Here is a 57671-nt window from a genome sequence, read left to right on the forward strand (position 1 = left end):
GCCAGCGGCTACCGCTGGATTCCTTATTCAGCAGCATTTCCCTTCTCTCCTTTCGTCGGGTTATTCACCTCTTAACTCCGTATATTCATAGCCTTCCACAGCTCAGATACAACCAAATTCCCAGCAGTCTTTTTCTTGTAAAGTTCTGTGGCAAAGGGATCACTATACGTCTCAAAACTGTTCTCAACCACTTCATATAAAGAAGCCAACAGCTCCTCTGTATACCTCACACCTTCAAGCATAACTTCAGCTCTACTTAGTCGCTGCGGCCGCCCCGAGCCCCCACCTGCGGCGATACGCACCTCACGGAAACGGTTTTCCTCATCGATCGATACTGAGATTGCTACCGTTACAAGTGAAGGGGTGAACGCTTCCCTGCGGCCAACCTTACGGAAAATTTCTAGCCTATCCGTTAACGGACTCTCTAAACGAGTAGGTGAGATGCGAATCTCAGCCACAAGATCTGCCGCAGGTTGTATCCCGCTCCAGTGATTATTTAGCCACTCTATCAAAGGTAGAGCCGTCATAAATTTGCCGTCAAAGGAGATTAACTCCACGTCATAGACCAGTAACGCAGGTAGAATATCTCCGAAGCCAGAAGCGATATTGCCCCCGAGCGTGGCAAGATTACGCACCGACGGAGCCGCTATGCAACGTGCAGCCTCTTGCAGCGCAGGAGCCACGGCCTGCAAATGCTCATTACTGCGGCACTGGGAGAGTGGAACAAGAGCGCCCAGAGATAAGTGAAATTTCGTTAAGGTAATGTCCGCGAGATTTGAAATTTGCCGAAGATCAATCAGCTGTTTGGGCATATGAGTCGTTCCATTTTCCCACCCTGTTCTCAGCAGTGTTCCCCCTGCAACATATTCGGCACTGTCTCCAAACGCCGTTTTTCTCTCCCAAGCTTCGTGCAGGCTGCGGGGTTGAATTACTTCAGGTAGCCTTCCTTCCTCTTCCCGTATAACTCCCATACACTCCGCCTCCCTTTTTGAGTACCAGATTGCCGCTTCCCTTCTCGTATAGCCTGCCTTAAAACCTTTGTTCCCGAATATAAGGAACTCCGAGCGCCTCCGGTGTACCGGATGGTTTGTTGCGATTGCGGTACCCCAGGTACATCAGGACCAGAATGGTCACAAGGTACGGAATCATTTTGAGAAAATAGGGCGGAACCGCACTGCCCAGCAATTGAATACGGAAGCCAAGTGAATCCAATGCCCCAAAAAAGTAGGCGCAGAACAAGGCACGCAGCGGATTCCATCTGGCGAAAATCACCAGCCCTACCGCAATCCAGCCCCGGCCGGCTGTCAGCCCTTCATTCCAGGTTGGCGCGTAGGCCAATACCATAACCGCTCCGGCCAGGCCGATGAGAGCAGCACCGGTGATCACATAGCTGTAGCGGATAAGCTGTACACGGATCCCCATCACATCTGCGGTAGCCGGACTGTCTCCGACTGCCCGCAAATGCAGGCCCCATGAAGTGCGGTGAATTAGCAGATGTAGAGCAAGCACTAGCAGTAAGCTGAACCAGGTTAGGTAGTCCATGTTGCCGAATATTTTTCCGATGAACGGTACATTTTCCAGCCAAGCCAGATGCAGCTTAGGAGATGTTCCCGGTAAAGGAATGCCGCTGATCGGTTTACCAAGATAAGCGCTCAACCCACTGCCGAACAGGGTCATCGCAAGACCGGACATCGTTTGATTCGCCCGCAAGGTCACACAGAGAAAAGAATGCAGCAAACCAAGCATAACCGTTACAGCTACAGTAGCCAGCAGAGCCAGCAGCAGGTTTCCGGAGCGAATATACACGATACAAGTGGTGACCGCTCCCATCAGCATCAGACCTTCAGCCCCAAGCTGTATAATGCCGGCTCGTTCATTTAAAATGCCTCCCAGCGTAGCCAGCAGCAGCGGGGTCCCTGCGGAAATAGCGGCAATAAGTAGCTGTGTTGTAAAATCCATTGCCTATCTCCCCCCTTTCAGCTGAACCCGGCTACGGCGAATGCGGAAACGGTAGATCATATCGCCAGCAATCAAGAAAAACAGGATGGAGCCCTGCAGCATTTCTGATATCGATGAGGGCAGCCCGATGGTTTGAACACTATATCCGCCAACAATTAAGCCACCGAATAGAATAGAAGTAACGATTAGACCGAGTGGATTCAATTTGGCCAGCCAAGCTACAATAATGGCGGTGTATCCATAACCCGGTGAAATGCCCTGCATCAGCTTGTGTGTAACACCGGAGACCTCCGCCATGCCAGCGATCCCGGCGAGCCCCCCACTGATCAGCATGACGATAATAATATGGCGCTTGATAGGAACCCCCGCGTATCTGGCTGCAACAGGATTGGCCCCAATCAGCCGGAGCTCGTAACCCCACTTGGTAAAACGAATCATTAAGTAATAAATCACAACGGCGATAAGTCCAAATAACAATCCAATATGCAATCTTGTACTTCCGAGAACGGGCAGCGATTGAGCCGCAGTAAACATAGGTGATCCCGGGAAATTAAATCCTTTAGGATCTTTCCAGGGTCCGAATACCACGTAATCGAGCGCCAATAGGGCAACATAATTCAGCATTAATGAAGTGATTAGCTCATTCACTCCAAAATGCGTCCGCGGAATAGCTGTCAGCAGTCCCCAAAGCGCACCCGCGGCAATCCCGAACAGCAGCATTAAGCTCAGGGACCAGAATGAAGGTAAGTCAGGAAAATAAATCGTGACCGCTGTGGCCGCCATAGCCCCAACGGTTAACTGGCCTTCTGCTCCAATATTCCATACCGAAATGCGGTAAGCCACAGCAATCCCAAGCCCACATAGGAGTAGCGGGATCGCTTTAACCATCGTTTCCGTGAGCCCATACGCAGTGCCAAATGCGCCACGGAACATTTTTTCATAGACCAGCACCGGATTCATACCATTCGCCGCAATAAATAGGGCACACAACAATAGCGCTAAAACTATAGATACAATAGGTGTCCACCAAGGAGAACGGATGCGGCTGGCATCGTATTCGAAACGTAGAGAGAATCGTTTTCCGGAGTGGGAGGGGAGGGGTTCCAGTACTGCTGCTGCGGTATTTCTTCCATTCTCCAGGCTCATACGGCGCTCTCCTCTCTATTATGAATACCAGCCATTAGTAGTCCGATGCTCTCTCGATTCGCTTCCTCATGTGTACTCTCACCAATAATTGAGCCGTTATAGATCACTAGAATCCGGTCGGACAACTGAAGCAATTCATCTAAATCCTCCGAAATTAACAACACGCCACTACCTGAACCACGCAGCTCCATAAGAAGGTCGTGAACACCAGCCGTGGCACCTACATCCAGCCCTTGTGTCGGATGAACGGCGACCATCAGCTTAGGCCGATGACTGATTTCACGTGCAAAGAGCAGCTTCTGCTGATTACCACCTGACAACTGTTGTACTGGCGTCTCCAGCTCAGGTGTTTTGACGTTAAAGCGTTGGACCAGCTCCTGTGACCACAAACGGTTCTTCGCGGACTTCAAGAAACCAAATTTGGAGTGCTCCTCTGAGCGGTAAGACTTAAACAAAAGATTATCCACCGATCCGAGGCGTCCAGCTAAACCGCTCTTCATCCGGTTCTCCGGCACGTGGGAGATTCCTGAATCAATTGCCCCTCTAACCGAAGCCGATTTCACCGTCTTTCCATCAAACGTGATTTCACCACTTTTCCAGCCTCTAAGGCCTGTTAACACTTCAGCCAGTTCCTTTTGTCCATTGCCAGCTACCCCAGCTACGCCTACAATCTCCCCTTTACATACGTTCAGAGAGAAGTGATCCAGTGCTTTTCGCCCGTGATCGGCATATACGTCCACATCTTTCACTTCTAATAAAGAATCCCCTTCAGTGGCTTCCCGTTCTTGACGGGTGATGGTTACTTCCTTGCCCACCATCAGACGTGCCAGCTCCAGTTCATCTGTATCTGCCGTGGTCAGTGTGGCGATCATTTTCCCTTTGCGCATGACGGAAATCCGATCGGAGGACGCCATAACCTCTTTCATTTTATGAGTAGTCATAATGACCGTTTTTCCTGCCTGCTTCATGACCCGCAGCGTTTCAAATAGCTGTTCCACCTCTCCCGGGGTCAGTACAGAGGTTGGTTCATCCAGAATAATAATGTCAGCCCCGCGATACAGCGTCTTAACGATTTCAACACGCTGCTGCTCACCCACGGACAACTGCCAGATCGGGCGATCCACCGGGAAATTCAGTCCAAACCGTTCCGCTAATGCCTCGATCTCCTCGCGTTTATTCTTCATCCACTTACGGCCGCGCCAGAAAGACGACTTTTCGCCAAGCACGATATTTTCTGCTGCTGTGAGGCTTTGCACCAGCCTAAAGTTCTGAAACACCATACCTACACCCAGCTGCGCAGCATCTTTAGGAGAACGGATCTGAGCACCTTTCCCATGAATGAAGATTTCTCCTTCGTCTGCTCTATACACCCCTGACAGCATGCTCATCACCGTGCTCTTCCCGGCCCCATTCTCCCCAAGCAACGCATGAATCTCACCCGTATTTGCCGAAAAGTCGACTTGATCACTGGCGGTTACCGAGCCGAATTTTTTCACAATCCCCCGCATTTCAACTGAAGTTCCCCGCATGGCCTGAACCCCTCCTTCCTTCAAGTTGTAGTACGGGTGGGGAAGTTTCCACTTAACGGAACCCACCCCACCCATAGATTGTGCACATTTTATTCCCTATTTTTAAACATTATTGCGGGATAGTTCCTTCCACACCCTTTACGAGCCAGTTCATGCCCAGTACTTCCTCCAAGGTCAGCTTCTGGCCCTCCTGAAACTTCACATTCCCTTGATTATCTGAGATCGGACCTGTGAAAACCTCAAGCTCACCACTGATAATTTTGGCTTTGGCGTCTTCGACAAGCTTTTTCACATCATCTGGGATCTTGTTCCCGAAAGGAGCCAGCTCCACCATACCATCAGCCATATCACCAGAATATTGCTCGCTCTTCCAGGTTCCATCCATAACTGCCTGCACAGCTTTTACGTAATACGGCCCCCAATTCCATACCGGGTTCGTCAAATAATTGTCCGGAGCGTATTTGCTCATATCCGAGTCATTTCCCCCGGCAAAAGCCCCTCGTTCAGCAGCAGCCTGCAGTGTTGCAGGTGAATCCTGATAGGCCAAAAGCACATCCGCACCCTTATCCAGCAAGCTGATTGCCGCTTGACGTTCGGTCGTCGGGTCATACCATGTATTCGTCCATACGACGTTCACCTTTACATCAGGATTGACACTTTGTGCTCCAAGGGTATAAGCATTCAAGTTATAAATCACTTCACTGATAGGAAAAGCGCCGACATAACCCAGCTGATTGTTTTTAGTCATTTTCCCTGCCGCAATGCCGCTCAGATAGCTGGCCTGATAGTTCTTCCCGAAGTAGGTCCCCATGTTCTCTGCGGTTTTGTAACCCGAAGCATGCAGGAACTTCACGTTGGGAAATTTGCCCGCTACATTTAATGTAAAATCCATATATCCGAAGCTCGTTGTAAACACGATGTCGTGTGATTGCGCAAGCTCTGTGATGATTCGTTCGGCGTCAGCACTTTCAGGGACATTTTCTACAAAGTCAGCTTTAATCCCAAGCTCCTTCTCCATATACAGCCGTCCTTGATCATGTTGGTACGTGTAGCCGCCATCCCCTGGAGGTCCGATATAAACAAAAGCAACCGTCGGTTTCTTTGCAGCCGGTTCTGTTGTTGCAGTTGCCTCTGTTGCCGCTGTAGTTGTCGCTGGTGCCTCCGTTGCATTTGTAGAAGTATTATTATTGCTGCCACACCCCACCAAAGCCACCGTCATTAGAACCATTAATGCAAGACAAGATGTTATGAACTGACCCCTTTTTTTCATAATTCTCCTCCTCCAAATCATCTCTCATCATGGCTGCAACCATTAATGTACTTCTACTATACTTAGAGGTGGCCTTGGCGTAAATTTATATAACATACGTTTGTATATGAATATAAGAATCAGAACTTTTTTTGTGTGTAATGCACTAATTGCTTTTTGAAAGGTGAGTTTCGTGTCATATTATATGACCAGAAGTGAAAAAGGAACACTATTTCAGATTACTTTTTAGACTACTTTTCAGACTACTCTTTACTTCACTTTCCATTTCTCAGAATCCATTGCTCCTGAATCTCACCAAAATCCTCTTCTGTATCTGCATCCATGAAATAATGGGCAGACTCAGATTCCAGAACAATCCCCTTATAATCAGGTGAACGCAATATCCCCGCCGCTCCTCGATCTCCATCTAATCCCTGTAGTGCTGGAAACAATGTCTTCGAGAACAAAGCAGGGGGCATAGCCGACCCATTGCTGACGCTAGCGACATAGTCCATCTCCGGAGATTGTTCAAACGTTTGTATTAGACGGTTCACTAATGCTGAAGTAATAAATGGCTGATCTGCAAGCGCCACAACTACTGCATCGGGCTGTAAAGGTAATACCGCATTAAGGCCGCAGCGTAGTGAAAAAGACAATCCTAGATGTGCGGTTAAGCAAGTTTCGGTACGTCTGGATCCTTGCGGTTCAATCGCGGGTGGCAGCCATTCCAAGTTGTCATCCGCACGCACTACCACGATTAGCGGTTCTAGATTGCAACGATCCAATTCACTAAGCGCGACGCTCCCGAGCGAGACCTCCTGCGACAATTTCAGTGAAACCTTGGACACGCCCATCCGCCTGCTCTGCCCCGCTGCCAAATATATTCCTGCTACCTTCAATACTATCCACTCCTTTGGGCAGCTCTCGTGAGCCTCCCCTTCTAATTTGAATAATTTCCGCTATAATACTGACCGCAATCTCCTCCGGACCTTCTCCTCCAATCGGCAACCCTACAGGTGCATGCAAAGATGCAGGAGCCTCAAGCCCTTCCAGTAAAAGAGCTATCCGCGCCTTCGAACCGATAATCCCTATATATAGAGGAGCAAGCGGAATCACACTCTCCAGGAACTGTCTATCCCGCCCAAGCTGATGACTACAAATCAATACATAATCCCGCTGAGCTACGCCCAAGCGTTGAACAACCTCTGTAGGAGAACAAATGATTCGTTCCGCGCGAGGGAACTCATTTTGCAGAATCCCTTCACGCCAATCGGCTACCACAACCCGAAAGCCAACTCTGTCAGCAAGTTCCGCAATTGGAACCACATCACGTCCCCCGCCAAAAATCACAAGCCGGGGTTTAGGCACGAAAGACGTATGGAATGCTGTCAATTCTGCTGGAGCGGCCATAAAGCGACCTACCGCTAGGCTTTCTTTTGCCGAGCGGGATAATTTCGGTTGTTGCTTGTTCTGTGGCAGTACAATGTCTGTATCCGGCTCCAGCTTATAGGCAAAACCTTTCTCCACTGCTTCGCGGAACAGAATTAGCTTCTCTCCCCTAGCCAATCTGTCACTGGCCTGCACTAAAAGTTTGTAGAGCTGACCCTGCACGGGTTCAAGCACCACTTTGATTTTGCCTCCACAGCCGACAGTCTCACCCCAGGAAAGATCATCCGAAGACAACATATTGTATTCCACAATCTCGGGCAGCCCTCGTTCCCAGATCTCAGAAGTTCGCAGCTGCAGATCGTTTTCCAGACAACCTGGACTCAGGCTCCCAATCGTACCTTCTTCAAAAAACAACATCACCGCTCCGGGTTTACGATACGAGTGTCCCTCCACTTCTATCAGCGTTGCCAGCACCGCAGGCGCCTGATGGGTTTGAATATGCATTGCGATCTCATGTGTATTCACGAGGCTCCCTCCTCCGTGTTTGCATTTCAACCCAGACCTTAGTCCCGCCCAAGCATTCTCCGAAACATGAACACTAACTTCAGCCTCATTAGATCATTTATTTTTTTAAAATCGACATCCAAGAGCTCACTAAGCTTCTCGATCCGGTAGGTAGCCGTGTTCCGATGAATAAACAACTTTTTGGCTGTCTCATTGACATGCCCATCGTTCTCTAGATAAACCTCCAGCGTCCGCAGCATTTCTCGCACATACTCCGGCTCACGACTAAGCAGTCCTCTAAGCGTTCCATTGCAATATTTCTCCATGACCTCTGTCCGGATTTGCCCAAGAAGCAAGGAAAGCTCAAGCTGCCGATAATGCACAACATTCCCATGCACTCCCTCAAACTGAAGCATCTCCATACATTCCTTTACCTCCGCAAAAGCCTCCTTCAGTCCATCTGGCTTCAATTTACAACTACTTATCGCAGCTCGTGGATAATACCCCTTATCAAACTTCAGGTTGTCAAAACAAGCCTGGATTACATCCCGAAATTGCTCAGGACTCTGAAGAGCTGCCGGATAGATGGACAATAATCCTTGGTCTACAATCACATGAATGGCCTTTAAATCCCGCAGTACGGGGTGTTCAGTGTATTCTTCTTTTAATCTAAGCAGCTCACTTTGGCGCTCTTCAACAGTCGCAACAATATCAGTTAATACTAGTTGAAATGGCGACTGAAGCAGTTCAATTTCCAATTCGAGCGTAGCCTGTGCTAAATCAGCGTAAGATAAGTTACCATTTAGACAACGTCTCAACAATCCACTGAACTCCCTATGTTCTGCCTGTTCAAAATAATCCTCGTATCCTGAGTGAATATGATATGAAATAAGTTCAGCCCCCTGAACGAACAAGCTCTCTTCCACCGGGAGCAATAAAGGGTCGATGGAACAATACAATAAATATCCCGAGCACTTTTCTCCTTGTATTAGTGGTGTGCGATAACCTGCACGATCCTCTACACGAAAACGTTGATTACGCTTCTGCCAGGGCCATCCCTCCAGCAACTGTGAGGTCTGGTATTCAGAATTGTTATAGATTACATCCCCGCGTGCGCTAACCACTACAAGTGAATGGCCAATCACATCAGACACCGAGTCAAACAATGGACGGCTGCGGACAGATCGCAGGGCAAATTGCATCAGCTTTTTCTGCTTCTCCATTATGCTCTGCAAAACATGAGTGCTCCGGCTAAGCTCGGCTCGAAACAGGCCATTCATCTGATCCGAAAAAGTGAACTGGAACGGCAACTGGATTAAGGGGAAGTTAAGGCTCTCCGCTTCTGCGACCAGTTGCTCTGGTACTTCATCCCAAAACCGCCCCAGCTTAATGCCTAAGGCCGAAGATCCCCGGCGATTTAAAGTCTGCAGCAAGGCAGAGGCTTCCTCCATATTGTCCTTTATCAAATAGGCTGTCGTTAGCAGCATCTCGCCTTCTTTGATCCAATCCGAGATATCGGGGGCATCCATCACATTAATTGACTTCACAATTCGATGTTTCCCTTTAGACCCAGCGATAAGCTTCGCCTCGGACAAAGGATAAATGGACAACGCTTCTTCAACCGTAAGATGCATGCCACCCCTCCTTATTAGGATCAATAGAACCATTTCTGATTTATAATGTTATTTTATGTAACATTATAATTAAAATGAACCTCCTTGGATAGAGTAAAATTAAAATTTAATGGTTATTATGTTAGTTAATATAACATAAAATGAACATAACTGATGAATCATTAATCTTTAGTTCACATCACTTGTGTGAGTAGTATAATTAGATCGGACAATATTAGGATGGATTTGGAGGGGATCTTTTGAGTAAAAAGCAAGTGTTTACAGGTTCACCCTGGGAGTCGGTGGTTGGATATTCTCGTGCCATCCGAATCGGCAATCGTATCGAAGTCGCAGGAACAACAGCCATGCAAGACGGGGAAATAGTCGGTGTAGGAGATCCATACGCGCAGACGAAATTCATTCTACATACCATCGAAAAAGCGCTAAACCAGCTAGATGCTGATTTGTCGCATGTAATTAGAACAAGAATGTTCGTGACAGACATCTCACGCTGGGAAGAAGTCGGCAAAGCACACGGCGAATTTTTCAAAGATATTCAGCCTGTAGCAACCATGGTAGAGGTAAAAGCGCTTATTGATCCACTATTGTTAGTAGAAATAGAAGTCGAAGCATTCGTAGAATAGAGCTCGGATGGGGCACGGGGCATGGCACCTTCTTCACAGAAGGTGCTTTGTTTGCGTGTTCAGATGAAACGCGAGCGTGTCGTGGCTGACCTTTGTGGTGTGGGGCATTTATCCCCTTCTTTTCGGATATCGCCGGAATTAGTGGATTCCGGGGCATTTTTGCCCTTCTTCCCCGCAATATGAGCCAATTTCGCGCATTCTAAGGGATTTATACCGTTCTTCTTCTTCACGTGGAGGTGTTTACTGAAACACTGGTCTTAAGCCAACTTTTGAGCGCTGAATTTATTTTTTACTCTAACACACCATTATTGAACCTACTTCATCACATTGAGATCATTTTTTTAAAACCAATTTCACCTATCATCTCAAAACCCATCAAGTCCCGTCATCTCAAGACCGCCGCCAAACCTCCTTAACCCATGAGAGTAACCGAAGATCCTGACCATGTCCGGCGATAACCGACAATCCCAGCGGCAGTCCATTTGCAGAGAGCATAGGTAACGTTACTTGAGGCAGGCCTGCCAGTCCAGCTATACAGCTCAACATCATCGCCCCACTACGATTCTCCTCCAATTGACGTAAATCCCCACCACGCAGCGGTGCAGGACCAGGTACTGTCGGAATCACAAGACAATTATCTTCTCCCAGCAGCTGGCTCAACTGGGTAGAAATCTCCGCTCGTTTATTCAGAGCGATACTGTTGTCCTTGCCAGCTAAGTTAGCAGCCCAAGAAAACCGAGCTGCAATATCAGGCCCAAAAACTGGTTTCACCTTCTCAATCCAGGCGCTATGGGTTGTCCAGATCTCATTGCCTTGTAGCTCTCGAAAGACATCCATCCAGACTTTTAAACCTTCTCGAGCTATTTCAGTTTTGAGGAAATGATCAGCACCAGTCCGCAAGCGATTCAATCCGTCCACTAGAACACTCCCATCCTTTGGATCGACCAAATCCCAACAGTCCGTAGCGACAAATACAGCCCCCATTTTCTTTTGTGAATCATCCTCTTTATCCTTTCTCGAATTATATTCCACATGATTTCCTTTGCTCTTTGGTATCTGATCCTCTATGTTTTTTTGTATATTATTCTCCAATTCTTCCTCTTCATTTCCCCCCCCACCGTTATCTAGATTCAATTCTAAATTTCCATCTATGCTCATCGTTACTTTTTCATCCATGCGCCCAATTCCAAGTAAAACCTCCCCCACTTTCTGGAGCACATCCATACGATCAGCGATCCAGCCTACTGTATCAAATTGCGGTGATAACGGGATCACACCTTCCATATTCACAGCACCATGCGTCGGGCGAAAGCCATACACCCCGCAATAGGCGGAAGGGACTCGAATAGAACCACCTGTATCTGTTCCGAGCGCAAAATCAACACTACCTGAAGCTACCGCTACTGCCGATCCACTAGAAGAACCACCCGGGATACAACCTGCGGCACGGGGATTTATGGGCGTTCCATAATGATGGTTCTCACCACCCAGACTGTACATCAGCTCATCCGTATGAGTCGCTCCTCGAAGCGTCGCTCCCGATTGGAGCAGCTGGCGTACTACTGCCGCATGTTCTGTAGAGGGATTGTGGCTCCGCAGCCAATCCGGATTACCTGCAGAAGAGCTGTGCCCTGCGATCGCATACACATCTTTTACAGCAAAGGTCATTCCGTCCAAAATCCCATTCCCTAAACGTCCGACTGTTAGCTCAGAATCTATGAACGCGCCATACCGATTATCCAGAACCATTTCACCTTCCTCCTCCCCTCACCATTCCTTCTCTGATCATAATCAACCCGTCATCCGTCATTTCTATTTAAGAACCTTTCGCTCCGTTAAACTAGGATTTTCCCATTTGCCTTTCCGAGAATCGTCTCACGATATCTTTCCTATCAAATAACGGAAGGAGCAATTTGGGGGGATTTGGAGAGAGCATCTCACCCTACCAACCTATCGCCGCGCCATCGCAGCGCGGGTCTGTCCCCCCAATACGATATCCATTGTCATCTATTGATATCGCGTGAGCATGACCCACGCTCCCGTCATATGCTTCCACTTTCCGGACAATATGACCGGCTCCCGCCAGATCTGCCAGCACCTCATCCGCTACCCGCCCCTCTACCTTCAGCTCCTGAGTAGGTTCCCCCCACGTTCTCCCCCATACAAAACGTGGTTCACTTACAGCCGTTTGTGGATTCATCCCATAATGCAGCATCCGTGTAAGTAGCAACGTTTGAGTCTGCGGCTGACCTTCACCACCTTGCGTACCATATAGAATCGCAGGTTTGCCCTCGCGGCAGGCCATGGCTGGCATCAGTGTGTGGAAGCTGCGTTTATGCGGTTCAAGCGTATTGATATGGTTCGCATCAAGCGAGAAAAACGAACCCCGATTCTGAAGCAGAATCCCTGTATTCCCAGCCACCACACCTGAGCCAAACTCAAAATACAGACTTTGAATAAAGGAAACCGCATTCCCCTCCTCATCCACAACCGCAGCATAAGCCGTATCACTGCCTATAGGCTGACTTGTCAGCTGTGCCGCTTTTTGCATCGAGATTGTAGAGGCTAGTTGCCCCGCATAGTTCTTTTCCAGCAACTGCGCCAAAGGAATAGCACTAAAATCCGGATCTGTAAGCACTCTATCCCGATCGCGAAAGCTCAGCTTCAGCGCTTCAACAAGCAGGTGGTAATATTCATAAGAACCATGCTCGATTTCTCCGAAATTAAAATGCTCCAATATATTAAGACTCATCAGCCCCGTAAACCCTTGAGAATTTGGCGGCACTTGATACACCCTATGCCCATGATATTCCGCATGAATCGGCTCAACCCAATCCCCCTGATGATCCGCAAAATCATCCCGTGTTAGATAGCCCCCAGCTGTCAGCATATAATCACAAATATCTTCAGCAATCTTCCCCTTATAAAAAGTGTCCCGTCCACCCGCAGCCAACGTCCTCAGGGTTGTCGCCAGCTGCATCTGCTGAAATCTCGATCCAGCAGACACAACCACTCCGCCCGGCATATAAATCGCGGATGCCTCCGCCGACAACGCCGCTCCAGCAAACAGCGTATTATTTCGCTGGTCCGGCGACAGCGGAAACCCACTCTGAGCATAGCCGATGGCTGGCTCCAGCACCTCTGCCAGCGTTAAGCGGCCATACTTGCTGAGCATGGCATCCCAGCTATCCACCATCCCCGGCACGGTGATGGCACTGCGAATCCCCCGCCTCGGAATAGCTCCCTCTCCGGCATAGCAACTTCTGCGAACTCCGTAACCCGACCGTCCACTTCCGTTATACGCCCGGACACGCGCCTCTTCTGTGCTATAGGTCAACCAGAACGAATCCCCACCAAGCCCCGTCATATGCGGGTAGACTACAGCGAGCGTCGCACTAACCGCCACCGCCGCATCAAAGGCATTTCCCCCTTTTTCCAAAATGCGCGCACCCGCAGCCGAAGCTAAATAATGAGGGCTGACGACCATTGTTTTTGTGCCTATTACAGGTTTCTCCGCCATGTTCCCCATCTCCCTATTAACTTCTCGCTTAATTAATGTCATTTAACATTACATAAAAATCCCTTGTCAATCGATTACGCCAAACCTCAAAATCACCATCCTCTTTTTGTGATTCATGCACAAAGATTAGCTAATTTCTAGTCAACCTCGTAGATTCAGACATATGAATTGTATAGAATGGGCTCTAAAAACAAGGGGAGGTCTCACGTGATATCCATCCATAAAGATTATGTACAATTAGCTATCGCCATGTTCAGAACTGGGATTGTCGGCTATGGCGGAGGACCTTCCGTAATTCCATTAATCCGGCATGATGCGGTAACTCGCTACACTTGGCTGAGCGATGATGAATTCGGGGAGACATTGGCGATTGCCAACGCGCTACCGGGACCTATTGCTACTAAAATGGCGGCTTATCTTGGATATAAACTTCGAGGAGTTAGGGGGGCGATACTGTCAGTTCTGGCACATATTTTACCTAGCTGCCTGGCTATGATCATACTGTTATCGGCTGTAAATTATTTAAGTAGCTCAAAAGTAGTAGCTGGAATGATCGCGGGGGTATCTCCTGTCATTGCTGTCATGTTAGGAATAATGGCATATGAGTTTGCGCAAAAAGCCTATAAAGGACTGGGGAAATATCTCAGTGCAGCCTTTATCCTGCTGGCACTGCTTTTGTTGGAGATTCTTCACATACATCCAGCTATCGTAATCGTACTTTTTCTAGGTTACGGAGCCGTTCATTACCGGATCATCGCGAAGCAACAACAAGGAGGATCAAATTGATGGACTGGTTAGAGCTCATATACGGATTTTTCATGGCGAATTTGCTTGGATACGGCGGTGGTCCTTCCTCTATTCCATTGATGTATCAAGAAATCGTTTCCCATTACGGCTGGCTGACCGATGAACAATTCTCTAACATGCTTGCACTTGGCAATGCACTGCCTGGCCCGATTGCTACCAAAATCGCAGCTTACGTCGGCTATGATGTCTACGGCTGGTTAGGACTCATCGTAGCTTTGTTAGCAACCGTCTTGCCCTCCGCAGTAGCGCTTATTATCCTGTTAGAGGTCATGCAAAAACACAAGCAATCCCCCGTAGTGAAAGGGATGACATTGCTTGTTCAACCGGTTATTGCAGTTATGATGGCCGTGCTCACTTGGACAATAGTCAAAGGTCCTACGAACTCTATCGGAATCTGGCAAACACTGTTCATTGCCGCAATCGCATTCTGGGCCATCAAGCGGCAAAAGCTGCATCCTGCCTTTGTCATCTTAGCCGCTTTTGCCTATGGTGGTCTGGTACTCCGCTACACGGTCTAACTAATCTATTTTAAAATATATTGTGACAATACCGCCTGTACCTCATAAATATTCACGGATTTATTAAAGGTCTTCTTGAGTGGCACAGTGCTGCTGGAAATATAGATACATAGCTCCGCATCCAGATCAAAGTGCCCTGCCGTCTCCACGGAATAATGCGAGATGCTTTTGTATGGGATGGAATGATAGTCCGTCTTTTTCCCCGTCAATCCCTGTTTATCCACTAGAATCAGTCGTTTGTCTGTAAAAATAAACATATCTCTAATCAGCTTGTAGGCTCGTTCAATTTTCTCTTGAGGGGCAAGGATTTGTGCATATTCCCGTTGTACCTCCGCTAGATTTACTTGTGATGCATTACCCATCAATCCGTCAAAAATCGCCATATAACTTCCCCTTTCATCTGTTATTTTTTAGTGGCACATCTCCCCACACATAGAACCATATTATTCAACGATTCATATTCTATGCAGTGTAAAACTTCGCTCTGCCATCTTTTTACTTGCTAAATTTCCGATTATTGTTTACACTGTCATTAAATTTGTTAAGAAAGGGGTGTGGAAGGAATGGATCACAATTGGACCAACAGTGTTATGAGTCGGCTACCTAAAGCGATAGCTGGCATTGCTCATGTAAATGGCGATAACGGGAGAAGTCTGTCCATTTCCATGAATTTAATAACACTACACAATTGTGAAATGCCTTTCCTGCCATCACCCGGACGGATCAGTTAACCGGAGAATGATAAGGCCGTGGGGAAATTTCCCTACGGTCTTTTTTATGGTTTTTTACAGAATTCCAGTTTCGATTTAGGGTTCTGGCGGTGCAAAGGGCATTCTTAAAGGAGAATATATATGATTATTCAATGCCAAAATGTTCAAAAATACCACGGTGCACAGCTCGTACTAAATAGCATCACCTTCGATATCCGCCAAGGAGAAAAAATCGGTCTAATCGGCCGCAATGGCTGCGGTAAAACTACACTTTTCCACTTACTGAATGGCGAAGAGCGCCCCGATCAAGGGCAAATCTCAATTCGCAAAGGTAGTGTAGTCGGAATGCTGGCTCAAATTCAAGAGGTTAACGAAAAAGAAACCGTATATGAAGTTCTACAGCGTAGCTTTGCTGAACCTTTGAAATGGCAACAACGCCTGCGAGAGCTGGAGCTTGAAATGTCCACCTTCAATACCGGAACGGATGAAACGCTATGGAATCGGCTACTGAAAGAATATGGTAGCCTTCAGGATAAATTTGAGACCGCAGGAGGCTACGAAATTGAATCCACCATTCAGCGAGTTGCCATTGGTCTAGGAATCGGAACTGGGCAATATAACCGACTCTTCTCCTCTCTTTCTGGCGGCGAGAAAACTAAAGTCGGACTCGCAGAACTGCTGCTGCGTAGACCTGATGTACTTCTACTCGATGAGCCAACCAATCATCTAGACATGAACGCCATTGAGTGGTTAGAGCAGTACTTACAGAGCTATGACGGTACAGTGCTAGCCATTTCCCATGATCGTTACTTCCTCGACGCTGTAGTCAAAAAAGTGATTGAGATTGAGGATGGCGAGGCTTTTACCTTCCATACCAACTACAGCGGCTATCAAATAGAGAAGGAAACACGTCTACTTCAACAATTTGCTGATTATCAAGAACAACAGAAAAAAATAAAGCAAATGCAGGAGAGCATCAAACGCCTCATCGAATTTGGGAATCGGGGAACTCCCCCAAACCCTGCCTTTTACCGGCGAGCAGCTTCCATGCAAAAAGCACTGGATCGTATGGTAAAGGTTAAACGTCCTATTCTAGAGCGCAAATCGATGGATTTGCAGCTACAGCAAAATGATCGCTCAGGGAATCAAGTCGTCATACTAGAGGATATCGGTAAGGCATATGGAGAGCGAAGCCTGTTTACAGACGCAAACGAAGTTCTTCGCTACGGAGAGACTACGGCACTTATCGGTGGTAACGGGGCAGGGAAAAGTACGCTTTTAAGAATTATATTAGGTCAGGAGACGCCAGACACCGGAAGCTGCACGCTTGGTTCAAGAACCGTTGTTGGCTATCTCGCGCAAGAGGCTGTCCCTGACAATAACAAACAATCCGTACTCCGCTACTTCCGTGAAGAGGCTGGACTAGAAGAAGGTGAAGCGCGCGGGCAGCTCGCACGTTTCCTATTCTATGGTGCCGATGTATTCAAAGACATCACGAATCTATCTGGAGGGGAATGGACCCGCCTGCGTTTCGCTGTGTTGATGCATCGTAAACCAAACCTGCTAATTCTGGATGAACCAACGAACCATCTAGACATTGACTCCCGGGAAGCGCTAGAGGAAGCATTAGAAGAATTCCCAGGTACAGTGCTGGCCGTTTCACATGATCGCTATTTCATTAATCGTCTGTTCCATAAGCTCTGGTCCATTGAAAGTGGACGATTTGGAGTTTTCAACGGCAACTATGAGTATTACAAGGAGAAGCAAGCTGAACAGGCGTTAGCAGCACCAGTCTCTATTCCTGATCAGCCTAAGCCTTTCTCTTCAGATGGAACCACTGCACGCTCCGGTAAGCCTCAATCTAACCGTTCCGTGAATGTTAATGTCACCACGGCTAACTCGTCCAGTTCCCGCAAGAAGAGTATCCACTTTGATTGGGAAAAGGCTATTGCCGAAGTTGAGGATCAGCTTGGGGAAATCGATGCCAAAATGCTAGACCCACTGATCAGTAGCAATGCGGCAGAGCTCGCCGAGCTACAGAAAGAACGCGATGCAGTGCAAGAGCAACTAGATGAGCTCTATGCGGGCTGGATGGAAACTGCGGGACACTAACAATTATTAAATGAGGAGATAAGGATATGAGCAACGAAACGAAGATTAAGCTTTTTCGGGAAGAATACACCCAGCTTCATCCACAAGCAGCGGATAACTACGAGGCTTGGGCCTTTGGCGACAGTCCTCAAATGGCCGATGAACTGCTAGATCTGGTGATCCGCAGGATTAAGACAGGAACCGCTTCGAACTATGAAATTTATGCAGTTTGTGACGAGACCTTACCAGAAATCGGCCGACATAGTATCCTGCTGGACGGTCGTGGTAATCCGCAAGCAGTGATCGTTACGACAGATGTGCAAATTACACCTTTTGATGAGGTAGGCGCTGACTTTGCCTATAGCGAAGGCGAGGATGACAGAACGTTAGAGTCGTGGCGCCATGAGCATGAGAAGTTCTTCTCCAGAGAATCCTTAGCGTTCTTGAAGAAGCCTTTTGATCCAAAGATGAAGGTAGTTTGCGAGAACTTTAGACTGGTATATTCGAAATCTTGAGAAACTCAGGAAACTAAAAAGGCGGCCTCTTCAGTTACGAAGAGACCGCCTTTGATGTATACTATACAACTAATAGAGTTAGATAATTATTAAAATAAGGCTCAGCGCCAAAACCCTAGAATCCAGCCAATCACAGAGATCCATAACGGAATGCTGATTAAGATACCCCAAACCAGCCCAGTGGCAATATTGCCCTCTGCAGGACGCACCACATTTTCCTGTTTCAATGGAATGCTCAACTCTTCTTGTTCCATGCGATCCCCTCCTAAAATTCTTATCGTCACAGTAGAGGAAAAAATGTAGACCGCTCGACCTAAAAGCTTAGAATGCCAACATTGTAAGTGCTTACATAATAGTTATTACCCATCATTTACATCATTAAAAACATCACTTTACAGAAGTCATACATAATATGCAAATTCTTAGTCCAATATTACTACTTTTTCTGGATTTCGTAAATATTCAAACATCGTTCCAATCTGTTCACTTGTATTCCTCTCTACTGAGAGCTCAGGCAGTTCATCTTCAGCAAAAAAGGATACTTCACTCGTCTCCACCCCTTGCAGCGCCTCGCCGCCTACAATTCTGCACAAAATAAAAAACTTATACACGTGATACGGCTCCGGAGGATGGTTATGAAATTTCTTATCTAAAACAGCCAGCAAGCGAATTGCTTCTGTCTCAAATCCTGATTCTTCTTGAATTTCCTTAACAACGACTTCACTCGGCGACAGACCGATGTCTCCCCAGCCCCCGGGAAGCGCCCACTTTCCATCCAATTTCTCGCGGACAAGCAGGATTCTGTCATCCTGAAAAACAACACCGCGGATATCCACTTTCGGCGTAGAATAGCCACCCTCACTAGCAAAGGAGAGTCTTATTCTCTCCTTGCTTTCGAACGTATAATTAGCGAGGATATCTACACTTAGCTCCCGCAAAGCTTGATACCGTTCTATATCATAGACATCTTTAGCGTAAGTTAGTCCAGTCTGTGCGATGGCCTGTATTTCTTTAGCCCAGGCTAACCATTTCTGCTCCATTGCTGCACCCCTTTAAATAACTTGATTAGGATTACTGGCAAAGCATTAAATGACGGGAGAACAAACCTTTTTTAGCTTCACAGCGGTCTATAATCGTAAATCCAGCCTCCGTGATCATCTCATCCATCGGTTCAATCGCAACGATAACTACCCGATCTGCAATCCGGCGCGCATTCACTAGAATCGCAAACTGTTCCTCAGGTGTAATACTAGAATATAGATTATAAGGCATATCTACAATAGCTACATCGTAATGTTCTGTGATGTCAGCAATATCTCCAAGCGTAACCTCACTTGTGAATCCAAAATGAGCAATATTCGTTCTGGCACCGATCGCGATTTGAGGGTTAATGTCACGTCCTACCATATTGATTCCCATCGAGAGGGCTTCTACCATTACTGTTCCGATGCCGCAGCAAGGATCGATGGCTCGTACACCCTCTGGATTCGGAACGGCTATATTGACCGCAGCTCGGGCTACACGTGTGCTAAGCGCGATAGAGTAGCTGCGCGGCTTTTTCATTTGACGGAACCAGGTGGCCTTGTTCTTATGATATGATCCAAAGTACCAGCGACCGCCCAGCGTAACAATACCGTATACCAACTGAGGGTGGTTTACATCCGCTTCCCCTTCAATACGCAGCCCAATTTCCCGCTCGATCACTCTTCGCTCATCATATTCTATTTTGTCCGCAGGGGACAGATCATTGGTCTTCACAAAAATAACCTTAAATGTCTTACCACCAAGCTCCACCTGCTCCGTTTGATCATAAATCTCAGGCAAGCTGTCTCCCTCGTACATAACATCAATTCGTTCTTTAATGAAGGGACTACGACTTACATCCACCTCTACCTCACTCTTAAAGATTGAAGAAGGCACTTCCTCTCCAAAAAGACAACGAAGCTCCATCTTACATAGAGATAACTCATCCTCTGAACAGGTATACGTATATATAAATGTGTTCTTTCCACTTTTCTTTTGCAAAATAATCCATCCTCTATCCCAGTAAATTGTATTCCTAGCTTGTTACTCTTGCGTTTCGTGCTGGCTATCATACCCTATACGCGCTTTGGCGATTTCAACGTTGTTTCTATTGACCCACTCCACTAGGGAAGTTAAAGGATCCAGCAAGGACTCTCCTAAACTCGTCAGACCATATTCAACAGTCAAAGGTACCGTAGGCGTAGCTTTACGCCAAACTATACCATCTCGTTCTAAATGACGCAGTGTTTGGGTCAGCATCCGTTGTGATATCCCACCAGAACGCCGCTGCAGTTCTTTAAACCGCAATGCTTCTGCACCCAAATTAACAATGATGAGCACACTCCATTTGTCCCCAACCCTGTCGAGAATTTGGCGGGTGATGGAGCAATCCTCTAGCGTCGGCATTAGCCGAATGGGTTCGTCCATTGAATGTTCCAAAGTGGTTACCTCCATAGGAACTCAAGCATGTAATAGTGCCTTCTTGTCCTTAAGTTTAATCAGCTTATCATGGTTACTGTTAGTAATCAACAACCGGAAAGGAACTATTAATTACGAAAAAAAGCTCCGGTCACGAGGATCAGATAAGACGTCTTTCTAATCGCTTTTGATCCATAGTGAGTTCTCCAGTATAATGATTCCTATAGAATGCTAAACAAGACGGTCACGCATGGCGATTAAGCTCATAGCCGGTTTTGCGCAGCAAAACTTAAGGAGGTACATACACACTATGTCATATGAAACGTATTTTTCAACACACCGGGATGAACATCTCGAAGAACTAAAACAATGGCTCAAGATTCCAAGTATTTCTGCCTTGTCTGAGCATAAGGACGATGTACTAGCTGCAGCCCATTGGCTGACAGACACACTAAAGAAAGCCGGACTTGAGAACATTGAACTTCATCCGACAGCGGGACATCCCGTCATATATGCTGACTATCTTCATGCTCCGGGTAAGCCAACCATTCTTGTATACGGCCACTACGATGTGCAGCCAGTAGATCCGCTAAACCTGTGGACTACACCTCCGTTTGAACCAGAGATCCGTGACGGCAAGCTGTATGCACGTGGAGCAACGGATGACAAAGGACAAGTATTCATTCACCTCAAAGCGATTGAAGCAATCCTGAAACAAGAAGGTACTCTTCCTGTTAACATCAAGCTCTGTATCGAAGGTGAGGAAGAAATCGGCAGCGCAAATCTCCCTCCATTCCTGGAAGCTAACAAAGAGAAGCTGGCTGCGGATGCGGTGCTAGTCTCCGATACTTCCCTGCTAGAACGTGGTCGCCCTGCAATTTGCACAGGACTACGTGGCCTAGGATCACTTGAAGTGAGCGTAACTACAGCTCTTACAGACCTGCACTCCGGCTCTTACGGTGGTGGTGTTCCGAATGCACTGCACGCTCTCGTGTCCCTGCTCAGCTCCCTTCATGACGACAAAGGTCGTGTTTCTGTAGAAGGCTTCTATGATGGTGTACCTGAACTTTCTCCAATGCTTCGTGAGGAATTCGTGAAGCAAGGCGTGAATGAAGATAAGATTCGCGAAGGACTTGGACTCGATGCGTTATACGGCGAAGAAGGTTATTCTTTTGTAGAACGTATTGGTGCTCGCCCTACACTTGAACTTAACGGTGTCTATGGCGGCTTCCAAGGCGAAGGAAGCAAGACAGTTATTCCAAAAGAAGCACATGCCAAGATTACTTGCCGTCTCGTTGGCGATCAGGATCCACAGCATATTCTTGATGCCGTTGAAGCGCATCTGAAGGCTAATATTCAAACCGGAGCGAAAGTGCATGTGACGCAAATGGAGAAGGCACGTGCCTTTAACATCGATCCATCGAACCCTATTCTACAAACTGCAGCAGACGCTTACGGCAAAGTATACGGAACCCGTGCCCTCTTCACCAAAGACGGTGGCTCCATTCCGATCATGGAAAGCTTCTCCCGTGTACTTGAAGCACCAGTGGTCCTGATGGGCTTTGGCCTTGATGATGAGAACCTGCATGCACCGGATGAGCATTTCAACCTGGAGAACTTTGATAAGGGACTGCTCACCATTGTTGAGTTCTTGAAGACTGTTTAAGAGAATCAGGTAGTATAACAAAGCCAGACTCCTCTTCATTGAGGAGCCTGGCTTTTTGATATCTAAGAATAGTTCATAACAAAACCATCAACCAAAACATAAAAAAATCCTTGCATCGCAAGGATTTGAAAGTTTAAATTATGGAGCGGGTGATGGGAATCGAACCCACGCTATCAGCTTGGAAGGCTGAAGTTCTACCATTGAACTACACCCGCATTGGAAAGTGAGTACAAGAGATATTGTATCACCCCCATAAATAAAAATCAACATTTTTTTGTTCAAGCATAAACGCCTTCGGCGTCCTTATAAGGACGCCGAAGGCGTTTATGCGAAATATAAGACATAGAGTATGGTGTGAAACTTATACTTTCTTATATTTTACAAGGAAGCGCCGAGAGGAGCCTTTTTCAAAAATGAGGTCTCAAATTCAGCTGCTTGAATAGGTTTACTGAACAAAAACCCTTGAGCTTCATGGCAATGCTGCTCACGCAAAAACTGCAGCTGCTCCTTGTTCTCCACCCCTTCTGCGGTAACCTTGAGCTTCAAATGATGCGCCATAGAAGTAATCGTGGAGACTATAGCCGCATTATTACTATCCTCCATAACCTCGGAGACAAACGATCTGTCAATCTTTAGCCTGTCGATCGGCATATTCTTCAAATAGTGTAATGAGCTATAACCTGTACCAAAATCATCGATGCTAATGAACACACCTAGCTCTTTCAAGCGCTTCAGCTGATCAAAAGCCGTTTCTTTATCCAAGGTCATACTCTCTGTAATTTCAAGATCAACATAACATGGATCCAAACCAATATCGGTCAGAATGGAATTAATTTTACCAGCCAGGTTTGGCTGAAGGAATTGACGCATAGATAAGTTGATAGAGACGCATATCGGCTGGTAGCCTGCTAGCTGCCACTGTTTATTTTGCAGGCACGCCGTCTTCAGTACCCATTCCCCAATTGGAACAATTAGCCCGCTATCCTCAGCTAATGGAATAAACTCATTAGGTGAGACAATACCACGCTTAGGATGATTCCAGCGCAATAAAGCTTCCATACCTACAATCTCTTCTGTCTCCAGCTGCACCTTTGGCTGATATAAGAGATAGAACTCATCACGCTCAAGCGCTCTTCGAAGGTCATTTTCCAGCTTCAGGCGTTCCTTTGCCTTCATCTGCATGGCTGGGATATAACGACGAATCTCCACGCCCTGTTCCTTCGCATTATGAACAGCAGTATCCGCATTTTGAATGAGATGTTCAGCAGTTTCCCCGTCACCGGGATAAATACTCATCCCCAAGCTGAGTGAGATATGGTACTCGCCAGATTCTATGTTAACGGGGACTTCAAATAATCTGAGCAACTCTGTAGCTCGTGCCAAGCATTCTCCAAGACTTGCTCTTTCTGTCATTAGAAAAGCAAACTCATCCGCTCCCATACTATACAGCTCTTCACTGGATCTAGCCTCATTACTGAGACGCTCAGACACCAATTTCAATAAAAGGTCTCCGGCATAATGACCCAGAGAGTCATTTATATTCTTAAAATGATTAATATTCATAATGGCCAAAGCTGAGAATTGATCATTTGTGTCCGTCTCTCCAGCATCAATCATTTCTTCTACACGCTGTGTCAGCCGACGTCTATTAGGAAGTCCTGTTAAATCATCATGATACGCCAAATAATTGATCCGTTCTTCGGCCAGCTGTTTCTCGTAAAATGGCTCTTCAATTGTCAGGCGATACACGCCGGTAAGCAACTGGTAATAAGCAATTCCGCTACATAACATCCCAAAGAGATCATCAATATTTCCGCCACTTATGGGAGTCATAAAAAAAGCCTGGCCTAGCGAGAAAAAGATAAGTGCCCGAATAATAACAAGCAGCGAGGCTGACTTTTCATTATTCCCAGGAAATACGATGACAGCAACACCTGCTAAATAAACAAAAAGTACTGCCAGATCAACGAATTGTTTAAGTGTACTCATCCAAGGCTTAGTAAATAACTCAGGCACTGCCGAGTGGATAAATACAAATAATGCGATGAAGAGTACGATCAACATGAAGGCGATTCTGAATACATTTCTTTTTTCGGTAACGGTCACAGGTTTGTCTTCTCTACTAAAAATAAACAATATACCTAGCCCGCTGGATAGTCGTGAAAAGGTAAGCAGCCACTTTGATTCCTCAGGGGTTATAAACGATGAAATCAATGGAAATGCTACAAAGCCGAGTGTATGCAAGAAATCAATAATACATATTCCACCAAAAAGAGCTGCGACATATAATCTTCCTTTAGATAATCTGCTAGAGAAGAACAACCAGCCCTGTGCAAATATCGCAAATCCAAAAGCAACAGTACAACAGCCGACAATGAGATAGAGTGCAGAAATAATATCCCAATTGTCCAATCGGTTTAACGATGTATGGAAAATTTGAATGAATAGGAACAGTAAGGCTCCTACAATAGCCGCTTGAATTGTCTTTTTCTCTTCTTGTCTCATAGATCCCTCGCGTCTGAAAATGATGTCGATTATTAAGCAACTATGTATAGTCTTGTCCTATGTATAAATATCGGTTAGATCGGTCTTTAAAGTTACATTTCTTTTATGAGGTCGTATTTTTATAGCGATTATTCATAAATCTTGCATAAATATAAACCATTTTCTTCTAGCAGGCAAGCAAAAATACCTTCAGGCTTCTTATTAGAACGGTAAGTATTTTAGCGAAAAATATTAGAATCATTTATCAGAGAAACTTATAGAAATTTTATTTTTATTCAAAAAAAAGCACTTCCCCCTACGAACGGGTTCAGTGCTTCTGAACAACAGATTTATTTATCTCCGAAGTTAACCTCTGGTGTTGTAAGCTTATCATAGAAATCAACCGCTTTATCCTTATCCGCCGATGCGCGAAGCGCCATTGCTGAACGTGGATGCTCATCAAGCGTTCCAGTGATCATGTAAGGAATGATATAGCCCCACTCTTCTTTTTCACGTAAAGGAATCATCAGGCGTTCAATGATATCAATTACAGGGCGCAATGTGTAGCGTGTATTCTTCAAATGGGTCACTAGCAGCTCTGTAGGACAATTCCCCGCAGCACGTCCCATTCCATAACAGGAAGCGTCCAGCAGCTCTACACCTTTCTCAGCAGCAATCAACGTATTGGAGAACGCGAGTTGAAGATTATTGTGGGTATGTACGCCCAGGCGTTTGTTTGGCAAATGAGTTTTGAACTTCTCAACTAAGTAATTGATGTCGTTGTGATCTAGACTACCGTATGAATCCACAATGTATACCACATCAACTACACTCTCACGAATCATTTCGAAAGCTTCTAATAATTCATTCTCCATTACATTCGACAAAGCCATAATATTGATCGTTGTCTCATAGCCTAGATCATGGAAGGTTTGTACCAGCTGTAAGGCTTTCTCCACATCTTTGCTATAGCAAGCTACCCGAATCAAATCCAGCATACTTTCGCTGCGAGGTAAAATATCATTCTCATCCACACGACCGATATCAACCAAAGCGGAAAGCTTCGTATGTCCCTTTTGCGGGATAACTTTACGTAAGAAGTCATCGTTCAGAAAACGCCATGGTCCAGCACCTTCTGCTCCTTTGAGCAGTTTAGGGGAGTTTTTATAACCGATTTCCATATAGTCAACACCAGCCTCATTCAAGCCGGCATACAAATTTTGCACAAATTCCACGCTGAAATCCCAGTTGTTAACGAGCCCCCCATCGCGAATGGTGCAGTCAACAATCTTACATTGATTAGTCTTCATAATTATCTCCCTTCAATTCCTGCAATCATCGTATGTGCTATTGCAATCATTATAACCGCTAGCATAGCTTTACTATGCAATTTATATCGTTCAATCATACTTTAATGAAGAATAAATTGTAAAGGTTATTTCACCTTTAACTCATAGATGTTATTATCACATTATGTCTGCGACAAATATCACAGTATACAAACACTTAAAAATGCTACATTACAACTAAACAGTTGAGATTGATTATCAGTCTCTTTTGGAGGGATTACAATAGCTACTTCTACCTGCTGTTCCTTACTGCAATTACAACCTGGCGCTGCTGGAAATATTCATAAAATAGAAGGAATGAACCCCGTTCTACGCCGTCGTCTTGCTGATCTCGGAGTGTCAGAGGGTGTGAACATCCGTCTTAAAGGAAAGGGACCTTTTTGGGGACCGATTACGCTAGAATGTAACGGTCAGCTGTTCGCCATACGCCGCAAAGAAGCTTCTCTGATTGAGGTGAACGTATCTTGAGTTCTATAGCTCTTGTGGGCAATCCCAATACAGGTAAGACCTCCCTCTTCAATACATTAACGACTTCATACGAATATGTAGGTAACTGGTCAGGCGTCACGGTTGAGAAAAAGATCGGAAATCTGAAGAACGGGGCAGGCAAGCTCATTGATTTGCCCGGCATCTATTCTCTGCACCCACTCTCCCGTGATGAAGGGGTCGCAGCCCAATATCTGATAGAAGAATCCCCTGAAGCATTAATCAATATCGTGGATGCATCCCAGCTGGAACGTAATCTGCTGCTCACGCTTCAACTACTTGAGTATGGCAAGCCTACTGTACTCGGTCTTAATATGATTGATGTCGCTAATGCGCGTGGTATTCATATTAATCAAACCATTTTACAATCAAGATTGGGTGTCACTGTCCTCCCACTTATAGCAAGAACCGGTAAAGGCAGCCTACAGATGCTCAGCATCCTCGAGGAATCGTCAGCTATTCCTGCTGTAAAGTTCAAGCTGAATTATGGTGAGGTCGTAGAGCGAGCGATATCTTCTATAGAAAAGGAATTACGTTCTATAAAAGATCTGCCCAATCACCGTTGGGTCGCTCTACAGCTATTGGAGCAGAATCCGGTTATACTTCAGTTTCTGAAGTCGCGTATAGATATTACGGGACTGCTAAATATCTGTGAGTCTTGTCAGAGTGAGCTACAAATCAAAAAACTCGCCTTGACACTCCCGCAATGGATTCGCTCGAACCGTATGGAGTATATTCGCAATATTTGTGTCGAAGTCCTTGATACGACAGCTCAGAAGCCCCATAACATAACCGAAAGATTAGATTCGGTATTGACTCATCGATTTTGGGGACTGCCCTTATTCATTTTCTTTATGTATGCTCTCTTTAAGACTACATTTGACTGGGTTGGCGGCCCCCTATCGGATATCGTAGACGGACTGATATCCGGCCCTATTAGTGATGGAACGAACTCACTGCTTCAGACCATTGGAGCTTCAGGCTTCACGCATGCATTGATTGTGGATGGCATCATCGGCGGTGTAGGCGGCGTACTGGTCTTTGTTCCGCAAATCTTCATTCTCTTTCTGATCATTTCCTTCTTAGAGGATTCCGGATACATGGCAAGGGTCTGCTTGTTGATGGACAGCACCATGGAACGTATGGGACTGAACGGTAAAGCATTCATTCCATTTATCATTGGTTTTGGTTGCAATGTACCGGCCATTATGGCGGCGCGAAGCATCGAACAGCCCAAAGACCGCATGCTGACAACCCTGTTAATGCCGCTGATGTCTTGTTCTGCAAGATTACCTGTTTATGCATTATTCGCAGTTGTATTCTTCCCTGAACAACAAGCGTTTGCCGTTCTCTCTATGTATGTTATGGGTATTGTTTTTGCCCTAATTCTTTGTAAGGTATTCTCTAAATACTTATTCAAGAATGAATCCTCCGTCTTCATCATCGAACTTCCTCCTTACCGTATGCCGCAGATCAAGACCTTATCGCGCAGCACTTGGGAGAAGGGCAAAGGGTTCCTTCGTAAAGCGGGAACGATTATTCTAGCTGGATCAGCCATTATTTGGTTCATGTCTTATGCTGGTCCTGGCGGATTTGATGTAGAAATGGATCATAGCTATCTAGCTAAATTCGGAGGCATGATTGCACCGCTGCTGGAACCGCTTGGTTTCGGAACGTGGCAGGCTGGCTCTACCTTGGTCCCAGGATTTTTAGCGAAAGAGGTTGTTGTTGCTACGATGAATATCATCTATCACGCACCAGATACCGCTGGATTAGAGAATCAAATTTCACAAGTCTTTACACCTCTAAGTGCAATCAGCTTTATGGCCTTTATCCTGTTATATATTCCTTGTCTGGCCACTGTAGGGGTTATCAAAAAAGAAACAGCCTCTTGGAAATGGACTTTCTTCTCCATTGGCTATTCTCTTGCTCTGGCGTATATCGTATCTTTTGTTATTTTCCAAGGTGGGCGATTATTAGGCTGGTCGTAGAACTTGTAATTCGTTGATTCTCTTAATGAAAGTGGGGCACCGTAATGGTAAATGTTCTAATCGTCACTCTGATCTTCGGTTATTCAGGCTGGATCATCTATCGACATGTGCAAAAGGGCAAGCAAGGCGCTTGCGCTGGCTGTGATAAGGGCAAGACCTGTTCTGCAGCGTCTTTAGATTCTCCCCTCTCCTGCTGCTCAACACCTGTTAATAAGAAGAATTAGGCTTGCCTAACCGTTATATGAAAGGGTTCATAGTTTAGCTTTCATTGCTTTCGGGTATGTTTGTTATAAGCAACTACAGACTATACCTAAGGAGGTAATCACTATGAACACAAAAAAAACATTTTTCACAACAGCCGCATTGGGCGTAGCCTATTTACTGAAGAATAAGGGAACTCGCGATAAAATTATGAACAGTATTCAATCCTTTACTTCTCAATCGAAGGCTAAAAAATCCAGTGGCAATATTTAATCTTCAGCATTATTACAAAAGCAAAGAAACCTCGCCTTAGGGAATGGTCGGTCTTCCATCCATTGTCCTAGGGCGAGGTTTCTTTTGTTGATTATGAAGAGCTAATCATTCGCTTTCGCTGAGCAACCACTGAACCAATGTGCGAACCATGACTCCTGTACCGCCTCTAGGATTAACTCCACGTTCTTTAGAAAGAAATGCAGTTCCAGCAATATCTAGGTGTATCCACGGCAGACCTTCCGCAAACTCACCTACAAATAACCCAGCGGTAGTGGCTCCCCCGAATCTTCCTGCGGTGTTACGGATATCGGCAACTTCACTCTTTAGCATTTCACGGAATTCCGGGTAAGCCGGAAGCTGCCATATTTTTTCACCCGAAACATTAGCTGCTGTCAGAAACTGCTCCATAAATTCCTCGTTGTTAGTAATAGCACCTGTAGCTATATCTCCTAATGTCGACAACACTGCACCTGTCAGCGTAGCGACATCAATAACTCGTTTCGCTCCCCATTCCCGGGCATAGGTCAGCGCATCCCCAAGTACAAGTCTCCCTTCTGCATCGGTATTCAATACTTCTATGGTTCTTCCGCTCATTGATGTAATGATATCCCCGGGTTTAAAGGCATTAGCAGATGGCATATTCTCAGCGGATGGAATGACCATTACGACATTAATTCGTGGACGTAATCGGCCTAATGCCTCCATGACTCCAAGCACAGCCGCTGCGCCTCCCATATCACTGATTAACTCTTCCATGCCTGGGGCTCTTTTTAAGGAAATCCCCCCCGTATCAAAAGTAATCCCTTTACCGACCAGCCCCACTACATTATCCCAGTGCCCCGTTCCCTGGTAACGGATGACGATCATTCGAGGAGGGTTTACACTTCCTTTTCCGACTGCGAGCAATCCGCCCATTCCTTTTTGCTCAATTTCCCGTTCATCCAGCACTTCGGAAGGAAATCCATAACGTTCAGCAACTTCTATAGCGGCCACAGCAAGGTCAGATGGAGTCAGCAGATTGCCGGGCATATTCGTCAAGTTCCGTGCCAGATTCGTAGCCTCACCAAAAGCCAGCCCTCTCTGCATGCCCAGATTCCAGTCACGCTCGAAAGTATCCGCTGGCTTCTTCTCGATAGTAAAAATAACCGAGTTTGGACCTGTATATTGAGATTGCTCCTGCTTATAGGTGGGACGACGATAGGAACCAAGTGACAACCCCTCAGACAACGCATAGGCAATAGATACGATATCCTTATCTTCTGTTAGCTCCTGAACACCTTCAGGCAACTGAAACACTAGCTGTATTGCCTTCAATCGAAGTGCTGCACGTGCTATCTGAACCGCCATTTGACGTAGGTCTTCAGTACTAAGTAATTGGTCCCCTTTTCCAACTAAAATAGCTACAGGACAACCAGATGGATAATCTAACGGCAGTACATAAGTCTGATTCAGCTTCCCACTAAAGAGACCTGACTTTCCTAATAATCGAATTCTGTCATTCCACCTCTCTGAGAGGCCGCCATGTTGGGCTTCCGACTCAGAGATGATAAGAATAAGGGCATCACCCTGTATTTCATTAATGGCACTGCCACTATTAAATTCTATATTCATTGTGTCTACCTCCATTTGTCTCCCAAAACCAACCCCCATTGTAACATAAGCAAGGCCGATCTCTGCATCTGTATTATCCGCAGGGATCAGCCTCTTAAACACTATATATTCTATTCGAATGTACTAATGGATTAATGGCAATGAGATTACAAAATGAGTACCTTCGTTAACTCTACTACTGACAGAAATGCATCCGCCATGATTTTTGATGATTCGGTCACTCACGGAAAGCCCTAGCCCTGTCCCATTCTCTTTTGTCGTAAAAAATGGATTGAATAACCTGTCCAGTGTACGGATATCCATGCCCTTACCGTTATCAGAAATGAACATACGGACCTCAGAACCCTCTCTGTGGGCTCCAACCTCTATTATACCCATTAGACCATCTGCTCTATCCGCAACGGCCTCCATAGCGTTTCTAATCAGGTTGAGGACTACCTGCTTCATTTGTTTTACATCTCCAGAAATCATCATATCTCCCTCCTGAAAAGGATGTAGATTGATCTGGCAACCTTTCATCAGGGCTTCGCTCTCTGTAAGCAGCACTACTTCCTTGAGTAAAGCTGACACAGGAATCATTCCCACTTGAGGAACTGACGGCTTGGAGGAAGTAAGGAATTCATGAATGATATCATTGGCACGATCGATCTCCGCCAAGATAATCTTGCCGTATTCCTGCTTCCCAAGCTGCTGTAGATGCGGGTGAAGCAATTGAATAAATCCACGAATTGCGGTTAAGGGATTCCGGATTTCATGGGCAATAGATGCAGATAATTTACCTAGCATAGCCAAACTATCGTTCTGGTAAGCCGTTTGCTCAATCAACTTATAATCGGAGATTTCTTTAACTGTAAACAAATAACAACCCTTCATTTGTTCTCCACAGCATAGTGTAACCTTCCAGTACCGGCCATACTCGTCTAAAAACTCATAATTTGATTTTCCTTTGTATACCATCTCTCTATAGCTTTGCAGTACTTGCTTTTTCTTAAAGCGGCTCAGTCTAACGTTAGATAACAGGTGTGATATTGTACAGCCAACAAGGGAGTGACGGGTTAATTCAAGCATCCCGTACATTTGCTTATTTACAAAACTTATAACTCCCTCTTCATCAAAAAGCATGATTCCGCTGTCAATATTCTCTAGTACATCCTCGTATGTAGTATCCACAGGTCCTGATTGATAGGTTCTTCCCGGTAATAGAAGACTTTCTTGATATTGGCTAATCACGATACGAAGTTCCCCCTTTTACTGCATTTGACGAAGACGCTAAAGCGACATCAAATTACTATGTATTTGAGTATATGACGAAGCCGCCAGAACATTCGGTAATCGTTGCACTTTTTCCAACCGGTTCAATTATATTCCAATCATATCCAAGTGAAGTAGACAACGCAATCAGAGAAACTGTCGAATGATAAAAAAATTCATAAAATGATTCCAAAGACATATAAAAAATCACATCTAATTATATTTATTACTATTAATTCGTTCAATTGATTTAAACACGTTTAAGAAAAATTTAGAAAAAGCTAAAAGCCCTCGCAGTTGCGAAGGCCTTGATAAAGAAATGGGTCAGACCCAAATTGTAAATAATCTTACGCTTTCTGTTGCAGACGAAGGCGTCTTTGACTCATCACAGCTAATCTTTTCTTCAATTCCCGTTCCCACTTCGTATCCTCAATCTGTTTGGCTACAGCAAGCAGGTCAAGCGCCATATCGATCTGACTCCGCACAATAGCTAGAGGCTCTTCACTCTCGATGTTAATGACATTCTCGAATATTGCAGTTTCGTCTTCCATGACATAGTCCTGAAAATCCACATCAGTAACACCGTCTCCATGTGCGTATTCCGCCAAGATCTCATACTCGTTTTCGACCTTATAGTGAACCTCTACACGATGACATACCGGACAAAAAAGCAGGGGAACATTATGGACTTGCGTGCGATAATGTTTAAGGGTTCCCTTTGTTCCTACCATACTCGCTCCACAGCAAAAGCTCATATTTGTTCACCCTCCTTAGAATAACTAACCCATCTGAGTTTTTATTATTGTATTACATTACCCCAATGGAGATTCCTCCACTCGAGGACATAATATAACTTTTCACGCCTATTTTCAAATCCATTTTTTATTTAAGTCTTTTTTGGTGCAAAAAACCTCCATACAGAAAAACTTCTGCAAGGAGGTCGAAATCAGAATATCAAAGATCAGATAATAGCAGAACAACATTTAAAGGTTTCTGTCACCTGGTTTCCAGTTCATAGGGCATAAGCCACCAGATTGCAGGGCTTGCAGGACACGAAGTGTTTCTTCTACGCTGCGACCTACATCATTGTGATTAACAACCTGATATTTCAATTCACCTTCAGGATCAATGATGAACAATCCACGCAATGCAATACCTTCTTCTTCAATCAGAATGCCGTAGTCTTTAGCAACTTGTTTAGTAATATCAGCAGCAAGCGGGAAATTCAAACGGCCAAGACCATTCGAATCCTTAGGTGTATTGATCCATGCTTTGTGGCTGTGGATCGAATCTACACTTGCGCCGAGAATTTCTGTATCAAGCGCTTCGAACTGCGCAGCTGCTTCACTGAGAGCTGTGATTTCAGTCGGACATACAAAAGTGAAGTCCAGAGGATAAAAGAAGAATACCAGCCATTTGCCACGATAGTCGGACAGACTTACTTTACCAAAATCCTTACCATCACCTGATACGGTTTGCATAGTAAAATCTGGAGCTGGTCTACCTACTAAACGCTCAGCCATTGCCAAAATCCTCCTTTGATTATGTAAGAAACCAACCATTTCTTGTCGTGATATGCTGGAATAATTTACATCTTGTCTACATATCAAATGGTATCATCGTACAAAATCAAAGTCAATCTTAGACAAATTCCCCTATAATCGTAATTAGAAATTAGAAATTATTATGCTTTGCGGATAGCTGCAACAATCAGGTCGCCCATTTCAGATGTACTGATCGCTTTGCTCTTATCTACGGCGATATCACTTGTACGGTGTCCTGCATCCAATACTTCAGCTACTGCAGCCTCTATCGCAGCAGCCGCATCCTCATAACCAAAGGTTAAACGGTACATTAGTGCTAAGGACAAGATTGTTGCAATCGGGTTCGCAAGTCCTTGTCCGGCAATATCAGGTGCGGAGCCGTGAACGGGCTCGTAGAGACCGTAGTTACCATCGCCCATCGAAGCGGAAGCAAGCATACCGATAGAGCCTGTCAACATCGCAGCCTCGTCGCTCAGAATGTCACCAAACATGTTCTCGGTAACGATTACATCAAAGCTAGCTGGACGACGCAGCAGCTGCATTGCACAGTTATCAACGAGTACATGCTCAACCTCTACCTCAGGATATTCTGGAGCAATCTTATTTACGACCTCACGCCATAACCGTGAAGTTTCAAGTACATTCGCTTTATCAACACTTGCCAGCTTATTGCGACGCTTGCCAGCAATCTCAAAAGCCTGACGCACAATTCGTTCCACTTCCATTACGTTATATACACAGGTATCCACTGCTTCTTCACCATGTTCACCTTGACGACGCAGTTTATCTCCGAAATAAATCCCACCAGTCAGCTCACGAACGACCATAAGATCGGTACCTTCCAGCACTTCTGGCTTCAATGTCGAAGCGTCCTTTAGGCAATCAAATACGACTGCTGGACGTAAGTTTGAGAACAATCCAAGCGCTTTGCGAATGCCAAGCAATCCGGTTTCAGGACGAAGCTCCTTAGAATTGTTATCCCACTTCGGTCCGCCTACAGCTCCCAGTAATACGGCGTCAGCACTGCGACAGATTTCCAGTGTATCTTCCGGCAGCGGTGTGCCTCTTTCGTCTATTGCAATGCCTCCAAAAAGAGCGTGCTCCGTTTCAAAAGCATAACCAAATACTTCTTCCGTTGCTTTCAATACTTTTTCTGCTTCAGCTACTACTTCAGGTCCAATACCGTCCCCTGCGATTACGGCGATTTTTTTAACCTCACTCATCTCAGTCACTCCTCAAGTGGTCTGCTCTAACAGACATAGTTCTTCTTTATATTGTTGTATCATACCCAGTCGTAAAGGACAAAGATATAGATTCTATTGAGTTGATAGGCATAGCCTATAATCCAATGAGATAAGACAACTTATCCAAATTGCCGCTTCATATTTGCTCTTATTTGCTCTTATTTGCTCTTATTTCTGAAGATGTTTACAATTAAGTTGAAATCATCTACCTAAGGAGTGAATGCGAAGTGCAATATGCTAAGCTTGGTAAATCCGGTATGAAGGTCAGTCGGCTATGTCTCGGAACAATGAACTTCGGCCCACAAACAGATGAACAAGAAGCCTTCCGTATTATGGACGCTGCACTCGACGCAGGTGTTAATTTTTTTGATACCGCTAACATTTATGGTTGGGGTGAGAATTCCGGTTTAACAGAAACGATTATTGGTCGTTGGTTTAAGCAAGGTGGTGGGCGACGTGAAAAGGTCGTGTTAGCTACCAAGGTATACGGTGCAATGAGCGATAAGCTCGATGGCCCTAATGATGAGGGTGGACTATCATCTTATATTATACGCCGCCATCTAGAGGGGTCTCTGCAGCGTCTCCAGACCGATCATATTGAATTATACCAGATGCATCATGTTGACCGTAGTGTCTCTTGGGACGAGCTGTGGGGGGCTTTCGAGCTTGCTGTAAACCAAGGAAAGATTGGTTATGTCGGCTCCAGTAACTTTGCGGGATGGGATATCGCTGTGGCCCAACAAGAAGCGAAGGCACGTGGCTTTTTAGGTTTGATTTCTGAGCAGCATAAATACAGCCTCACCTGTCGCCTTCCTGAACTTGAAGTATTACCCTCCTCTCTCCATCATGGATTAGGCGTTATTCCTTGGAGCCCACTGGATGGAGGTCTTCTTGGACGCAATGCACTTAAGAAAATAGAAGGCAGCCGCAGTGGAGGAAATGCTGAGCGCGTAGAGCAATACAAAGATCAGCTTGAGGCTTTTGCAAGCTTATGTATGGAGCTTGGGGAACCACAAGATAATGTAGCACTAGCATGGTTATTAGCCAATCCTGCTGTAACCGCACCAATTATTGGACCACGCACACTAGAGCAATTCGAGAGTGCACTGCGCAGTCTTGAGATTGTGCTAGATGAATCTGTCCTTAAACGTTTAGATGAGATCTTCCCAGGACCGGGCGGAGAAGCTCCTAAAGCTTACGCTTGGTAGGTTTCTTATAATTTGAAAAAGGGAGCTAAGGCTTCAGCAGAACCAATCGCTGAAGCCTTAACTCCCTTTCTTGTTCGTACTTATTCAGCTGTATCCACGGTTACACTTCCATTACTCGTACTTAGGTCCACAGTATAAGTTCCTTTACCAAGAATGGCAGTGCCAAAGCTGTCCCCGTCTAGATCCCAAGGGACATTCCCCTTCAGTGAGCCATTGCTAGTATCCGCTGTAATCTTCGCATCGGACACAGTTGGCAATCCCACCGTAATCTTTCCGTTACTAGACGAACATTTCCATTTTCCAGTCACTGCTGAATTAATAGTGATCTTGCCGTTGCTGCTCTTTGCGGTCAACGCTCCATCTATATTATCCAATATAATCGCACCATTAGAGCTTTTGAGCTGCGCTCCACCTTGGATGTTCTGAACAGTCAGTGATCCATTGCTGGTGTGTGCCTCAACTCCGCCAGCAACATCATGAATATTTATAACCCCATTACTAGTGTCAACCACTAAGCCAGACTTTAAATCCCAGGCTTCTATTGACCCGTCACTAGTATCTACCTCAACGGCAAGGCTGCTAGGTACACTTACATTTAAATAAGGACTTTTAGTATTAAATCCAAACTGAATATTAGAGAACCAATTATGATCTGTATCGAGCTCCATAATCAGTGTATCTCCCTCAGTTTTTAATTTCCATTTCTTTTCCAACGCACTTTCGGCTTCACTTTGTGATTTTCCAGGTAGGAGTAAGCTTCCCTCATAATCCAATGAGCTTCCATCTATTCCCTCGACCTTTACTTTTCCACTTGGAAGTACGATTTTCAGCGTCGTAATATTGTCTTTCACTTCGACATTGCCGCTTAGTGGAGTTAAATGTGTATTCCCGATTAAACTGCTAAGTGAGCCGCCGGCCATTACGCTCTGTGCACTGCTTGCTCCAACCAACAGGATGATCAATAGGATTGCCCAACCGCTCACACGACTTTTGGCATCGGATTTGATAAACAATCTTAGCAACATCTCGAGTCCGAACAGGATCAAGAGTGCTGGCCATAAATAACCAAGTACTTCATAGCTGATCATATTATACTGAGCCATCACAATAATGACGCCAAGTGCAATGCAGCCTATAGCTGCAGTAAAACTCCCGATTTTCCATCTCCCCATAGTCAAATCCCCGTTTCTTACGCTCTCGTATTGTTTCTTAGCATCTTCAGACCGTACGCAATCAGACCCAGTGATAGCAAGATCGTACCAATGTTAATCTCAATTAACATTCTCCAAAGCGTCGGAAATGCTGAGATCACCAGCATAAGGAACCCAGCAACAACACATCCAACACCAACCCAAGCCGGATTCACATCTTCATGTGGGTAACCGGGCATAGAGGATATCCCCATCGTCCAAGGTTCTCCGAAGCTGTCAGGATGGAACATCATACGCTCGTGTTCGGCAGCAGTTACTTTCATCCAAGCCGCTTTCTGCAGGGCATCGAACAATTGATAAAACCATAGTGCAGCTAGCGCAAAAGGGAAGATCATGGGCTCAGACGGAATAAACATAATACATAAGGAAGCCCCGATCATAAACTGCAGCCCCTGCTTTTTGAAACCTAAGTACAAATGACCTACACCAGGAATCATAGCTAGCATAAAAGTGAGCCAACGTCTCTTCTTAATCATAATACATCCTCCTAAAATTTGGATAGCATAACTTTTCAGTTTACCTGAATCCATCTATTATTTAATGACTATTTTCTAAAGCCACCGAACCATTGGGTCACCGAATTCGACACATGACCATTAATTTCAGTAATCCCATAAGCCAAATTCTCAAAAACGCCAAACTGTAACAATAAGAAGCTCAAGCAGGCAGCCACCGCATAATGCATCCAAGATGTTCTAGGAGCATAACGACGTCTTACGCTTGTCGCTTTAACCGCTCGCTCTCTGCGTCCTGTTTCGAGCTGCTCGATATGGGCCATAACACCTGCTGCGAGATCTGGAAAGTCCATCTGTTCATGCTGATATTCACTGTCCGTTTCCATTTCTGACCAAAGAGCGGACATTTCCTTAGCTTCCTCCAGCCACTGCGCGCAATCAGGACAGGATTGTATGTGCAACCGGATACTCAGCTCCATATCTGGAGACAGTAGGCCGTCAATGTAATGTGGCATCCATTCCTTCACTATTGCACAATTCATCGCAATTCCTCCCTTTGTCTACGCATCATCTGTCTGGCACGATAAAGCTGCGATTCGATAGTCTTAACGGAAACACCTTTTTGCTCCGCTATCTCTTGATAAGAATTTCGCTGAAAATAGTACAGCTGTACGACCGACCGGTACGGTTCCGCAAGGCTGTTCACATTCTCACCCAGCTCAACTGATTGTTCCTGCTCTAGCACCTCTTGCTCTGGTGTTTGAGACGTTACCCAATCATTCTCAGTGTAATCAGCTGCACTCCGATGCCTCCACTCCCTATCATTGGCCCGTTTCCAGTCCAGACAGGTTCGATAAGCTATCCGATAAAGCCATGTCGAGAAGGTAGACTGTCCTCTGAAGGAGGGGAGCGCTTTGTATGCTTTTATAAAAACCTCTTGGGCCATATCTTTGGCCGATTCAGCTTCTCCAGTAATCTTGACGCACACTCTGTATACCATGCCTTGATAACGTGTCACCAAATGCCCAAAGGCCTGATGCTCACCGTTCAGCACAGCAGAAATCCATTCCGCCTCTTCCAGCTTTCTCCCCTCCTTCACCTACATAACGTTAGACGCCTGCCAATTCTAATCCCCTGCAACTTTTTTTTAATTTTTGAAATATTTTTGGGAAAGGAATATATTGTTTTTTGTCGAATAATGTTTAATTACTATGACTAAAAGAAAACTCTTTCTAATTATCGTGCTATTTCTTACTATACTTACTGGATTTCGCTTCCTATGGGTTTGGGCATCGCCTCATGCCATACAACCACAATTAGTCAAAGGAGTTCTCGATTTACGGAATAAAGTCTTAAATCAAGACAAGCTCCTTACCTTAAAAGGCCAATGGGAGTTCTATCCTAATACGCTGCTTCCCACTTTCAATAAAGAAACTCTAAACAAAGCTCCCCCTAAAAAATATATACAAGTCCCGGATCAGTGGAACGATGCCATTCATAATAGCGAAAAGTCTGCTTTTGGCTACGGCTCCTATCGGTTACGGATTCTTGTAGATAAAAACGAAAAGAAGTCTTATGGCATACTCATATCCGGGGTTCGGACTTCTTCGGAAATATATATCAATGGTGAACTACTAGGAAATTCAGGTTCTCCATCTGCCAATAAAGAAGACTATGTTGCTCGTGTATTACCTTACTCCGTATCTTTTACAACGGATAAGACTGAAATTGAAATTGTGATTCATGTATCCAACTACTCTTTATCTCATACAGGCGGTATTTTTAAACCCATTTTATTTGGTAACGAAAAAACCTTAGCACATCAGCGGATCGTTTCCATAGGCCTTCAACTGTTATTATGTGTAGTACTTCTACTTCATGCAGTCTATGCAGCAATATTATATACCATTGGTCCGCGGCAAAAGATGTTGATCTATTTTTTTCTGTTGGTAATTTCCGCTATAACTACAGTACTCATTGATGATGACAAGCTTTTGCTGCATATGCTTCCCTTAAACTACCAATGGAGCTTAAAACTATTAATTATATCTAATATTATGGCTTTTTTATTCATCTTACTGACAAGCAAGCATCTAATGTTCCAGAATTTAAAAATCAAAAGTGTTCGGATCCTGACCAGCTTATCCTTGGTACATATCCTTTTCATAATGCTCGGTCCCGTTGTCCGCTATTACGAATTATTTACACCTATTTTTATCATCAATATAATCGTTCTATCATTAGAAGTTGTAGTTCTCTTTCTGAAATCTGCGCTTAAAAACAACGATGGCTCTATCTTTCTATTGCTATCTATCCTAGCCATAATTAACAGCACTCATTGGGGATTGTTTAAAAATTTCGATCTGGTTGACGTTACCTATTATCCTTTTGACCTGATTATTGCCTTTTTATGCTTTGCGACTTTTGGGTTTAAGCGCTATTTGTGGAATGCTAAGCAGACTGAAAACCTGGCAAAAAGCCTGCAAAGAACCGTTACGCAAAAGGATGATTTCCTAGCTAATACCTCTCACGAGCTGAAAAACCCCCTACATAGCATCATTAATATTGCTGAGACCGTCTTAGACAGTGAGAGAGACTCTTTAATGCATCAGAACGCAAGTAATCTAGAACTGCTAATTACCGTCGGAAGACGTATGTCTTTACTGATAAACGATCTTCTAGATCAATCACAGCTTCGTGAAAGCAACATTCAATTACAGTTAAGAAATGTTCCCATTCAATCCGTAGCTGTTGGCGTACTCGATATGCTCAAGTTCCTAACGGAAGGTAAGCACATTACACTAATCTCGGAGATTCCCGACTCGTTTCCTTCTATTGTGGCAGATGAGAAAAGACTCATTCAGATTTTGTTCAATCTGCTTCAAAATGCTGTGAAATATACGAGTGTAGGCTCAGTTAGGGTCCATGCGGATATTCATAAAGGTGTGGCGCGCATCCATATTACGGATACTGGCATTGGAATGAACGAGGAAACACAGCTTAGAGCCTTCCAACCCTATGAACAGGGTGATTCAAGCCTGACAGCAATAAGTGGTGGAATTGGATTGGGCTTAAGTATTTGTAAACAGTTAGTTGAACTTCACGGTGGAAAGATTAGCGTAAAATCTTCACTTGGCAAAGGCTCTACTTTTACTTTTACTATGCCTCTATCCGATTCAAACATTCAAAAATTCAATTTAGAATTCTCAACAGTGACTGAATACACGGACAAACTATCTCATATTAGGCTATCCGAATTTAACACTACATCTGCTACTTCAACGGATGGAAGAAGACCTAAGATTTTGGCTGTCGACGATGACCCGGTTAATCTGAAAATCCTTACTAGCGTACTATCCATCAAAGACTATGAAATGGTTACGGTAACCAGTGGAATTGATGCTTTAATAAAACTGGATACTGATCAATGGGATTTAATCATTACAGATGTAATGATGCCCCAGATGTCCGGCTATGAATTAACACAGAGAATTCGTGAACGTTTTACTATAGCTGAGCTTCCTATTCTACTTCTGACCGCACGTAGCCAGCCGGAAGATATCTACACCGGATTTGTTTCGGGCGCGAACGACTATGTAATGAAACCCATGAACGCTATGGAGCTAAGAGGACGGGTACGTTCCTTAACAGACTTAAAACAGTCCGTAAATGAACGGCTTCGTCTGGAAGCAGCGTATCTTCAAGCGCAAATACAACCACATTTCTTATTCAACACATTAAATTCTATATCTGCTTTGGCATCTTTTGATACACAACGTATGGGTCACCTTATTGATGCCTTTAGCTCTTATTTACGCTTAAGCTTTAACTTCTTGAACGCTGAGCCGATGATACCGATTGAACACGAGCTTGAGCTTGTCCGTGCCTATCTGTACATAGAGAAAGAGCGTTTTGAGGACAGGATGACCATCAACTGGGAGTTAACAGAAAATCTACATTTTCAGTTACCTCCCTTGACCATTCAGCCACTCGTTGAAAATGCCGTTAGGCATGGTATATTAAGCCGCTCCAAAGGAGGTACGCTTTCAATATCCATCAAAGAACTAGCTGATGACATCGAGATTACAATCGCTGATAATGGTAAAGGTATGACTTCCGAGCAACTTCAGCAACTGCTGAGCAGTCAGTCTAATGTAACAAGAGGGATTGGATTTCTTAATACACATAAACGCTTGTTACGTGTCTATGCTAAGGGTTTGCAAATTAAAAGCAAGGAAGGGCTAGGTACTTCAGTAAGTTTCATAATCCCTTCTGAAAAAAGAAATATGAATCACAAAAATACCTAGTCACAGACAGACTATAACGAACCGAAAAATAAAGAAGAGTTTATTGTTTTTTGCTAAAAAATACTATATTGAGTGGTGAAATAACAATGATTCAAGCAGTATTGGTGGACGATGAACGCCTTGCCCTCGTAAAGTTAGAATTCATGTTAAAAGAAATGGAAGCTGTTCATATCATCGCGTCCTATACAGATCCTGTTCAAGCTATACAAGAAGCTCCAGCCTTGGAGCCTGACGTTATTTTTATTGATATTGAAATGCCTGAAGTGAGCGGACTTCAAGCTGCCGCAATTCTGCAAGAGGTCTGTCCAAACGCTAATATCGTTTTCGTGACCGCGTATAACCAATATGCAGTGGAAGCCTTTGAGTTAAATGCGATTGATTATATTTTGAAGCCCGTGCGACATGACCGTTTATTCAAAACAGTACAACGCTTGGAGGACAGATTGAGGTTTGCACCAAAAAGCACAGAGGTAGCACATGAACTAACGATTCGTTGTTTTCAATCGCTGCGTTTTGAACGAGGAGGACAACCTTTAAACAATCTCCGTTGGAGAACTTCTAAGGCACAAGAATTGTTTGCTTTCTTGCTTCATAATCGCAATCGATTCGTCAGTAAAGATACCCTGATTGACCTACTATGGCCAGATTTCAACCTTAAAAAGGCTTCTACCCATCTCTACACAACCATTTATCAAGTACGACAATGTTTAAAGCAGAGTGAGGTAGATCTGCATATCAGCAACGTCAGTGGCGGGGAAGGGTATACGCTTGAGACCGGGCCGCTTCTAATCGATGCAGCCCAGTGGGAGCACAACATTCTTGCACTCGAATCCATCGGAGAGGACAATTGTGCAGAACATCAAAGCTTATTTGAGCTTTATTCAGGGGATTATTTTGGAGATTACGATTATTTGTGGGCGGAGGGTGAACGACAACGTCTGCGCACCATTTGGCTACACCATGCTATGGGAATGGCCCAGTTCTATATCGACAACAACAGAGTTCCCGAAGCTGTCACTGTGTATCAAAAGGTAGTACAGCTTCAGCCCTATTTTGAACAAGGACATTTAGGATTAATGAAGGTCTACGACAGTATTGGGGAACGATCCGCAGTGGAAGAACAATACAAGAATCTGACGGAATTATTGAAAGGCGATCTAAGTATTGGTCTTCCTGCCGTTGTTCAAGATTGGTATGAACAATGGGAACTACATAACCTTAGAATACGCAGCAAGAAATAGTTTCTATTTAACAAAGACACCCGGATCTATTCGGGTGTCTTTGTTGTTACGATATATTAATTGCTACGTTTGAAACAGCTAGTTAACGAAGCTAGCGAATTACGCAAGATTAACAAACTTGTCCGAAGCAAATTCACACATTGTTCAATAAGCCGCAATTCTAACATGTTGTTGGCAGAGCTATGCCCTATTATCCTAGTTCCGGTTGATCTACGAAGGTAACAGCGGTATCTGAAGTGCTGTGCAATTCAAAGATGACAATCTCATTGTCGCCTTGTTTCAATAGAGGACCTGGCACATACATTGTTTTCTGTGGTCCGATATTCCAATAGCGTCCAAGGTTGAACCCATTAATGAACACGACGCCCTTAGTCCATCCTTCCATGCTCAAGAACGTATCACAAGGTTCATCCACAACCAAGGTGCTGCGGAAGAAGCTAGGTTCCATTTGCCTGAATAAACCTTCAAACTGCAGACCAGATAAATCCGTTAATGGCAACGTATAAGTCGTCCATTCCGACAGAAACTGCCGTCCATAACGTACCCCTTCGGTAATCCCTTTACAATCTCTCATAAAAGGACCATAGTTGACACGTCCTAAATTCTCCACAAGTATACTAACATGGAGCCCTTCGGCCGGAACCTTGAACTCTAATTTCACCTCTGGCTCTACACGATCTAAGGTTGCAGTGAGCTCTCCATTCAGAAAGACTAATGCACGATCATGTAAATCCTGGATGAAGAACTCATCTTTGGGACGAGGTCCTGTAAGGAACGTACTATAATGAATAAAGCCATAATCCTGACCCAATTTCTCCATCGGTTCAGGGTATGCAGAGTGAATAGGTGCAGAAATACGATTCAAGTTTGCGGTAAGTGAAGTCTGCTCCTTCATCTCTACTCTCCCATATGCTCTCTTAGCGACAGGAGCTGGCAACTCAATGGGTCCGAGATCTACATATTTGGAGATCACTTCACGAACTGCATAATATTTAGCTGTCGGCTCACCGGATTCACTCAGTAAGGAATCATAGTCATAACTAGTAATTGTTGGTTCATAGCTGTCAAACGTATGTCCATTCGCTCCGTTGTAGAACCCAAAGTTAGTTCCGCCATGGAACATATAGAAATTAACGGATGCGCCTAAACTAAGTATCTCATCCAATACCTTCGCTACATCCTCAGCCGGACGCGTATGATGCTCCTCACGCCAATGATCAAACCAACCGTTCCAGTATTCCATACACATGATTGGAGCCTCTGGTTGGTATTCACGGAGCTTGTTGAATGCTTCTACTGGACGTGATCCAAAGTTCACCGTCTCTAGCACACCTGGGACCATACCTCCCTGTAACATCGCGTCTTCAGGTCCATCGGAAGTGAATAGTAGTACATCTATCCCACGGGAAATCATGCTGTCTTTTAAATGAGTCAAATAGCGCTTGTCATTGCCGTAACTTCCGTACTCATTCTCAATCTGCATAGCAATGATCGGGCCACCATTTGTACATAACAGTGGTTGTAATTTGGGGAGCAATACATCATAATACGCATCTACATGATCTAGAAATGGCTTATGGTAGCATCGAAGACGCATATCCGAATCAGCTAGCAACCAAGATGGCAGTCCACCAAATTCCCATTCTGCACAAATATAAGGTGCGGGACGAACGATGACATGCAGACCCAAATCTCCTGCCAATTCAATAAACCGGACTACATCTGCCATACCTTCAAAATTATGTTGGCCTTTCTTCGGCTCGTGTAAATTCCATGCCACATAGGTTTCAACCGTATTGAAGCCGCAAGCTTTTAATTTGATAAGACGGTCTTCCCAATGTTCCGGCAGAGTCCGAAAATAATGGATGGCCCCTGAGATAAGCCGTATCGCCTGATCGTTATAATAAAAGGAAGATCCTGAATAATGAAAAGTTGCCATATTCTCAACACCTCGTAATGGTATGATCACTTAAGTAGAATAACTTGCTATCGCTTGATTGATCCGCTCTCTTGCCTCTAAGAGCCATGTTCCCTGATCCCTCGGGTATACAGAGAAGGTCAACGATGTACTCAGACCCTCTTCCATAATGGCTATCGTTGCTTTCTTGCCAATTTTCTGCTCAAGTAATTCTAGTGCGCGCAAATCCTGCAACCCTTCATATAGAACTTCCAGTCGAATGGATTCAATCGGGCCTTCTTCTCCTGGATAGACCAAGTAGGCATCTCCTGAGGGAAATGCATGCTCAGCGTCAGTCGTACGATAAGGGTCCAGCTGCTGATTCAATGAATATTGCGAGTACCAGAAGTTATAACCCCAATGCAAGAAGCCCTGTAATCCGAATTTATACAATTGAAACCCGATTATACGATTTCTAGCAGACGGCATGTTGAAAAACCGGTTGGATACTTGTTCACCTTGAGCGCAGCAATAGTACGTCCAAAGGTCTGGAACCTGATGTTCTAAGAACGGTTCAATATGCGTATTCGCAGGAATCGGCCTTTTCACCAGGCCCTGTTCATACAACTCCAATTCGGACAAAGCGTCCATGATCGGATAACTTGATAAATGTTTATAAATGATCTCACTTGCAGCTCGGTACGATTCCAAATGTTCCTCTCCTGGTTCATCTGAAATATGGAACCAGCTTTGCTGGTCTATTCCCTGCTCTTTCAAATATTGATCTAAGCAAGGTAAAAATTGATCCAAGAAACTACGGTATTCCGCCGAGGATGCGTCCGTATCCCAGCCGAATAGTTGCTGATCTTCACCTTGAATGGTTACCATTATTTTTGGTGCACATTTTGCACCCCATTGAGTAAATAAATGAGAGAACTCAAAGTATTTGAAGCCAAGTCGGCGGCACATCGATACCCAACGAGTAAGCAGATCAAATCCGAATTCATAACGATCTCCCGCTTTAGTCACGGAAATCAATTGAACGGTTGGACGTACTCCACCAATGGCTGTATCCAAAGGCGGTGTAAACAACGGAGTTAAGATCATGTTCATGCCATGCTTAACCATCGTATCTGCATAACGTTCTATAAGGGCCCAATGCGCTTCACTAAATACTTCGACACCATACTTTGTAGCAAGACAATCCACATGGAACCATTCCGTATGAATTAACTGTTGCGGCGGTAGTGTTGCAGGGATAACGGTTAACTCGAATACATCCGATTCACCTAACATCTGCCCTTCAGATGATTGGAAGAGGACCTGAATAGAGCGAAGCCCCGTACTCATTGTTTCATCCAAGGTTATCGTCACCCATAAAGATCGCCATTGTCCCGGGATCGATGAAATAGATTGTTGATCCAGCGTATACAATGGATCTGGATATAATCCCGGCGTAGTTCTTAGCACATCGTCATCATGATTTTTGAAACAAGGCATTTCTGAGGGAACAAGTCCAACGGATCTTATACATATTAGATCTGGAAGAGATGACTTTATCTCTACTGCAATATTCTTTAGAAGTGTATCTGAGGTATAAGCGACTTGGAACGAAAATGTTTCTCCGACAAGTGCGGTTGCACTGTGATAGGATTCATGATTCGGCACTTCATCAGCAAATACCTTAACCAACGAACTTAATAACATCGTCTGAAATGGCTGCGGGGTATTCATCGTTGCTTCACCTCTTCATCATTACAGACACTTTGTGCAAATTCTTTCAGAACAATACTGTTACCCTCGATGCGAGATTGCTCTGCTGCAAAAGCCATAAGGTGACTTTGAACGGAATGATTTGCTGATGTAAGACCTTGAATCTTCCCTTCCGCTCGAACCAGCTTAACAAAATCTTTGATTAACCCCATATCGCCGCCGCCATGACCAACATGACCACCTGCATTCTCGAACGAGATTCTCTCTACCTTACCGCTGCCAAAATGGATCACTTCAATTTCATTCTTCTCCATCGCACCGCGAATTTCCCCCGTGGTACCCATCAGCTTGAGGGTACGACTTACATCTTTGGTAAACGCACTCATTGTAAAAGCTATAGTTACGGAATTAGCAAATTCTAGATTTACCACTTGATGGTCGACGACATCATTATCACAATGATAGACACATCGTCCATAAGGTCCTTCCTGAAGAGCATTCAGGCGGGCTTCATAGCTTGGATCATCGCTAATTGCCGATGTAGGCCAATCCGTATCCTCCGTCAAATATTGATTAGGAGCATAATAGAGACATTTATCTGCTGCTGGGCATCCATCTGTGCAACGTAACGGGGCTCCTTCCGGTGCTTCACTAGATTTGAAATGGGACAGTGAGCCAAAGGAAGACACTCGAACACATTCTGAATCTGTCAACCAGGAAAGAATGTCCAGATCATGACAGGACTTAGCGAGAATCATCGGACTGGACTCATCCTTTTTGCGCCAATTCCCTCTTACGAAGCTATGAGCTTGATGCCAGTAACCCACGTTCTCATTATGTTGAATGGACATCAATTGTCCGATCGCACCACTTTCCAGCAGTTCCTTGATCGTAGAGAAGAAATTGGTATATCTCAATACATGACATATCGAGAAGACACGATTCACTTTAGAGGCCATTTCCCCCATAAGTACACATTCCTTGGCATCAGGGGACATCGGTTTTTCTAATAGTACATGATACCCTGCCTCCAGTGCTTTCATTGTTGGCACATAATGCTGATTGTCTTGGGTACAGATAAATACCGCATCTGCTACTTTCGGGGAGGCAAAAAAATCATCCCAATGGGTAAAGCACACGTCATCAGCCAGCTTATGTCTTGCCTTAAATTTATTTCTCCGCTTCGCATTCGGCTCTGCAACAGCTACAACTTGAAGCTCATTGGGGTGCTGAATCGCATATTCTGAATAATTAATTCCTCGCAGGCCCGCTCCAATTAAAGCAACAGTAACTTTCTTCATCGCAATCTGCTCCTTCATATGAGACTTTATGCTATGTCTGTACTCTATTTTCTTTATTCTTTAACACTACCAACCGTCATTCCTTTTACGAAATACCTTTGTAAGAATGGATACACTACCATAATTGGCAATGCGCCCATGAATATTTGCGCCGTTCGGATCGTCTTCTCACTCAGGTTCTCCATCACCTTGAGCTGCTCAATGGACATCGAGGACATCTGGGCATTGATAGACATAATCAAGGTAGAAAGATAGGTCTGTAGCGGATAATGCTCAGGTGAATTCAGGTAAAGGATACCGTCAAACCAAGCGTTCCAATGCCCAACTATGGTGAATAACCCAATCGTTGCGATGGATGGAAGGGATATCGGTAAATAAATTTGCCAAAGTACTCTCCAATGTCCGGCACCATCAATCGTAGCCGCTTCATCCAATTCTCTTGGAATAGATCTGAAGAAGTTAAGCATCAGAACCATATTCCATACATTCAATGCACCTGGTAAGATAAGTGCCCAAATGGAATCGATTAAGCCTGTATTCTTCACTACGATATACGTCGGAATTAAGCCGCCTCCAAAAAACATCGTAATCGCGAATATCCATACATATACGGTTCTAAATTTAAACTGATCATTCGATTTGGAAAGCGGAAAAGCAGTAATAAATACTAGAAACAAGTTAACTACTGAACCGAGCACTACTCGTTTTACGGAGACTCCCAAGGAACGAAAGAACTCTACCTTTTCTCCTAAATATACATAAGCATCCCAGGAAAAACCGACGGGCCAAAGCTTCACTTCTCCAGCCATCGCAGCTGTATTCGAGCTTAGTGAGATGGAGAGTAAGTGTACAAATGGGATAATGCCGAGTATGGTAATGAAAGTTAACAACAGCGTATTGAACACGATAAATAACTTTCTGCTGAATGATTGTTTATGTAGCACCATCTCCACCTCCTAGAATATGCGGTAATTGTTAAATTTGTAAGCTGCATAGTAAGTTGTTGATACCATAAATAAAGATATTATCGATTTAAAGAGACCCACTGCTGCCGCAGGTCCAAATTGTTGGCTGAACATCCCCAATCGATAGACAAATGTATCTATTATATCTGCGCCTGCATATACAGTCGGGTTATACATAATCAATATCTGCTCAAAACCTGCGTTAAGAATACCACCGAGACCTAATACACTAAGTAAAATAATAATCGGTGCTATACCTGGAAGCGTAATATTAAGCATTTGCTTCCATTTCCCTGCACCATCTACCTCTGCCGCTTCATACAGCGTCGCATTAATTCCTGTGATGGCAGCAAGCATGATGATCATATTGTAGCCCATGCCTTTCCAGACATCCGAGCCAATGATAATCCCCCTGAACCAACCATTATCAAGCATGAACATGATAGGTTCTAAGCCCATAGCGGAAATTAAGCCATTAATAGGCCCATTCAGAGAGAATAATTCAATAATGACACCCCCAAGTACAGTCCATGAAAGGAAGAACGGGAGGAAAATGGCGGATTGAATAAAACCTGCGAACCATTTCTTAGTAAGCTCATTTAATAATAAAGCTAGAATGAGCGGGACAAGCAGAGACAATACCATTTTGATGATAGCTATGACTAGCGTATTCCAAAGTACTTGCTTGAAATCCGGTAAATTAAATACATAACGGAAGTTATCTAATCCCACAAAATCGGATTTAAAGAAACCGGATAACGGCTCAAACTGCTGAAACGCCATAACCAGGCCGGCCATCGGTCCGTAGGCATAAATCAGTGTAACAATCACACCCGGTATTAACATGATATGAAGCGGAAATTCTTTCTTCAGTGATTTCATAGATGCCCTCCTCACCAACTTACTCATTTTAAAAACGGGAGGTGAGTCGTCTCACCCGACTCACCTCACCCGCTTTCTTGTCCCTATGATTTATTTCGTAGCTTCCGTGCTATACCATTCATTGACCTCATCGATAATTTCATTACCGCCAAGTGCCTTCCAGCTATCCACGAATTTATCGAAATCATCAAGAGAACCGCCCATGATAATCTTGGTAAAGGACTCTTGCATCAACTTATCCAGCTGACCGCCCTTTTCCACTACTGTTGGTGTAGGAAGACCGTAAAACTCGTTGTATACAAATTGTTGATTTTCTTTAATTTGTCGTGTTAAGCCCCAGCCACCGTCTTTTGCAGCCCGGCTATAATATTGACCCCAGTTTACACCTTTGGTAGCGCTAGATGTGTCGCCTGCCAGGAAGTCCTTAGTCGCTTTGAAAGTATCCGCAACGGTCTTATAATTTGCATCGTCTATTGTAATTTCAGTCTGATTAGCATCAAGCGCTTTGTTTACTTCCCTGTAAATCGTATCAATATCAACAGGGTTGGCAATCCGTGGGTTAAACCAGTTGTATACATAACCATCTGCCGCTTTGTTCTTATCCTTGTATTTTTTATTACCAACTTCGATGTAGAAATTGAGCATCTTAATCGCTGCTTCTGGGTTCTTCATCTTTTTGTTCACAACGAAAATTTTGTTGCTGCGGATTTTTGGAACGAGTGATTTAGCTGGACCATCAATCCCTGGAAGCTGAATTGCAATCCAATCCGCCTTTGGATCTTTGTCTATGCTGGAGTTAAGCGGCCAGTTCGGATACCACCACTCTCCGTAGGAAATACCCACTTTACCTGCAGTCAGATCTTCTACAGCCTTATTCTCATCCTTTAGTGCAAACTCTTTATCAATAATTCCATCTTTATACCATGCTTGTAGCTTACCAAGTGCAGTCTTCACTTCAGGCTGAATCAATCCCGGTAACAATTTGTCATCGCCGCCTTTAATCCAAGCCGATTGTTTATCACCAACGGAAGGATAAGCACCGAATCCATTAAAGAAACCTCTGACATCAAATCCCCAAAAGAAGAGATTCTTTTGCATGGCGATACCATAGGTGTCATTCTTACCATTCTGATCTGGATCATTATGTGTGAATGCTTGTGCAACTTTCTCAAGCTCATCGATCGTCTTCGGTGCCTGTAAACCTAGATTATTAAGCCAATCTTGACGAATCCATAGTAGCTGCGTGGATAAAAAGGGATCTTCAAATGCAGGAATACCTAATTGCTTACCATCCGCACTGAACGTTTTCATCGCGAATCCACCATCTGAGTCCATATAAGCCTTAAGAGCTGGTGACGCATATTGTGCATAGGCATCTGTCAGATCAGCAAGCATATCTTGCTTTTTAAGTTTCTCATAGTTCTTCTGATCAACTTCTATCACATCGGGTAGATCCCCCGATGCCATGGCAAGCGAGAACTTCTGCTCAAACTGGGCAGAGGGAACGGTCCATTTGTATTTCACTTCAATATTCATCATCTCTTTGAGATCTTTCAGGTAGGCATTTTGTTCCGGTGTTATTCCGCTTGGAGTTCTTGGATCTTCTGGTGGATTATATCCTAGTATTTCTGTAACAGTGACCGTTTCCGGGTATTTCCCTAGTGGATCAGGTGCTGTGGCGCTGTCTGTCGCACTATTCGTAGTCTCTTCCTTAGGCGTAGATGGTGCATTCGCATTTCCATTCCCTTGACTTCCACATGCTGACAATAATGAAAGAATCATCGTTACTGACAAAATCATTTTCCATGGTCTCATTTTTTTCATCTGAACGCTTCCCCCCTTTGTTTGCTGCAATTCTTGTTGTTAATCAGTGTTCCTAGTTATTATTTTAGTCACAGAGGAAACCGCTTTCAATTTCACTTTTTTTACATCACTTTCACTTTATTTACTTATTTTGAATTTCGATAATCCTGTGGAGATAAACCCATTTTGCGTTTGAAGAATGTTGTAAAGTAGGATGGTGATTCAAAACCGACCCGGATGGCGATTTCATTTAATTTCAGAGTTGTATTCTTCATCAGTTGCAGAGCAACATGCAGCTTCGTCGACTGGATATACTCTAATAAATTTTGACCTGTCGTCTGTTTATAATAACGAGATAAATAGGACGGATTAAGATGCACCTCTGCAGCAATTGAGGTAAGCGATAGATCTCCAGATAGGTTCTCCTGCACAAATTGGTGAATTTGTTCGATGATTAGCGTCTTGAAATCTTCCTGCTCGATTCCTCCAGCTTTGTGCATCGTATCCTCAAGTTGACTTAGTTTCTCAAGGTCTAAGATAAGCATGTGCTGACCTAATAAAGCTCTCTTAAGAATCATAGAGCGCACTGCTTCAACTTGAAGATGGATTGATTCCCAATGGTTAAGTAAATCCCCCGATATTCCGAATGAAACGCAGACACTTAGCAGCTCATCACACTCATTCTGTACAGGCTCTAATATCCCTCTCATATAAGCAACGATTCCAGGCCAATTCACCCCTTGATCTGGATAGCCACTACGAAAGCGATTCAGCAATCCTTCATCTGGTTGAAGCAGCCATATGAATACACGATCATCATAAATCACTTCTTCACATGCAATAGATGCAGGCAGGTGATCATGGAAAATACGCTGAACAGACGGAGGCATTTTAAATTTAGGATCATCTAGTCGATCCAAGATACCAACAAGAAAGAACGAAGGACGATCTAATGCAATGCCGAACTCTACATCCTTGTAACGTACATTATTGAGTATAGAAGTAATAGACTCCCCGCTAAGCACCCGCTCCATCAGCTCTTTCTTTAGGAAGGAACTAGCGATTTGATAGTGCATTTGTGCCTTCTCCAATTGAAGTCTACGACGGTTCTCCTCGTCTAGCTTGTCGATTGCTGCCTTCACAGCTTGGAAAATAGGTTCAATTCCTTCCGTTTTCAGAATGTAATTGTCCACATTCTTACGAATCGCTTCGTATACATAATCAAATTCACTGTATCCTGTAAGGAAAATCACTCGGCATAATGGCCAATAATAGACGATTTCGTCCACGAGCTGGAGACCATTCTTCTGAGGCATACGAATATCGCTAACCAAAATATCCAATTTCGTTTTCTTAGCAATTTCAAGAGCTTCGCTTGAGGAGAAAGCTTTTCGTATATCCAGTTCAAATTCTGAGTTATCCTGAAACAGTTGGACTAATCCATTCACAATCACAGGCTCGTCATCTACGATTAGTAATCTATACATAATCACACTTCCTTACTCTCATATTTAACTATCAGTTCTACTCTCAATCCTCCGTATTTGCTGCGTGAGACAAACAAGCCACTATCTGGTCCGTACTTCAATTGGAGTCTATTATTAACGTTGATTAATCCCGTCTTCTCAACTTGTTTCAGACCCATCGCAAGTTTCTTCTGCAAGTACTCTATTTCCTCATCTTTTAAAAGATTGCCGTTATCTTCAATCGTGATAATTACTTTTCCCTCTTCGCATTCGGCACCAATATAGACAACCCCTTGTCGGGAGTCGTCTTCGAAAGCATGCTCGAACACATTCTCAACAATCGGCTGAATAATCAGCCTCGGTACTAAAATCGCATTCGCCAAAACGGGTATTTCTTCATATTCGAAAGAAATACGATTCGAGAAGCGAATACACTGAATTTCACAATAATCAAGCGCATGCTGATACTCCTTAAAGAATGCCACCTCGTCCGCTCCACTTCTTGTGATGTATTGGTAGTAGCTCCCTAGCTTTTGTGAGAGCTCAGCCGCACTATCGGAATCTCCTACTTTACACATCATGTAAATATTAAAGAAGCTGTTATAGAGAAAATGCGGGTTAATCTGTGACTGCAATTGCTTCAACTGCGAATGCTGCAGGGCAATCTTCTGTTCATAATTTTCCTCAATAGAACGCTTAAGTCTAGAAGCCATGCGATTAAAACTATTAAATATATAGTAAAACTCATCTTTGGTCTTTGACTCGATGACTAAATCAAGATTATCCGTTTCTACCATACGGAATGTCTTAACCAATTTCGATAAGGGCCTATGAATCATTAGATTTACCGAATAAGAATAAAGTATCATTACCACAATAGCGATGACGAAAGAGGCATATAGTAGTGTATTAAATTGGCTTAAGGGCCTTGTGATTTCATTCTGATTCACGTACATAATCAAGGATAGATTCAAAGAACTGATAAAGTTATGGGCAATAAAGTAACTTTTACCGTTCACCTTGTTTATTTCTGGGATATCGGAATTAAACTGATCCTGTTTGGTGATGAGCCTAAGGACCTCAGTAGATACTAACTGATCGTCTGTAGTAGATAGAATATTGCCCAGCTCATTACTTCCCAGAAATACCTCCGATTCTTGATATAAGGTTGCGATTTGATTTAGTGCCTCCAATAGCTTACCTTTTGAGATTTCAATATACGACCAAAGCTCCGCATTATCTCCTGTTTCTATAAGGAAAATCGCATCACCGCTCCGATAGAATGAAGGCTTCTGCTTAACGTTAAGTAACGAGGAAATTTTTTCGTACTCCATATTAGGAATAGACGTGATCCCGGTCTTACCAGAGATCGTTTTTCCCAGAGACTTAATATATACCCCGGCGTTAACCACATATTCGCTTGAGGCAATGATCCGATTCAATAGATCTTCAGCATTACCGATTAATTCTACTTCTTCATACTTTTCTAAACTTTTGCCTCGGAAACTAAGCTTCTGTATGTTTTTATCTTCTTGAAATTGTAATTGTTGATTGCGGATGAAATATATCTCTTTATCCAGTTGCTTGGAATAGAATGACGCCCCAGCCAGAGATGAGTCCAAAATCGTATTTTTGGTGAATGACATCCCCTTATAATTCACCCAAATATTCATCGATATGAGCGGAATCAAAAAGACGATAAATACGATGACAACTTTCTGATAGACGAACCATTTTACTTTTCCCGTAGCCAGCAGCTTCATTCTCTACCTCCGTATCTACTCATTTTGAGCCCTTAAAGCTATAAAAAAGACCCGTAAAGTAGTCCTTTCCTCAAGGGAGGATTTTACGGGTAATGACTATTCTTTTAATTATAGATAGACTATCATCACGTCATGCTAAGAAGACTTTCATCCCATCATAGGAAATGATGAAATTCTCCTCTGCTGTATTCTTAACTAAAGTATCATGCAACTCTGCGCTGTAGTGAGAGAAATGAGTCAGAATAAATGATGTACTAGTATCACAACTATTTTGGTCAAGCAAACGTTCTCTTACTATCCGACAACCGGAGATCCCCATATGATAATCATATCTATCCTCTAGCCCATAATTACAATCCAGACTAACAACGTCCAGGTGCTTATCACGTAGATAATTGAAGGTTTCATCACTGAATATACCACTATCATTGCCGTATAAGAATCTTGTGTTATTCTGCTCAAGTAGATAGATAAAGCTATGTTCATCCGGCTTGTGATGGGCTGGCAATGCGGTTACTGTCACTTCTCCAAGAGTGAAGGGCATGAAAGGCTGTATGATATGAAACTCGTAAAAAGGATCTTCAATCGTATCGGTTCCATAATCATAGCGAAGAGCTGATTTCATCGTTTCTTCTACCGTTTCATTTCCGTAAATATGCAGTTTTTTTCCACTCTCCTGCAGCTGACAATACCAATGTTCATGCCTCATCATGAGCTCTGCTGCTGCAAAATGATCAGTATGCGAATGCGTAACAATCAAATGATTAACTTTCCCCAAATCCAATTTGTAACGAAGCTTATTCATATACATATCAGGTGAGAAATCCAGCAGCAAATCAGAGTTAATAAGCGCTCCTGTACGAGCGCGAATATTCTTGCCACCAAGCTCCATCGCCATAGAGCAACGTTCACATTGACAAAATAAAGCTGGATAACCCTCGCTTGCTCCAGTTCCTAAATACATAAATTCCATGGTATCATCTCCCAGCGCATTTTATGATAGCGCTTACTAATTAGTAAAAAAAAGATATATGCTAAATAGTGTCGCTGGCGCTACATTACGAATAATGAGTGAAAATCCCATTTTCGTCAAGGTTCACTTCGTTGGGAGTTGGGTAGTAAGTGAAGAAGGTTATGAAACGAGTAGCCATAGACCAAAAAAAAGCAAGGCTCCTCCAATAACAGGAGGAGCCTTGCTCCGTTGACTTTTATCCTATGGGTGTTGAGTGCCGGGACAGCACCCTTATCATTACGATATATTAATTACTTCGTTTAAATCTTCGAGCTAACACAAATCCCACAAGAACTAGACCTCCACCTACTAAGTAAATAGGAAGTGCACTGTCTTCTCCCGTTTTCGGAAGCTCTGTTGGTTTATTGCTGTTATCCCCTGGTTCTTTCACAGTACCTGTCGGTACTTCCTCGACATCAATCTCGATCTCAATCTCTTCTTCATTTCCATTCTCATCTGTCACAATGATCGTGAACTTGTCTTTGCCAATGAAGCCTGGATCTGGTGTATAAATCCACTTGCCATCTTTAGTAATTGTCACCTTACCATGATCTGGCTTTTCACCGACACTCGGCACGCCCCCAAGTGGGATTTCACCTTCAAGAGGAACTTCCTCATCTGTAGTCAGTTTCTCTACAGGTGGCGTCACTTTCGGAACAACAGGAGCGCTAGTTGGCACCGCCGTGATAACCGGTGTTGCTGTTACTGTTGGTGTCACAGTTGGCGTTGCCACCACTGGTGTTGGGGATGGAGTAGCAGTAACGATTACTCCCGGTATTGACGTCGGAGTCGACACAGGGAAAATTGGATTGTCTGGCGTTGACGTAGGTGTTACTGTCGACACAGGTGTTTCCGTCGGCGTTGCCGTCGGTGTTGTTGTTGGTGCTGTTGTTGGCGCTGTTGTTGGTGCTGTTGTTGGTGCTGTTGTTGGCGCTGTTGTTGGCGCTGTTGTTGGTGCTGTTGTTGGTGCTGTTGTTGGCGCTGTTGTTGGTGCTGTTGTTGGTGCTGTTGTTGGTGCTGTTGTTGGTGCTGTTGTTGGTGCTGTTGTTGGCGCTATTGTTGGTGCTGTTGTTGGCGTCACTATCTTTTGATTCGTTACAGTCATATCTGTAACTGTTGTTGAACTAAATTTCACCTCATATTTATTTGCATCCTTGATATATCCAATAGGTGCCGTTTTTTCTTGCAAGAAGTATTTACCAGGCCGGAGATCTTTAAATACTGTTTTACCGTCTTTATCTGTCGGAATAGATGTGCTAAATAAAACCTCTTCCGATCCAGACACGCGATATAAATTGAAGATAGCTCCTTCAAGAACTTTACTATTATCTGCTGCATCTACTTTCTTGACAGCTAATTCTTTTCTAGTCCCTTGTCCAATTCCACTAGAATCCGAAAATACTACAGTTACACTTGATTCTTTGGATTGGGTTTCCGTTTGGGATCCATTACCACTAAATTTAACAGAGTTACTAATTTTCCCACCATTTTTCGCCTCTAAAATTATAGAGTCATACTTCAAAATAAAAGGTTTCTCAATCGTTTTATTGAACTTCAATTTAAATTGCTCTGCACCTGTCTTGTCATCCTTTGTAAATTCAAGCGTATAATCCTTGTCCGCTCCTTGAATGAGTGCTGGACCAGATTCATTGACTGTGCCATCCTTTAAAATTGTTGTCGGCAGCAACCGGAATGACTCCGGCAAGAACAT

Annotated in this window: 51 protein-coding genes and 1 tRNA gene (2 of these 52 cut by a window edge); 14 read left to right on the plus strand and 38 right to left on the minus strand. The window is 44.3% G+C overall.

Annotated features, from left to right (window positions below; all coding sequences use genetic code 11):
- The 9 genes from pucD to MKY52_RS02385 all read right to left on the minus strand — a co-directional run.
- Positions 1 to 37 carry the start of a xanthine dehydrogenase subunit D gene (gene pucD / locus MKY52_RS02345; protein WP_341049621.1) on the minus strand. Its footprint begins 2258 nt before the window's first position, so only the first 37 of its 2295 coding nucleotides appear in the window; its start codon is at positions 35 to 37; its stop codon lies beyond the left edge, outside the window.
- 34 nt (positions 38 to 71) lie between these two features.
- Positions 72 to 971: an FAD binding domain-containing protein gene (locus MKY52_RS02350; protein WP_341049623.1), complete on the minus strand. Its 900-nt coding sequence runs from the start codon at positions 969 to 971 to the stop codon at positions 72 to 74.
- A gap of 58 nt (positions 972 to 1029) precedes the next feature.
- Complete coding sequence (locus tag MKY52_RS02355; protein ID WP_341049626.1) at positions 1030 to 1959, minus strand: ABC transporter permease; 930 nt, start codon at positions 1957 to 1959, stop codon at positions 1030 to 1032.
- Positions 1960 to 1962: 3 nt separating this feature from the next.
- Complete coding sequence (locus MKY52_RS02360; RefSeq protein ID WP_341049628.1) at positions 1963 to 3105, minus strand: ABC transporter permease; 1143 nt, start codon at positions 3103 to 3105, stop codon at positions 1963 to 1965.
- A complete protein-coding gene (locus MKY52_RS02365) occupies positions 3102 to 4634 on the minus strand; it encodes an ABC transporter ATP-binding protein (RefSeq protein ID WP_341049630.1) in 1533 nt (510 codons plus the stop codon). The genes MKY52_RS02360 and MKY52_RS02365 overlap by 4 nt, the downstream gene beginning before the upstream one ends.
- Before the next feature lie 109 nt (positions 4635 to 4743).
- Positions 4744 to 5904: a BMP family ABC transporter substrate-binding protein gene (locus MKY52_RS02370; protein WP_341049632.1), complete on the minus strand. Its 1161-nt coding sequence runs from the start codon at positions 5902 to 5904 to the stop codon at positions 4744 to 4746.
- Between the two features lie 254 nt (positions 5905 to 6158).
- Complete coding sequence (locus MKY52_RS02375; protein WP_341049634.1) at positions 6159 to 6731, minus strand: NTP transferase domain-containing protein; 573 nt, start codon at positions 6729 to 6731, stop codon at positions 6159 to 6161.
- On the minus strand, positions 6673 to 7797 hold the full coding sequence (locus MKY52_RS02380; protein ID WP_341049636.1) for an XdhC family protein: 1125 nt from the start codon (positions 7795 to 7797) through the stop codon (positions 6673 to 6675). Before MKY52_RS02380 ends, MKY52_RS02375 begins: the two co-directional genes overlap by 59 nt.
- Positions 7798 to 7835: 38 nt before the next feature.
- The gene (locus MKY52_RS02385) at positions 7836 to 9410 is read right to left on the minus strand and encodes a PucR family transcriptional regulator (RefSeq protein ID WP_341049638.1); all 1575 of its coding nucleotides are present in this window, start codon (positions 9408 to 9410) and stop codon (positions 7836 to 7838) included.
- 239 nt (positions 9411 to 9649) lie between these two features.
- Here MKY52_RS02385 and MKY52_RS02390 point away from each other — a divergent pair, with 239 nt between their 5' ends.
- Complete coding sequence (locus tag MKY52_RS02390; protein ID WP_042185766.1) at positions 9650 to 10033, plus strand: RidA family protein; 384 nt, start codon at positions 9650 to 9652, stop codon at positions 10031 to 10033.
- A gap of 390 nt (positions 10034 to 10423) precedes the next feature.
- Here MKY52_RS02390 and MKY52_RS02395 read toward each other — a convergent pair whose 3' ends face one another.
- Positions 10424 to 11776 carry an amidase family protein gene (locus MKY52_RS02395; protein ID WP_341053323.1) on the minus strand — a complete coding sequence of 451 codons (1353 nt, stop codon included), beginning with the start codon at positions 11774 to 11776 and terminating at the stop codon, positions 10424 to 10426.
- A gap of 199 nt (positions 11777 to 11975) precedes the next feature.
- Positions 11976 to 13553 (minus strand): gamma-glutamyltransferase, encoded by a 1578-nt coding sequence (gene ggt / locus MKY52_RS02400; protein WP_341049640.1) that lies wholly within the window; start codon positions 13551 to 13553, stop codon positions 11976 to 11978.
- A gap of 207 nt (positions 13554 to 13760) precedes the next feature.
- Here ggt and MKY52_RS02405 point away from each other — a divergent pair, with 207 nt between their 5' ends.
- Both MKY52_RS02405 and MKY52_RS02410 read left to right on the plus strand, forming a co-directional pair.
- Positions 13761 to 14339: a chromate transporter gene (locus tag MKY52_RS02405; protein ID WP_445670975.1), complete on the plus strand. Its 579-nt coding sequence runs from the start codon at positions 13761 to 13763 to the stop codon at positions 14337 to 14339.
- Complete coding sequence (locus tag MKY52_RS02410) at positions 14339 to 14878, plus strand: chromate transporter (RefSeq protein WP_341049642.1); 540 nt, start codon at positions 14339 to 14341, stop codon at positions 14876 to 14878. Before MKY52_RS02405 ends, MKY52_RS02410 begins: the two co-directional genes overlap by 1 nt.
- A gap of 5 nt (positions 14879 to 14883) precedes the next feature.
- On the opposite strand, the gene MKY52_RS02415 is transcribed toward MKY52_RS02410, so the two are convergent.
- Entirely contained in the window at positions 14884 to 15261 is a 378-nt protein-coding gene (locus MKY52_RS02415) for a PH domain-containing protein (RefSeq protein WP_076298221.1), read from the minus strand.
- 180 nt (positions 15262 to 15441) lie between these two features.
- Between MKY52_RS02415 and MKY52_RS02420 the strand changes: the two genes are divergently transcribed.
- The 3 genes from MKY52_RS02420 (at position 15442) to MKY52_RS02430 (ending at position 18194) form a co-directional block, all read left to right on the plus strand.
- The gene (locus MKY52_RS02420) at positions 15442 to 15609 is read left to right on the plus strand and encodes a hypothetical protein (protein ID WP_156114741.1); all 168 of its coding nucleotides are present in this window, start codon (positions 15442 to 15444) and stop codon (positions 15607 to 15609) included.
- Between the two features lie 120 nt (positions 15610 to 15729).
- Positions 15730 to 17700 carry an ABC-F family ATP-binding cassette domain-containing protein gene (locus MKY52_RS02425; protein WP_341049644.1) on the plus strand — a complete coding sequence of 657 codons (1971 nt, stop codon included), beginning with the start codon at positions 15730 to 15732 and terminating at the stop codon, positions 17698 to 17700.
- A 26-nt stretch (positions 17701 to 17726) separates the two neighbouring features.
- Positions 17727 to 18194 (plus strand): ASCH domain-containing protein, encoded by a 468-nt coding sequence (locus MKY52_RS02430; protein ID WP_341049645.1) that lies wholly within the window; start codon positions 17727 to 17729, stop codon positions 18192 to 18194.
- A gap of 101 nt (positions 18195 to 18295) precedes the next feature.
- Here the strand turns inward: MKY52_RS02430 and MKY52_RS02435 are convergent, their stop codons facing one another.
- The 4 genes from MKY52_RS02435 to MKY52_RS02450 all read right to left on the minus strand — a co-directional run bounded on the left by MKY52_RS02435 (position 18296) and on the right by MKY52_RS02450 (position 20657).
- Positions 18296 to 18448 (minus strand): hypothetical protein, encoded by a 153-nt coding sequence (locus MKY52_RS02435; RefSeq protein WP_156113065.1) that lies wholly within the window; start codon positions 18446 to 18448, stop codon positions 18296 to 18298.
- 168 nt (positions 18449 to 18616) lie between these two features.
- Complete coding sequence (locus tag MKY52_RS02440) at positions 18617 to 19234, minus strand: NUDIX hydrolase (protein WP_341049647.1); 618 nt, start codon at positions 19232 to 19234, stop codon at positions 18617 to 18619.
- A gap of 31 nt (positions 19235 to 19265) precedes the next feature.
- Complete coding sequence (locus tag MKY52_RS02445) at positions 19266 to 20219, minus strand: TRM11 family SAM-dependent methyltransferase (protein WP_445670976.1); 954 nt, start codon at positions 20217 to 20219, stop codon at positions 19266 to 19268.
- A gap of 42 nt (positions 20220 to 20261) precedes the next feature.
- On the minus strand, positions 20262 to 20657 hold the full coding sequence (locus MKY52_RS02450; protein ID WP_341049649.1) for a winged helix-turn-helix transcriptional regulator: 396 nt from the start codon (positions 20655 to 20657) through the stop codon (positions 20262 to 20264).
- A 289-nt stretch (positions 20658 to 20946) separates the two neighbouring features.
- On the opposite strand from MKY52_RS02450, the gene MKY52_RS02455 reads away from it, so the two are divergent.
- The gene (locus MKY52_RS02455) at positions 20947 to 22302 is read left to right on the plus strand and encodes a dipeptidase (protein WP_341049650.1); all 1356 of its coding nucleotides are present in this window, start codon (positions 20947 to 20949) and stop codon (positions 22300 to 22302) included.
- A 141-nt stretch (positions 22303 to 22443) separates the two neighbouring features.
- Here MKY52_RS02455 and MKY52_RS02460 read toward each other — a convergent pair.
- The 3 genes from MKY52_RS02460 to MKY52_RS02470 all read right to left on the minus strand — a co-directional run bounded on the left by MKY52_RS02460 (position 22444) and on the right by MKY52_RS02470 (position 26096).
- A tRNA-Gly gene (locus MKY52_RS02460) sits at positions 22444 to 22517 on the minus strand.
- A 163-nt stretch (positions 22518 to 22680) separates the two neighbouring features.
- Positions 22681 to 24807: a putative bifunctional diguanylate cyclase/phosphodiesterase gene (locus MKY52_RS02465; protein ID WP_341049652.1), complete on the minus strand. Its 2127-nt coding sequence runs from the start codon at positions 24805 to 24807 to the stop codon at positions 22681 to 22683.
- Between the two features lie 329 nt (positions 24808 to 25136).
- Positions 25137 to 26096: an aldolase catalytic domain-containing protein gene (locus tag MKY52_RS02470; RefSeq protein ID WP_170880320.1), complete on the minus strand. Its 960-nt coding sequence runs from the start codon at positions 26094 to 26096 to the stop codon at positions 25137 to 25139.
- A gap of 288 nt (positions 26097 to 26384) precedes the next feature.
- Between MKY52_RS02470 and MKY52_RS02475 the strand changes: the two genes are divergently transcribed.
- The 4 genes from MKY52_RS02475 (at position 26385) to MKY52_RS02490 (ending at position 29086) form a co-directional block, all read left to right on the plus strand.
- Positions 26385 to 26603, plus strand: coding sequence for a FeoA family protein (locus MKY52_RS02475; protein ID WP_094869966.1), 219 nt, complete (start codon positions 26385 to 26387; stop codon positions 26601 to 26603).
- On the plus strand, positions 26600 to 28612 hold the full coding sequence (gene feoB / locus MKY52_RS02480) for a ferrous iron transport protein B (protein ID WP_341049655.1): 2013 nt from the start codon (positions 26600 to 26602) through the stop codon (positions 28610 to 28612). Before MKY52_RS02475 ends, feoB begins: the two co-directional genes overlap by 4 nt.
- Before the next feature lie 44 nt (positions 28613 to 28656).
- Positions 28657 to 28836, plus strand: coding sequence for a FeoB-associated Cys-rich membrane protein (locus MKY52_RS02485; RefSeq protein ID WP_341049657.1), 180 nt, complete (start codon positions 28657 to 28659; stop codon positions 28834 to 28836).
- Positions 28837 to 28939: 103 nt separating this feature from the next.
- Positions 28940 to 29086 (plus strand): hypothetical protein, encoded by a 147-nt coding sequence (locus tag MKY52_RS02490; RefSeq protein WP_179085847.1) that lies wholly within the window; start codon positions 28940 to 28942, stop codon positions 29084 to 29086.
- Positions 29087 to 29191: 105 nt separating this feature from the next.
- On the opposite strand, the gene MKY52_RS02495 is transcribed toward MKY52_RS02490, so the two are convergent.
- The 5 genes from MKY52_RS02495 to leuB form a co-directional block, all read right to left on the minus strand.
- Positions 29192 to 30697, minus strand: coding sequence for a leucyl aminopeptidase (locus tag MKY52_RS02495; protein ID WP_341049658.1), 1506 nt, complete (start codon positions 30695 to 30697; stop codon positions 29192 to 29194).
- A 123-nt stretch (positions 30698 to 30820) separates the two neighbouring features.
- Positions 30821 to 31927: an ATP-binding protein gene (locus tag MKY52_RS02500; RefSeq protein WP_042125133.1), complete on the minus strand. Its 1107-nt coding sequence runs from the start codon at positions 31925 to 31927 to the stop codon at positions 30821 to 30823.
- 368 nt (positions 31928 to 32295) lie between these two features.
- Positions 32296 to 32703 (minus strand): hypothetical protein, encoded by a 408-nt coding sequence (locus tag MKY52_RS02505; RefSeq protein WP_042125131.1) that lies wholly within the window; start codon positions 32701 to 32703, stop codon positions 32296 to 32298.
- A 228-nt stretch (positions 32704 to 32931) separates the two neighbouring features.
- The gene (locus tag MKY52_RS02510; protein WP_042125130.1) at positions 32932 to 33471 is read right to left on the minus strand and encodes a peroxiredoxin; all 540 of its coding nucleotides are present in this window, start codon (positions 33469 to 33471) and stop codon (positions 32932 to 32934) included.
- Between the two features lie 161 nt (positions 33472 to 33632).
- Positions 33633 to 34715, minus strand: coding sequence for a 3-isopropylmalate dehydrogenase (leuB, locus tag MKY52_RS02515; RefSeq protein WP_042125128.1), 1083 nt, complete (start codon positions 34713 to 34715; stop codon positions 33633 to 33635).
- Between the two features lie 248 nt (positions 34716 to 34963).
- On the opposite strand from leuB, the gene MKY52_RS02520 reads away from it, so the two are divergent.
- Positions 34964 to 35944: an aldo/keto reductase gene (locus MKY52_RS02520; RefSeq protein WP_042125126.1), complete on the plus strand. Its 981-nt coding sequence runs from the start codon at positions 34964 to 34966 to the stop codon at positions 35942 to 35944.
- Between the two features lie 80 nt (positions 35945 to 36024).
- Here the strand turns inward: MKY52_RS02520 and MKY52_RS02525 are convergent, their stop codons facing one another.
- The 4 genes from MKY52_RS02525 to MKY52_RS02540 all read right to left on the minus strand — a co-directional run bounded on the left by MKY52_RS02525 (position 36025) and on the right by MKY52_RS02540 (position 38709).
- Positions 36025 to 37116 carry a DUF4097 family beta strand repeat-containing protein gene (locus MKY52_RS02525; protein WP_042125124.1) on the minus strand — a complete coding sequence of 364 codons (1092 nt, stop codon included), beginning with the start codon at positions 37114 to 37116 and terminating at the stop codon, positions 36025 to 36027.
- A 17-nt stretch (positions 37117 to 37133) separates the two neighbouring features.
- Positions 37134 to 37631 carry a hypothetical protein gene (locus MKY52_RS02530; RefSeq protein ID WP_042125123.1) on the minus strand — a complete coding sequence of 166 codons (498 nt, stop codon included), beginning with the start codon at positions 37629 to 37631 and terminating at the stop codon, positions 37134 to 37136.
- Between the two features lie 68 nt (positions 37632 to 37699).
- Positions 37700 to 38152, minus strand: coding sequence for an anti-sigma factor family protein (locus MKY52_RS02535; protein WP_042125121.1), 453 nt, complete (start codon positions 38150 to 38152; stop codon positions 37700 to 37702).
- Positions 38149 to 38709 (minus strand): RNA polymerase sigma factor, encoded by a 561-nt coding sequence (locus MKY52_RS02540; protein ID WP_341049659.1) that lies wholly within the window; start codon positions 38707 to 38709, stop codon positions 38149 to 38151. Before MKY52_RS02540 ends, MKY52_RS02535 begins: the two co-directional genes overlap by 4 nt.
- Before the next feature lie 112 nt (positions 38710 to 38821).
- Here MKY52_RS02540 and MKY52_RS02545 point away from each other — a divergent pair, with 112 nt between their 5' ends.
- Together MKY52_RS02545 and MKY52_RS02550 are read left to right on the plus strand one after the other, a co-directional pair.
- Positions 38822 to 41917 carry a hybrid sensor histidine kinase/response regulator gene (locus MKY52_RS02545; protein WP_341049661.1) on the plus strand — a complete coding sequence of 1032 codons (3096 nt, stop codon included), beginning with the start codon at positions 38822 to 38824 and terminating at the stop codon, positions 41915 to 41917.
- An 86-nt stretch (positions 41918 to 42003) separates the two neighbouring features.
- Positions 42004 to 43158 carry a response regulator gene (locus tag MKY52_RS02550; protein ID WP_076298232.1) on the plus strand — a complete coding sequence of 385 codons (1155 nt, stop codon included), beginning with the start codon at positions 42004 to 42006 and terminating at the stop codon, positions 43156 to 43158.
- Positions 43159 to 43348: 190 nt separating this feature from the next.
- Here the strand turns inward: MKY52_RS02550 and MKY52_RS02555 are convergent, their stop codons facing one another.
- From MKY52_RS02555 to MKY52_RS02600, 10 genes are all read right to left on the minus strand, one after another.
- Positions 43349 to 45097 (minus strand): glycoside hydrolase family 35 protein, encoded by a 1749-nt coding sequence (locus MKY52_RS02555; RefSeq protein WP_341049662.1) that lies wholly within the window; start codon positions 45095 to 45097, stop codon positions 43349 to 43351.
- Positions 45098 to 45127: 30 nt separating this feature from the next.
- Complete coding sequence (locus tag MKY52_RS02560; RefSeq protein WP_341049663.1) at positions 45128 to 46789, minus strand: DUF4091 domain-containing protein; 1662 nt, start codon at positions 46787 to 46789, stop codon at positions 45128 to 45130.
- The gene (locus MKY52_RS02565) at positions 46786 to 48069 is read right to left on the minus strand and encodes a Gfo/Idh/MocA family protein (RefSeq protein WP_042125112.1); all 1284 of its coding nucleotides are present in this window, start codon (positions 48067 to 48069) and stop codon (positions 46786 to 46788) included. Before MKY52_RS02565 ends, MKY52_RS02560 begins: the two co-directional genes overlap by 4 nt.
- Before the next feature lie 53 nt (positions 48070 to 48122).
- Positions 48123 to 49016, minus strand: coding sequence for a carbohydrate ABC transporter permease (locus tag MKY52_RS02570; protein WP_042125110.1), 894 nt, complete (start codon positions 49014 to 49016; stop codon positions 48123 to 48125).
- Positions 49017 to 49025: 9 nt separating this feature from the next.
- Entirely contained in the window at positions 49026 to 49916 is an 891-nt protein-coding gene (locus MKY52_RS02575) for an ABC transporter permease (RefSeq protein WP_341049665.1), read from the minus strand.
- Between the two features lie 90 nt (positions 49917 to 50006).
- A complete protein-coding gene (locus tag MKY52_RS02580; protein ID WP_341049667.1) occupies positions 50007 to 51740 on the minus strand; it encodes an extracellular solute-binding protein in 1734 nt (577 codons plus the stop codon).
- Positions 51741 to 51865: 125 nt separating this feature from the next.
- Positions 51866 to 53206, minus strand: a complete 1341-nt coding sequence (locus MKY52_RS02585) for a response regulator transcription factor (protein ID WP_042125104.1) — start codon at positions 53204 to 53206, stop codon at positions 51866 to 51868.
- 2 nt (positions 53207 to 53208) lie between these two features.
- On the minus strand, positions 53209 to 54948 hold the full coding sequence (locus tag MKY52_RS02590) for a sensor histidine kinase (protein ID WP_042125102.1): 1740 nt from the start codon (positions 54946 to 54948) through the stop codon (positions 53209 to 53211).
- 130 nt (positions 54949 to 55078) lie between these two features.
- Entirely contained in the window at positions 55079 to 55921 is an 843-nt protein-coding gene (locus tag MKY52_RS02595) for an MBL fold metallo-hydrolase (RefSeq protein WP_042125099.1), read from the minus strand.
- A 286-nt stretch (positions 55922 to 56207) separates the two neighbouring features.
- A protein-coding gene (locus tag MKY52_RS02600) for a collagen binding domain-containing protein (RefSeq protein ID WP_341049669.1) crosses the window boundary here: on the minus strand, positions 56208 to 57671 show its 3' end. The gene runs 2454 nt beyond the window's last position; the window shows 1464 of its 3918 coding nt (coding positions 2455-3918); its start codon lies off the right edge, out of view — the gene reads right to left on this strand; its stop codon occupies positions 56208 to 56210.

This window comes from Paenibacillus sp. FSL P4-0184 (genome assembly GCF_038004625.1).
Taxonomy (GTDB): domain Bacteria; phylum Bacillota; class Bacilli; order Paenibacillales; family Paenibacillaceae; genus Paenibacillus_AQ.

What these genes read in the sequence shown, in the direction of transcription:
- MKY52_RS02350 (WP_341049623.1), bottom strand. Translation starts at nt 971, where the DNA reads ATGGGAGTTATACGGGAAGAGGAAGGAAGGCTACCTGAAGTAATTCAA.
- MKY52_RS02355 (WP_341049626.1), bottom strand. Translation starts at nt 1,959, where the DNA reads ATGGATTTTACAACACAGCTACTTATTGCCGCTATTTCCGCAGGGACC.
- MKY52_RS02360 (WP_341049628.1), bottom strand. Translation starts at nt 3,105, where the DNA reads ATGAGCCTGGAGAATGGAAGAAATACCGCAGCAGCAGTACTGGAACCC.
- MKY52_RS02365 (WP_341049630.1), bottom strand. Translation starts at nt 4,634, where the DNA reads ATGCGGGGAACTTCAGTTGAAATGCGGGGGATTGTGAAAAAATTCGGC.
- MKY52_RS02370 (WP_341049632.1), bottom strand. Translation starts at nt 5,904, where the DNA reads ATGAAAAAAAGGGGTCAGTTCATAACATCTTGTCTTGCATTAATGGTT.
- MKY52_RS02385 (WP_341049638.1), bottom strand. Translation starts at nt 9,410, where the DNA reads ATGCATCTTACGGTTGAAGAAGCGTTGTCCATTTATCCTTTGTCCGAG.
- ggt (WP_341049640.1), bottom strand. Translation starts at nt 13,553, where the DNA reads ATGGCGGAGAAACCTGTAATAGGCACAAAAACAATGGTCGTCAGCCCT.
- MKY52_RS02410 (WP_341049642.1), top strand. Translation starts at nt 14,339, where the DNA reads ATGGACTGGTTAGAGCTCATATACGGATTTTTCATGGCGAATTTGCTT.
- MKY52_RS02415 (WP_076298221.1), bottom strand. Translation starts at nt 15,261, where the DNA reads ATGGCGATTTTTGACGGATTGATGGGTAATGCATCACAAGTAAATCTA.
- MKY52_RS02420 (WP_156114741.1), top strand. Translation starts at nt 15,442, where the DNA reads ATGGATCACAATTGGACCAACAGTGTTATGAGTCGGCTACCTAAAGCG.
- MKY52_RS02425 (WP_341049644.1), top strand. Translation starts at nt 15,730, where the DNA reads ATGATTATTCAATGCCAAAATGTTCAAAAATACCACGGTGCACAGCTC.
- MKY52_RS02430 (WP_341049645.1), top strand. Translation starts at nt 17,727, where the DNA reads ATGAGCAACGAAACGAAGATTAAGCTTTTTCGGGAAGAATACACCCAG.
- MKY52_RS02435 (WP_156113065.1), bottom strand. Translation starts at nt 18,448, where the DNA reads ATGGAACAAGAAGAGTTGAGCATTCCATTGAAACAGGAAAATGTGGTG.
- MKY52_RS02440 (WP_341049647.1), bottom strand. Translation starts at nt 19,234, where the DNA reads ATGGAGCAGAAATGGTTAGCCTGGGCTAAAGAAATACAGGCCATCGCA.
- MKY52_RS02455 (WP_341049650.1), top strand. Translation starts at nt 20,947, where the DNA reads ATGTCATATGAAACGTATTTTTCAACACACCGGGATGAACATCTCGAA.
- MKY52_RS02465 (WP_341049652.1), bottom strand. Translation starts at nt 24,807, where the DNA reads ATGAGACAAGAAGAGAAAAAGACAATTCAAGCGGCTATTGTAGGAGCC.
- MKY52_RS02470 (WP_170880320.1), bottom strand. Translation starts at nt 26,096, where the DNA reads ATGAAGACTAATCAATGTAAGATTGTTGACTGCACCATTCGCGATGGG.
- MKY52_RS02485 (WP_341049657.1), top strand. Translation starts at nt 28,657, where the DNA reads ATGGTAAATGTTCTAATCGTCACTCTGATCTTCGGTTATTCAGGCTGG.
- MKY52_RS02490 (WP_179085847.1), top strand. Translation starts at nt 28,940, where the DNA reads ATGAACACAAAAAAAACATTTTTCACAACAGCCGCATTGGGCGTAGCC.
- MKY52_RS02495 (WP_341049658.1), bottom strand. Translation starts at nt 30,697, where the DNA reads ATGAATATAGAATTTAATAGTGGCAGTGCCATTAATGAAATACAGGGT.
- MKY52_RS02505 (WP_042125131.1), bottom strand. Translation starts at nt 32,703, where the DNA reads ATGAGCTTTTGCTGTGGAGCGAGTATGGTAGGAACAAAGGGAACCCTT.
- MKY52_RS02510 (WP_042125130.1), bottom strand. Translation starts at nt 33,471, where the DNA reads ATGGCTGAGCGTTTAGTAGGTAGACCAGCTCCAGATTTTACTATGCAA.
- leuB (WP_042125128.1), bottom strand. Translation starts at nt 34,715, where the DNA reads ATGAGTGAGGTTAAAAAAATCGCCGTAATCGCAGGGGACGGTATTGGA.
- MKY52_RS02525 (WP_042125124.1), bottom strand. Translation starts at nt 37,116, where the DNA reads ATGGGGAGATGGAAAATCGGGAGTTTTACTGCAGCTATAGGCTGCATT.
- MKY52_RS02530 (WP_042125123.1), bottom strand. Translation starts at nt 37,631, where the DNA reads ATGATTAAGAAGAGACGTTGGCTCACTTTTATGCTAGCTATGATTCCT.
- MKY52_RS02535 (WP_042125121.1), bottom strand. Translation starts at nt 38,152, where the DNA reads ATGAATTGTGCAATAGTGAAGGAATGGATGCCACATTACATTGACGGC.
- MKY52_RS02545 (WP_341049661.1), top strand. Translation starts at nt 38,822, where the DNA reads ATGACTAAAAGAAAACTCTTTCTAATTATCGTGCTATTTCTTACTATA.
- MKY52_RS02550 (WP_076298232.1), top strand. Translation starts at nt 42,004, where the DNA reads ATGATTCAAGCAGTATTGGTGGACGATGAACGCCTTGCCCTCGTAAAG.
- MKY52_RS02555 (WP_341049662.1), bottom strand. Translation starts at nt 45,097, where the DNA reads ATGGCAACTTTTCATTATTCAGGATCTTCCTTTTATTATAACGATCAG.
- MKY52_RS02560 (WP_341049663.1), bottom strand. Translation starts at nt 46,789, where the DNA reads ATGAATACCCCGCAGCCATTTCAGACGATGTTATTAAGTTCGTTGGTT.
- MKY52_RS02565 (WP_042125112.1), bottom strand. Translation starts at nt 48,069, where the DNA reads ATGAAGAAAGTTACTGTTGCTTTAATTGGAGCGGGCCTGCGAGGAATT.
- MKY52_RS02570 (WP_042125110.1), bottom strand. Translation starts at nt 49,016, where the DNA reads ATGGTGCTACATAAACAATCATTCAGCAGAAAGTTATTTATCGTGTTC.
- MKY52_RS02575 (WP_341049665.1), bottom strand. Translation starts at nt 49,916, where the DNA reads ATGAAATCACTGAAGAAAGAATTTCCGCTTCATATCATGTTAATACCG.
- MKY52_RS02580 (WP_341049667.1), bottom strand. Translation starts at nt 51,740, where the DNA reads ATGAAAAAAATGAGACCATGGAAAATGATTTTGTCAGTAACGATGATT.
- MKY52_RS02585 (WP_042125104.1), bottom strand. Translation starts at nt 53,206, where the DNA reads ATGTATAGATTACTAATCGTAGATGACGAGCCTGTGATTGTGAATGGA.
- MKY52_RS02590 (WP_042125102.1), bottom strand. Translation starts at nt 54,948, where the DNA reads ATGAAGCTGCTGGCTACGGGAAAAGTAAAATGGTTCGTCTATCAGAAA.
- MKY52_RS02595 (WP_042125099.1), bottom strand. Translation starts at nt 55,921, where the DNA reads ATGGAATTTATGTATTTAGGAACTGGAGCAAGCGAGGGTTATCCAGCT.